This window comes from Companilactobacillus nantensis DSM 16982, assembly GCF_001435815.1.
In the GTDB taxonomy this organism is placed as follows: domain Bacteria; phylum Bacillota; class Bacilli; order Lactobacillales; family Lactobacillaceae; genus Companilactobacillus; species Companilactobacillus nantensis.
In genome coordinates this window covers 1-57,671 of sequence record NZ_AZFV01000001.1, presented here as the reverse complement: position 1 = coordinate 57,671, position 57,671 = coordinate 1, and the positions used below count along the sequence as shown (strand labels likewise).

General features: G+C 35.9%; 47 protein-coding genes, 1 other RNA gene and 1 pseudogene (1 of these 49 running past the window's edge). 32 read left to right on the top strand and 17 right to left on the bottom strand.

Translation table 11 applies throughout. The features are described 5' to 3' along the window. On the top strand, window positions 1-644 hold the 3' portion of the coding sequence (locus FD31_RS00240; RefSeq protein WP_057890754.1) for a hypothetical protein. 118 nt of this gene lie to the left of the window's left edge; 644 of the gene's 762 nt are visible here — the last part of the coding sequence; its start codon lies beyond the left edge, outside the window; its stop codon occupies window positions 642-644. 4 nt (window positions 645-648) lie between these two features. On the opposite strand, the gene FD31_RS14350 is transcribed toward FD31_RS00240, so the two are convergent. Beyond that, on the bottom strand, window positions 649-1,143 hold the full coding sequence (locus FD31_RS14350) for a hypothetical protein (protein WP_235805313.1): 495 nt from the start codon (window positions 1,141-1,143) through the stop codon (window positions 649-651). Window positions 1,144-1,325: 182 nt separating this feature from the next. On the opposite strand from FD31_RS14350, the gene FD31_RS00230 reads away from it, so the two are divergent. After that, complete coding sequence (locus tag FD31_RS00230) at window positions 1,326-2,300, top strand: hypothetical protein (RefSeq protein ID WP_057890753.1); 975 nt, start codon at window positions 1,326-1,328, stop codon at window positions 2,298-2,300. Window positions 2,301-2,304: 4 nt separating this feature from the next. Then, window positions 2,305-3,657, top strand: a complete 1,353-nt coding sequence (locus tag FD31_RS00225) for an RsmB/NOP family class I SAM-dependent RNA methyltransferase (protein WP_057890752.1) — start codon at window positions 2,305-2,307, stop codon at window positions 3,655-3,657. Here FD31_RS00225 and fni read toward each other — a convergent pair. From fni to mvk, 4 genes are read right to left on the bottom strand one after another with little or no spacing between them, the layout of a single operon-like run. Beyond that, window positions 3,654-4,700, bottom strand: a complete 1,047-nt coding sequence (fni, locus tag FD31_RS00220) for a type 2 isopentenyl-diphosphate Delta-isomerase (protein ID WP_057890751.1) — start codon at window positions 4,698-4,700, stop codon at window positions 3,654-3,656. The genes FD31_RS00225 and fni overlap by 4 nt on opposite strands. Beyond that, window positions 4,693-5,772, bottom strand: a complete 1,080-nt coding sequence (locus tag FD31_RS00215) for a phosphomevalonate kinase (RefSeq protein ID WP_235805312.1) — start codon at window positions 5,770-5,772, stop codon at window positions 4,693-4,695. The genes fni and FD31_RS00215 overlap by 8 nt, the downstream gene beginning before the upstream one ends. A gap of 24 nt (window positions 5,773-5,796) precedes the next feature. After that, window positions 5,797-6,762 carry a diphosphomevalonate decarboxylase gene (gene mvaD, locus FD31_RS00210; protein ID WP_083483532.1) on the bottom strand — a complete coding sequence of 322 codons (966 nt, stop codon included), beginning with the start codon at window positions 6,760-6,762 and terminating at the stop codon, window positions 5,797-5,799. Then, the gene (gene mvk, locus FD31_RS00205) at window positions 6,755-7,705 is read right to left on the bottom strand and encodes a mevalonate kinase (protein ID WP_147007274.1); all 951 of its coding nucleotides are present in this window, start codon (window positions 7,703-7,705) and stop codon (window positions 6,755-6,757) included. Before mvk ends, mvaD begins: the two co-directional genes overlap by 8 nt. A gap of 102 nt (window positions 7,706-7,807) precedes the next feature. On the opposite strand from mvk, the gene FD31_RS00200 reads away from it, so the two are divergent. The 6 genes from FD31_RS00200 to FD31_RS00175 all read left to right on the top strand — a co-directional run bounded on the left by FD31_RS00200 (window position 7,808) and on the right by FD31_RS00175 (window position 19,909). Continuing rightward, complete coding sequence (locus FD31_RS00200; protein ID WP_057890748.1) at window positions 7,808-11,305, top strand: PD-(D/E)XK nuclease family protein; 3,498 nt, start codon at window positions 7,808-7,810, stop codon at window positions 11,303-11,305. Further along, window positions 11,298-14,993 carry a helicase-exonuclease AddAB subunit AddA gene (addA, locus tag FD31_RS00195; protein ID WP_057890747.1) on the top strand — a complete coding sequence of 1,232 codons (3,696 nt, stop codon included), beginning with the start codon at window positions 11,298-11,300 and terminating at the stop codon, window positions 14,991-14,993. The genes FD31_RS00200 and addA overlap by 8 nt, the downstream gene beginning before the upstream one ends. A gap of 5 nt (window positions 14,994-14,998) precedes the next feature. Then, window positions 14,999-17,809, top strand: a complete 2,811-nt coding sequence (locus FD31_RS00190; RefSeq protein WP_057890746.1) for a helicase C-terminal domain-containing protein — start codon at window positions 14,999-15,001, stop codon at window positions 17,807-17,809. A 134-nt stretch (window positions 17,810-17,943) separates the two neighbouring features. Next, window positions 17,944-18,423 (top strand): cell wall elongation regulator TseB-like domain-containing protein, encoded by a 480-nt coding sequence (locus FD31_RS00185; RefSeq protein ID WP_057890745.1) that lies wholly within the window; start codon window positions 17,944-17,946, stop codon window positions 18,421-18,423. Window positions 18,424-18,629: 206 nt separating this feature from the next. Further along, window positions 18,630-19,253: a DnaD domain protein gene (locus FD31_RS00180; RefSeq protein ID WP_057890744.1), complete on the top strand. Its 624-nt coding sequence runs from the start codon at window positions 18,630-18,632 to the stop codon at window positions 19,251-19,253. After that, the gene (locus FD31_RS00175) at window positions 19,253-19,909 is read left to right on the top strand and encodes an endonuclease III domain-containing protein (protein WP_057890743.1); all 657 of its coding nucleotides are present in this window, start codon (window positions 19,253-19,255) and stop codon (window positions 19,907-19,909) included. Before FD31_RS00180 ends, FD31_RS00175 begins: the two co-directional genes overlap by 1 nt. Window positions 19,910-20,066: 157 nt before the next feature. Here FD31_RS00175 and FD31_RS00170 read toward each other — a convergent pair whose 3' ends face one another. Further along, window positions 20,067-22,520, bottom strand: coding sequence for a transglycosylase domain-containing protein (locus tag FD31_RS00170; protein WP_057890742.1), 2,454 nt, complete (start codon window positions 22,518-22,520; stop codon window positions 20,067-20,069). Then, window positions 22,517-23,152 carry a Holliday junction resolvase RecU gene (gene recU / locus FD31_RS00165; protein WP_057890741.1) on the bottom strand — a complete coding sequence of 212 codons (636 nt, stop codon included), beginning with the start codon at window positions 23,150-23,152 and terminating at the stop codon, window positions 22,517-22,519. The genes FD31_RS00170 and recU overlap by 4 nt, the downstream gene beginning before the upstream one ends. 67 nt (window positions 23,153-23,219) lie before the next feature. On the opposite strand from recU, the gene FD31_RS00160 reads away from it, so the two are divergent. The 4 genes from FD31_RS00160 (at window position 23,220) to FD31_RS00150 (ending at window position 26,295) form a co-directional block, all read left to right on the top strand. Continuing rightward, on the top strand, window positions 23,220-23,771 hold the full coding sequence (locus FD31_RS00160; protein WP_057890740.1) for an SLOG family protein: 552 nt from the start codon (window positions 23,220-23,222) through the stop codon (window positions 23,769-23,771). Between the two features lie 43 nt (window positions 23,772-23,814). Further along, window positions 23,815-24,483, top strand: a complete 669-nt coding sequence (gene gpsB / locus FD31_RS00155) for a cell division regulator GpsB (RefSeq protein ID WP_057890739.1) — start codon at window positions 23,815-23,817, stop codon at window positions 24,481-24,483. Window positions 24,484-24,504: 21 nt separating this feature from the next. Next, window positions 24,505-24,865, top strand: an RNA gene (gene rnpB / locus FD31_RS13830) — RNase P RNA component class B. A gap of 311 nt (window positions 24,866-25,176) precedes the next feature. Continuing rightward, a complete protein-coding gene (locus tag FD31_RS00150) occupies window positions 25,177-26,295 on the top strand; it encodes a THUMP domain-containing class I SAM-dependent RNA methyltransferase (protein ID WP_057890738.1) in 1,119 nt (372 codons plus the stop codon). Here the strand turns inward: FD31_RS00150 and FD31_RS00145 are convergent. From FD31_RS00145 to FD31_RS00135, 3 genes are all read right to left on the bottom strand, one after another. Then, window positions 26,292-27,236, bottom strand: coding sequence for a magnesium transporter CorA family protein (locus FD31_RS00145; protein WP_057890737.1), 945 nt, complete (start codon window positions 27,234-27,236; stop codon window positions 26,292-26,294). The genes FD31_RS00150 and FD31_RS00145 overlap by 4 nt on opposite strands. 102 nt (window positions 27,237-27,338) lie before the next feature. Then, complete coding sequence (locus FD31_RS00140; RefSeq protein WP_057890736.1) at window positions 27,339-28,352, bottom strand: lipoate--protein ligase; 1,014 nt, start codon at window positions 28,350-28,352, stop codon at window positions 27,339-27,341. Window positions 28,353-28,416: 64 nt separating this feature from the next. Beyond that, complete coding sequence (locus FD31_RS00135) at window positions 28,417-28,821, bottom strand: reverse transcriptase-like protein (protein ID WP_057890735.1); 405 nt, start codon at window positions 28,819-28,821, stop codon at window positions 28,417-28,419. Window positions 28,822-28,848: 27 nt separating this feature from the next. Here FD31_RS00135 and FD31_RS00130 point away from each other — a divergent pair, with 27 nt between their 5' ends. The 7 genes from FD31_RS00130 to FD31_RS00100 all read left to right on the top strand — a co-directional run bounded on the left by FD31_RS00130 (window position 28,849) and on the right by FD31_RS00100 (window position 36,422). Next, a complete protein-coding gene (locus tag FD31_RS00130; protein WP_057890734.1) occupies window positions 28,849-29,247 on the top strand; it encodes an EbsA family protein in 399 nt (132 codons plus the stop codon). Next, the gene (locus FD31_RS00125) at window positions 29,231-30,913 is read left to right on the top strand and encodes a formate--tetrahydrofolate ligase (RefSeq protein WP_057890733.1); all 1,683 of its coding nucleotides are present in this window, start codon (window positions 29,231-29,233) and stop codon (window positions 30,911-30,913) included. Before FD31_RS00130 ends, FD31_RS00125 begins: the two co-directional genes overlap by 17 nt. Beyond that, on the top strand, window positions 30,913-31,374 hold the full coding sequence (gene lspA, locus FD31_RS00120; protein WP_083483531.1) for a signal peptidase II: 462 nt from the start codon (window positions 30,913-30,915) through the stop codon (window positions 31,372-31,374). The genes FD31_RS00125 and lspA overlap by 1 nt, the downstream gene beginning before the upstream one ends. Continuing rightward, window positions 31,370-32,272: an RluA family pseudouridine synthase gene (locus FD31_RS00115; RefSeq protein ID WP_057890893.1), complete on the top strand. Its 903-nt coding sequence runs from the start codon at window positions 31,370-31,372 to the stop codon at window positions 32,270-32,272. The genes lspA and FD31_RS00115 overlap by 5 nt, the downstream gene beginning before the upstream one ends. 102 nt (window positions 32,273-32,374) lie before the next feature. Beyond that, window positions 32,375-32,902: a bifunctional pyr operon transcriptional regulator/uracil phosphoribosyltransferase PyrR gene (gene pyrR, locus FD31_RS00110; RefSeq protein WP_057890732.1), complete on the top strand. Its 528-nt coding sequence runs from the start codon at window positions 32,375-32,377 to the stop codon at window positions 32,900-32,902. Between the two features lie 23 nt (window positions 32,903-32,925). Beyond that, entirely contained in the window at window positions 32,926-34,014 is a 1,089-nt protein-coding gene (locus FD31_RS00105; RefSeq protein WP_057890731.1) for a carbamoyl phosphate synthase small subunit, read from the top strand. After that, a complete protein-coding gene (locus tag FD31_RS00100) occupies window positions 34,005-36,422 on the top strand; it encodes an ATP-binding protein (protein WP_057890730.1) in 2,418 nt (805 codons plus the stop codon). The genes FD31_RS00105 and FD31_RS00100 overlap by 10 nt, the downstream gene beginning before the upstream one ends. Window positions 36,423-36,433: 11 nt before the next feature. On the opposite strand, the gene FD31_RS00095 is transcribed toward FD31_RS00100, so the two are convergent. Further along, window positions 36,434-38,095 (bottom strand): Rqc2 family fibronectin-binding protein, encoded by a 1,662-nt coding sequence (locus tag FD31_RS00095; protein ID WP_057890729.1) that lies wholly within the window; start codon window positions 38,093-38,095, stop codon window positions 36,434-36,436. Window positions 38,096-38,231: 136 nt separating this feature from the next. Between FD31_RS00095 and FD31_RS00090 the strand changes: the two genes are divergently transcribed. From FD31_RS00090 to FD31_RS00080, 3 genes are all read left to right on the top strand, one after another. Then, window positions 38,232-39,098: a DegV family protein gene (locus FD31_RS00090; RefSeq protein ID WP_057890892.1), complete on the top strand. Its 867-nt coding sequence runs from the start codon at window positions 38,232-38,234 to the stop codon at window positions 39,096-39,098. Window positions 39,099-39,445: 347 nt separating this feature from the next. Beyond that, on the top strand, window positions 39,446-40,687 hold the full coding sequence (locus tag FD31_RS00085; protein WP_057890728.1) for a CAP domain-containing protein: 1,242 nt from the start codon (window positions 39,446-39,448) through the stop codon (window positions 40,685-40,687). Window positions 40,688-40,806: 119 nt separating this feature from the next. Beyond that, complete coding sequence (locus FD31_RS00080; RefSeq protein ID WP_057890727.1) at window positions 40,807-41,517, top strand: hypothetical protein; 711 nt, start codon at window positions 40,807-40,809, stop codon at window positions 41,515-41,517. 75 nt (window positions 41,518-41,592) lie between these two features. Here FD31_RS00080 and FD31_RS00075 read toward each other — a convergent pair whose 3' ends face one another. Beyond that, window positions 41,593-42,180, bottom strand: coding sequence for a site-specific integrase (locus FD31_RS00075; protein WP_057890726.1), 588 nt, complete (start codon window positions 42,178-42,180; stop codon window positions 41,593-41,595). A 485-nt stretch (window positions 42,181-42,665) separates the two neighbouring features. Between FD31_RS00075 and FD31_RS00070 the strand changes: the two genes are divergently transcribed. The 4 genes from FD31_RS00070 to FD31_RS00055 all read left to right on the top strand — a co-directional run bounded on the left by FD31_RS00070 (window position 42,666) and on the right by FD31_RS00055 (window position 47,944). Further along, window positions 42,666-43,475 carry a hypothetical protein gene (locus FD31_RS00070; RefSeq protein WP_057890725.1) on the top strand — a complete coding sequence of 270 codons (810 nt, stop codon included), beginning with the start codon at window positions 42,666-42,668 and terminating at the stop codon, window positions 43,473-43,475. A gap of 417 nt (window positions 43,476-43,892) precedes the next feature. Then, window positions 43,893-44,156, top strand: a complete 264-nt coding sequence (locus FD31_RS00065; protein WP_057890724.1) for a type II toxin-antitoxin system Phd/YefM family antitoxin — start codon at window positions 43,893-43,895, stop codon at window positions 44,154-44,156. 177 nt (window positions 44,157-44,333) lie between these two features. Further along, window positions 44,334-45,065 (top strand): hypothetical protein, encoded by a 732-nt coding sequence (locus tag FD31_RS00060; protein ID WP_057890723.1) that lies wholly within the window; start codon window positions 44,334-44,336, stop codon window positions 45,063-45,065. Between the two features lie 191 nt (window positions 45,066-45,256). After that, window positions 45,257-47,944 (top strand): cation-translocating P-type ATPase, encoded by a 2,688-nt coding sequence (locus tag FD31_RS00055; protein WP_057890722.1) that lies wholly within the window; start codon window positions 45,257-45,259, stop codon window positions 47,942-47,944. Window positions 47,945-48,000: 56 nt separating this feature from the next. Here the strand turns inward: FD31_RS00055 and FD31_RS00050 are convergent. Continuing rightward, a pseudogene (locus FD31_RS00050) lies at window positions 48,001-48,780 on the bottom strand (HAD family hydrolase). Window positions 48,781-49,000: 220 nt separating this feature from the next. On the opposite strand from FD31_RS00050, the gene FD31_RS00045 reads away from it, so the two are divergent. Further along, a complete protein-coding gene (locus FD31_RS00045) occupies window positions 49,001-49,264 on the top strand; it encodes a hypothetical protein (protein WP_057890721.1) in 264 nt (87 codons plus the stop codon). Between the two features lie 331 nt (window positions 49,265-49,595). On the opposite strand, the gene FD31_RS00040 is transcribed toward FD31_RS00045, so the two are convergent. From FD31_RS00040 to FD31_RS00030, 3 genes are all read right to left on the bottom strand, one after another. Beyond that, window positions 49,596-50,459 carry a metallophosphoesterase family protein gene (locus FD31_RS00040; protein ID WP_057890720.1) on the bottom strand — a complete coding sequence of 288 codons (864 nt, stop codon included), beginning with the start codon at window positions 50,457-50,459 and terminating at the stop codon, window positions 49,596-49,598. 410 nt (window positions 50,460-50,869) lie between these two features. Next, the gene (gene recQ, locus FD31_RS00035) at window positions 50,870-52,684 is read right to left on the bottom strand and encodes a DNA helicase RecQ (RefSeq protein ID WP_057890719.1); all 1,815 of its coding nucleotides are present in this window, start codon (window positions 52,682-52,684) and stop codon (window positions 50,870-50,872) included. 168 nt (window positions 52,685-52,852) lie between these two features. Next, window positions 52,853-53,344 carry a methylated-DNA--[protein]-cysteine S-methyltransferase gene (locus tag FD31_RS00030; protein ID WP_057890718.1) on the bottom strand — a complete coding sequence of 164 codons (492 nt, stop codon included), beginning with the start codon at window positions 53,342-53,344 and terminating at the stop codon, window positions 52,853-52,855. Window positions 53,345-53,424: 80 nt separating this feature from the next. Here FD31_RS00030 and FD31_RS00025 point away from each other — a divergent pair, with 80 nt between their 5' ends. From FD31_RS00025 to FD31_RS00010, 4 genes are all read left to right on the top strand, one after another. Then, entirely contained in the window at window positions 53,425-53,976 is a 552-nt protein-coding gene (locus tag FD31_RS00025) for a bifunctional transcriptional activator/DNA repair enzyme AdaA (protein WP_057890717.1), read from the top strand. A gap of 285 nt (window positions 53,977-54,261) precedes the next feature. After that, window positions 54,262-54,741 carry a PTS sugar transporter subunit IIA gene (locus FD31_RS00020; protein WP_057890716.1) on the top strand — a complete coding sequence of 160 codons (480 nt, stop codon included), beginning with the start codon at window positions 54,262-54,264 and terminating at the stop codon, window positions 54,739-54,741. 82 nt (window positions 54,742-54,823) lie between these two features. Beyond that, complete coding sequence (locus FD31_RS00015; protein ID WP_057890715.1) at window positions 54,824-55,651, top strand: phage integrase N-terminal SAM-like domain-containing protein; 828 nt, start codon at window positions 54,824-54,826, stop codon at window positions 55,649-55,651. Between the two features lie 11 nt (window positions 55,652-55,662). After that, window positions 55,663-56,232, top strand: coding sequence for an LOG family protein (locus tag FD31_RS00010; RefSeq protein WP_057890714.1), 570 nt, complete (start codon window positions 55,663-55,665; stop codon window positions 56,230-56,232). A 245-nt stretch (window positions 56,233-56,477) separates the two neighbouring features. Here the strand turns inward: FD31_RS00010 and rbsU are convergent, their stop codons facing one another. Continuing rightward, window positions 56,478-57,368, bottom strand: a complete 891-nt coding sequence (gene rbsU / locus FD31_RS00005; protein ID WP_057890713.1) for a ribose/proton symporter RbsU — start codon at window positions 57,366-57,368, stop codon at window positions 56,478-56,480. Window positions 57,369-57,671: the final 303 nt, after the last annotated feature.

The following is a 57,671-nucleotide window of genomic DNA, read 5'->3' as shown; positions in this document are numbered from 1 at the left end:
CTAAATATCATTTCCCACAGTTTCAATTGAAGGAAAAAGAGATCACTTCCTACATGGAAAGCAACGTCAATTTGAATGAAGTTGAATTCCAGACGATGGCAGCACACTTAGAAAAATTCGATCATGACTTAGGTGAATTTCGAACTTATTTACAGACGCGTTTTGGTTACTGGGCAACAATCACGCAAGATTTTGCGGCAGCAATTAAAGCGGAATTTCCCAATGAGACTTTTTTGGAATTAATGGCGGGCAATGGCTATTTATCAAAAGGCCTACGTGATGTAGGTGTTGAAACTTACTGTACAGATGATTTAAGTTGGTCTAAATACAATCAAACCGGTAATTTAAAAATGACTGAAATTGAATCATTAGATGCACTTTCGGCTTTAGAAAAATACGGCCATAAAGTTGATAATGTTATTGTTGCTTGGAGTCCTGATCGAGAAGATATTGACTATCAAGTTTTACAAAAAATGCGCCAGTTAGATGCTAGTTTCTTAGTTATTGGCGAAAAAAACGGAGCAACTGATAGTAAAGAATTTTGGGATGAGGCTAACTTGATTGATGACCCACGAATTGAAAAAATCAATCAAGTTTATTCACGTTACGATTTAGTGCATGATCAACTTTATTTAGTTAAGTAAGCTATTATTTTTGAAAAGCAAACAAATCATTAGGATTCCAAATAAAGTCATCATCACAAATATATCCTCGGAGCCAAAGCTTCCGATTGACATTGCGTAAATAAAATCCCTTGGGTTGGTCGACAGCTGATGTAATAACCGGCGAAGCAATTGTAACTGAGGAATCAGGTGCTTTGTGGCGATGCATAACATTGTCATTACTAACTGGTTGATCTTTCCAAAACAATCGACAATAAAGAGCCATTTCGAGTGAACAAAGTTTAAATCCTTGTTCTTGAGCTGCTCCCAAGATATTTGGCAAAGTGGCAGGTTTTGTTAAATGTAAAGCGGCAACTGGCATAACTTGTAAGGTTATTAATTGTGATTTTGAAGATATAATTAACCTTGGATCAGTTAGTAACTTTTCTGCGCTGGGATTGAGTCCAATGTCATTTTGCTTAAGCTTAGATTTTAATTGTGGCAAGGATAGTCCACCAATATTGAAGGATAAAGAAAACATTGTTTTACTCCCTTAAAAAATATTTAAAATTAGAAAATCAACTGTGATAATTGAGAAGCCAATAGTCACAGTTGATTTTCTTTTTATTTGGAACATCGCAGTTTTAATTAGTTTTATTCCAGACGCTTGCTGTTTAGTGTAAAATGAAGTACCAGTAAGACAAATCTATAGGTGAATTTTTTATGAAAAAAATAATTTCGAGTATTATTATTTTCTTAGCAATCCTCTTGACTGGTGTCGCCATTTCCAAGAGTGATTCAATCAAATATAATAATACAATGAATCGCTTAGGTATGAGCGAAGAAGCAGTTGTTTTAAAAAGTAATTCTAAAAAGAATTTAGTTACAGCTGTTCAAGAATTAAACCAGACAAAGAAACTTTCAAGTTATCAGGTTATTTTCTTTGAAAAGAGTAATAGTGATATTGGCTATATTTATGGTCATGGCAAAGTTAATAAGTTGCCAATTATATCTGGTCGTTATTTTTCAATTGATGATTTTACTTCCCAAATACCATTTGCAGTTCAAGGGAAGACTTCAGAAATTGAAGCGTACAAACCTCAAAGTCAATCCTACATAAAGGTAGATAATCGATATATATCAGTTATCGGTAATATTGGGTTTGATGGAGCTGATATTTTGAACTCGCAAACTTTAGTTTCACTGTCACCAAATCAACCGAAGTCGAAGTACCATATTAATCAAGTGACAACGGTTCTTGATGGGCAGGCTGTTTCAAACAAAGAGAGTCTCAATAAGATTAAAAAAGTTTTACATGTTAAATCAATGCATCGATATGTTCCACAAACAGATGATTTCACAAATGCTGAAACAACTAATAATGGTGAACTTTATCTTGTTGGTATCGTCTTATTGTTGTTCTTGATTGTGGCAATTGATTTTTACATCTTAGTACCATTGAAATATGATTTATCAAGATCCAATCTAACTGGTGATTTAAAGAATAACTATCGTAATGGCTTATTGATCCGTTATTTGATTTATACATTGTTGCCATTCGTTGTCGGCTTTGGAGTCGTCAGTTGGAAAATCGTCATCATCAGTCACGGAACGTTCAATTTGTTCATGACGGTATCAATCATCATCACGATTTTAGTTGGATTGTCGCAAATAATTTTTGTTAAACGGAGTGAGTAAGTTAATGAAAGTCGATTTGAGTAATGACTTTAAAGAAAAATATCGTAAATTGATGGGGGAGCGAGCAGACAAACTGTTTTCAGCGATTCAAGAAGATAGTCGAGAAGCCTTTCGGCTGAACCCACTTAAAGCTAACTATCAAAATGTTTCATATTCTTTAGCTAATCCCATTGAATACAGTAATATTGGCTATTATGGCGATATTGATGGTAATTCGATCGATCACATGTCTGGTTATGTATACAGTCAAGAACCTAGTGCAATGTATGTGACTGAGATTGTTGATCCCCAAGGAAATGAAAAGATTTTGGATCTCTGTGCCGCCCCTGGTAGTAAAACAACCTATATTGCCTCAAAAATGGCTTCTCAGGGACTTTTGGTTAGCAATGAGATAAATGCTAAGCGTGCCAAAGTTCTGTCCTCTAATATCGAAAGAATGGGAATTACAAATACTGTTGTAACTAATAATTCTCCAAAGGACTTTGAAAAGAAATTTGATAACTTTTTTGACAAGATTTTAGTCGATGCTCCATGTTCCGGTGAAGGAATGTTTCGAAAAGACCCTGAATCAGTTAAATACTGGTCTTTAGAATATGTTGAGCAATGTACTAATCGCCAACAACATATCCTCGATTCTGCTTATAAATTATTAAACCAAGGTGGAACGTTAGTATATTCAACCTGTACTTTTTCACCAGAAGAAAATGAACAAAATGTCGGTTGGTTCCTAGATAAATATCCTGATATGCATTTAGCTGAAGTTAAAAAATATGCTGGCATGGAAGATGGTCGTCCTGAGTGGGGCAATGGCAATCCTGAATTAACTAAAGCTTTGCGTATGTTCCCAGATCAATTTAATGGTGAGGGTCACTTCATGTGCAAGCTCGTCAAAGATGGTGAGGTTGCTGAACCAAAGGAACGTCAAATCGACGATGGCTTGAAGAAAGATGATTTTAAATTAGTTCAGAAGTTTGCTAAAGCTAATTTAAATACTTTGGGCGAGAACAATTGGTTTAAAATCAGTGACTTCTTATATCAAGCTGCCAGCTTAGACAGTCGTTTCAAAGGATTGCATATTTTGCGAAATGGTTTAAAACTAGGCGAATTCAAAAAAAATAGGTTTGAGCCTGATATCGCATGGATATTAGCACTCAAACCTGAGGAATTAAAAACTGTTTATGAATTGTCGCAAGACCAATTTGAAAAATATTTGCATGGCGAATCAGTGATTTTAACTACTAAACCTGCTTTCGACAACAAATGGATTGGCTTATCTTACCAAGGCAAATTATTCAGTTGGGGTCGATATAGTAATCAGCAAATAAAAAACGTCTATCCCAAAGGATTAAGACGTTAGAAATTAATATTTCGTTGTTTCATATAATTAATCAAGCGCTCATCGAAAACGATGGGGGCTTTTTTGATGTCCGCAATTGATTTAGCACCAATCGCAGCCATGATTATTTTCAGTTGCTTAACAAATTCATCGAAGAATATTTCTGTTTCACTGAGTGAATACTTTTGCAGGTGATGGAGAACTAAGCCAGACATCCCCACAGCACTAGCGCCCAAGCGAATTGCCTTGATAACATCCATCGGCGTTCTGATACCGCCAGAAGCAAAAACCGTCATCTTATTTTGATAAGGGGCTGATTCTAACAATGATTCAACCGTGGAGAGTGAAAAACTGTCCAAATAAGTTAAATCTAGTTCATGATTACGGGCACTTTCAATTTGAGCAAAATCAGTACCACCAAAACCTGAAATATCAACATTTCGCACACCAACGCGATAAAGTTGCGAAATATTTTCTTGTGACATTCCAAAGCCGACTTCTTTAACAACGACAGGGACTGAGACATTAGCGACAATACTCTTAATATTGTCCAACCAGAAGAATTCTTGATCACCTTCAGGCATGGCCAATTCTTGCAAGGCATTGATATGTATCTGTAAAACATTAGCCTGCAACAAATCGATTGCGGTTTGTGCTTGTTTGGCATTAACTTTAGCAGAAACATTAGCAATAACTAAACCATCCGGATTATTTTCCCGTAGTGTTGTAAAAGAGGCTCTTGTTTCCTCAGGTAGACGCAAATAAACGCCCATTGAGCCACTGGAAACAGGAATCTCTAGTTTATGGGCTAATTGAGAGAGTTCAGAATTAAACCGTGCCGATTGTTTCGAACCACCAGTGATGGCATTGAAGTAAAAGGGCAGAGCAATATCACTGCCAAGAAATTTAGTTGATAAGTTAATGTCCTTGATTCGTAACTCTGGTAAAACATTGTGTAAAAGGCGGACGCTATCAAAATCAGCAAATGACTCGTCAGTAAAAAATTTTTCAGCTAAGAAAAGATGTTCAACTTTACGTTGCATTTGTGCATCTTGTTTAGGCATGAGCAATTGTGTCTCCGATTTTTAAGGTTAGTGGGGTAATACCAACTTGTTGCCATTCTTTTTTCAATTCAGCAATATTAAGTGTTTTATCACTTAGAACAATGCCGCAGTCACCACCACCAGCACCAGAAGTCTTAGCAGAACCGCCAAGCTTTTCAGCAATGTCACATAACTTAGTTAATAATTCAGTTTCGATATGAACATCACTGAATTCAGCTAAATCATCTAAGAGATCACGGTACTTACTAAACATTTCTTTAATTAGTGCTGAATTATTAGTTTTAAAACCATCAATTAGGTTTTCAACATTTTGACGACTAGCATGTAAAAAGTTTTGATACTTTTCAACTTTTTGTGCCTTAGTTAAGGCGATTCGGTCAACTAAGATCGAGGTTGAAGCAGGAGAGCCAGTCCAACCAACGGTTAATTCCAAATCATTTGGTAATTCAAGACTTTCAATCTGAAGTTCAGGCCAATCAAGTGACAAGATTTCGGTAATACTGTGATTGCGGATCATATTGAAAATCCAGTTTCGGTCAGGTGAGTAGTAAGCAACGATGCCACCAAAGGCACTCGCAGCGATATCTCCTAAGCTTCCATTACCTTGAACAGATAAATGTGAAATGGCGGAAATTTTATAAATATCCATTGCCGATAAATCTAAGTGGTAAAAATCACCTAATGTTTTAACGACCGCTACGGTAACAGCTGCAGATGAGCCGAGACCATACTTTTTACCATCTTCTGAATCGAGTTCACTTGTAACAAGTAAATCGTAATAATTTAATTTAACGCCTTTTTCAAGCGCATATTTTTCAACAAAACTAATTGCTGCCAAAATATATTGCAATTGACTTTCAGAATCATCAAAAACTAATTCAGTTCCTTGACGATTCCAGTGAATCAATTCTTTATTTAAATTCTTTGACTGAATCGTACCGCCGTTTTGTGACTTGTTGATCGTCACTGTGACGTATTTATTAACTGATGTTAGGACAGCGGGGAAGCCCGTTTCAACAACAGCATACTCTCCAGCCAAATATAATTTTCCAGGTGCTTTTCCTGTAGACAAAAATATCATACCTTTCAATTTGTATCAGACGTATTGAATACCAGGACCAATGTTGGCCACAACGCATGTTACGTCTGATAATTGTTGTTCGATGTATTCTTGAACCAATGCGAGCGATTCTTTCGTACATATAATTTTAACATTTGGACCGGCATCAATTGTAGCATACGCAAAGATACCTTTTTGCCGTAATTCCTGAATTAGTTGAATAATTCGAATTGTTTCGGGGGCAAAATATGTAAACGAAGGATCGGCTGAAAGCGTTAAAGCGTGCATACTCATCGCATTGTGTTCGGAAATCTCACCGATTTTTTGAAGATCTTTTTGAGCAATTGCTTGCTTAATTTCTTTTATCTCTGAAGTCACCAGTGTAACCCAATTTGGATAAAAAGGGGAGGTTTTTACGCTATTTTCCATTCCGACCGTCGAAGAAATCTTTTTACTATGCTTGTTGATTACCACCGAGAGTAATGATAAATCAATTTCAGGTGTTTCATCTATAGGCACAGCAAAAGAAGACTCATTGTCATGACCGGCCTGCCATTCTACAAAGCCACCATAGATTGAGCGACTAGCAGAACCAGATCCATTTCGAGCCAAGATAGATAATTCCCGGCGACTCAAATTTAATTGCTTAGTTTCACTAATAGCAGCAGCCAAGGCCGAAAAACCAGAAGCCGAAGAAGCAAAACCAGCTGAAGTTGGAACGTGATTGACGGAATCAATTTGAAAGTGATCATTAAACGAATAAAATTTGCGAACTGTTGTTAAATAATTGAGAATTCGTTTATTTTGTGAAGCATCAAGTAGTTTGTTATTTAAGTAAACGACATCTTGGTCAGAATCAATTATTGTTGCTTTAGTATCCGTGTAAAAACGGTCTAGTGTTAATGAAAGGCTATTCGTGTAAGGCAATTTTAATTGTTGATCTTTTTTACCCCAATATTTAATCAAGGCAATATTAGTATAGGCGCGTGCAGTTCTAGTCAATATCTGAGTCCTCCGCATAAATTGAAAGTGGTTGGATCCAAGTTTGTTCAGCACCAGCTTTAATCAAAGCTTTTTGGATCATCTGGGCATTTTTCAAATTTCTAGCCAAACAAATAATACAGCCACCACGACCACCACCGGTGATTTTACTACCAAGTGAACCAGCATGATTGGCCGACTCGATTAGTTTATCAGTTTTGGGGATGGCTAAATTTAATTTGGTCAAAATTTCATTGGCAAGTGAAAAGACAAGTCCTAATTGTTTCAAATTGCCCTTGGTTAAATATTCACTGGCTTTCGTCGCATAATCACCAAGTTGTTGCAAGTAAGCTCCAATTTTTTCGGGATTATCATCATACATAGTCCGAACGTCTGCAACAGTCTCTTTAGTCCGACCTTTAACACCTGAATCAGCAATTACAATAAAACCTTCGGAATTAAAATTGAAATGCTTTGGAGCAACATTTTTTCCAAATTTAATTGGATCTTCTGAACTTACTGTCAGTGCATCCAGTCCACTTGCTTTACCATGCGTAATTGTTTCTGATTTATTAACGTAATCTAATAGTGTCTGCTGATCAAGGTCTTTGTTAAAGCAATCAAAAAAGGCTCTCGTCATAGCTGCCGCAATTGCAGCTGATGAACCCATGCCTCGTTCAATGGGCAACCCGCTGTCGATACTAATACTATATTTAATTTGTTGTTGATTTAACTCCTGATCCAACAGGTCAATCAAATATTTGACCCCTGACAATGAATCCGGAATTTGTTCAATTTTTCCGGCATAATACTTTGAAATTAAAGAACTGTCGTGACTCTGTTTGATTTTAACAATCACGGGCGTACTCAAAAGGGGAATCGCGAAGGCAGGGTAGCCATAAACTACCGCATGTTCTCCCATAATAATTGTTTTGCCGTGACTTTTACCTATTCCTTTAAGCACATGCTCACCTCATATTCTCTAAGTCTTTATTTTATACATCTATTGCGCCGATTTCCACTTTCTTACAACTAACTATGATAGAATTTTTGCGGGTGATTAAAAATGACATTAAATTTTGTACTTGGTAAAAACCAATATGACCATCATCAAAAAATGATGGAATTGTTCCAAAATGATTTCCAAAAAGATCCAGATGGACAATTTTTCTTTCTTGTACCGAATCATATTAAGTTTGAATCCGAAATAAATATCCTCAAGTCGTTTGACCAAGGCGATGGTAAAATTGTTGCCACGAATAATGTTCAAACGTTTTCTTTCTCACGTCTAGCTTGGTATTTTTTGCGCGACAGTAGTGATTATAATTTAGAAACCTTAACGCAAACTAAATCAGCGATGTTATTGAAAGAAATTGTGCAGTCACATCAAAAGGACTTAAAAATTTTTAAACATATGATTGATAAACCTGGCTTTATTGACCAAATGATTTCACAATTCAATGAATTTTTAAATGGACAAGTTCAACCGGAAGATATCGGTGATGTCTTAGCACAAAATAAAACAGACGTCTTTGCTGATAAAATTGCTGAATTGAATTTGATTTATAGCGATTATCTCCAAAAAATTCAAGGTTATCAAACGAATGACTTTCAATTAAATGCACTAGCCGATTTTCTTAACCAGCGCTTAAATACTTCACATTATCACTTTTACATTGAGGGTTTCTCAACGTTCACAGCCGCTGAATTAAATTTGGTTAAAACAATGATTATTAACAGCCATGACCTTAATTTGTCGTTAGTTTTGATTGATCCTGATAATCAGGTGACTGATGATGCAGACTTTTTCTATCGTCCACGTCATACTTACCGGCAGTTGACTGAGTTTGCTAAGATGCAACAAATTCAAACAAAAAATATTTTGGCTAATAAAAAACGAATTAACGATGATTTAGGCAAACTAGAAGACTACTGGATTCAATCCAGTGGGACTAAACCAATTAAAGCTAGCACATTAGACAATAAAAACACGGTCCAAATTTGGAAGGCAACCGATAAACAGACTGAAGTCTCAGCTATTAGTTCCTATATCAGACGACTGGTTGCGCGACAAGATTATCGTTACAAGGACTTCTTGATTGTGGCTCGTAATTTGTCAGAATATGGTTCCTTTATCGAATCGTTCATGGAAAACAATGAGGTACCATACTTCATTGATCTGCAAAAAAAGATGGCTAATCATCCCTTCAAACGTCTCTTAGATTTGCTATTTGCCATTCATGATCGGGGGATGCAAGAAGATGATGTCATCAGTCTTTTGCGGACTGAATTATTAATTCCGGAAGAATTTAACAACGATATCAACAGTTTTCGCCAAGCAGTCGATTTAACGGAAAACTATGCACTCACAAACGGAATCACCAAACGTGGTTGGCTCGGTGATAACTTTAAACCAACTGTTAAATTAGATGTCAAAACTGATGCTATTCGTTTGAATGAGTTCCAACAAATAAATGTTATCAAAACTTTTATTAAGATGATTTACCAACAATTAAGCCGTTTCTTGGACGACCCCAAAGATTCAACTAGTTGTGCCACGTCGTTATATAGTTTTCTAACTAAAAATGGTGTTTTTGAAGAGCTCTTAAAGTGGCAACAACAGGCAACCGAACAGAAGAACTTAGCACTTGCTAATCAACCAGAACAAATTGTCAACTTATTCAATCAAATTTTAGATGAATATGTGACTGTTTTTGGTGATAAAACTTTTGATTCGAAAGATTTCATCAGTATTTTGGATGCTGCTTTTGAAAGTGCTACATATTCACAAATTCCATCGACGCTTGATGCTGTCAGCATTTCCGAAATCGGGATGATTCAACCTAATAATCGGCAAGTGACCTTCATTTTAGGCAGTACAACTGGCAATATGCCTGGAGCAACTGTCTCAAATAATCTAGTTACCGACGATGAACGAGGCTTTTTAAACGAAAGTTTAACCGATGGTAAGTTTTTGAAAGACTCTGATGAGGTCGTCAATAACGCTGAACCATTCTTACACGACATCACATTTACGACTAGTTCAACACGTTTGATTTTTACATATCCTAATTTGTCTGAAGATAGTAAGAAACAAGAACTTTCAAGTTATGTTAAACGGATTCAACAACATTTTGATTTAACGATTGAAGATAAGTTGGCTAATCCGGAAATTACTGAAGCTGATTATAATCACGTTTTAGAATACGTGGGTTCAAAGGCCTCAACGCTAAATTATTTGATTCGCGTTTCCCGAGCTGCTTTGGATAAACGTCTCGATATTCCGAAAGCCTGGACATATGTGAAGAATCAATTACTTAATCGGGAACCGACAGACGCTAAATTTGCTTTGAGTTCTTTAGAGTATCAAAACAAACCAGTAGCTTTGAATTCGGAAACTGTCAATGCTTTATATGGTGACAAAATTCAAGTTTCAATTTCACAACTTGAGACATTTTATATGAACGAATATGAGTATTTCTTAAAGTATGGGTTGCGCTTATATCCAAGACAACTTTTCGAAATCACTCCAGCCCAAACAGGTTCAATTTTCCATGCAGTTTTAGATGGCTTGGTTAAATATTTAACAAAGACAGGTAAAAACTTAGTTGACTTCGACGACAGTGAAATTAGTGCCTTGGTCGGGGATCTCTTCAAAGAACAAGCTGAATTACCGGAAAACAAAATTTTCAGAGCCTCAGATCGGATGCTTTATATATCCGACAAATTGCAGAGTACATTAGTTCAACTAGTTAAAAATATGAAATTGCAGTATCAACGTAATAAATTTGTTCCGAAACGTTCCGAAGTCACTTTTGGACGCTTGAATAACGAGGAAGACTTGCCATATATGATCTATCGTTTACCAGATGGTCATGAAGTGTATGTCCGTGGGAAAATTGACCGAATTGATGAGATGAATTTGGATGACAAGTCCTTCTTAACAATTATTGATTACAAATCGAGTGACCGTAAATTCGATTATGCGCAATTTTTGGATGGTTTGACAATGCAGATGCCAACGTATATTCAAAGCGTTAGCGAAAACTTAGATCGATTCCAAACTGGTAATAAAGACATTAAAATTGGTGGAGCATTGTACGAACACATCGTGAATCCATTTATTCAACTGTCGAAATCGGGAACACCATTGCAGCAACAAATTTTAAACAAGTTTAAACTACAAGGTATTTTGTTAAACGACGAAGACTTATTGGATAATTTCGATTTGGAAGCTAGAACAACTAAAGATAAGCGTTCGTCAAAATCCCCGGTTGTTAGTTTTGGTAAAAAAGATGTTATCACCGATGATGATCTCTTTAAGATTCTCAATTACAACCGTCATTTGATCAAAAATGCTGGAGAAAAGATTTACTCTGGTAAGTTGAATTTGAACCCTTATCGTTATGGGAAAAAGACAGCTTTACAATACAGCGATTACCGGCCAATCTTTGAGTTTGACGCAATGCTGCCCGAAAATGAGTATCACGATATTATTAATTACAACAAAGAAGACGTTTTAGATAAGATTGGTGAAATTTTGGAGGTGGAAGACGATGCCTAAATGGACCGATGATCAAATTAAAGCAATTGAAAACCGTGGGCATGATATTTTGGTTTCTGCTGCTGCAGGTTCTGGTAAAACAACGATTTTGATTGAACGAATTTTACGTGAATTAAAAGGTGATGCTGACCATCAACCAGAAGATATTGAAAATTTACTAGTTGTTACATTTACCGAGGCTGCTGCTCAAGAAATGAAAGAACGACTTTTGACTTCATTGAAGAAAGCCGTGGCCACAACCGATAATCCAGATATAAAACGACACTTACAAAAACAAATTTTCCATGTCCCAATGGCTAATATTAGTACGATTCATGCTTTTTGTTTGAGTGTTATCAAAAAGTTTTACTATGTGATCGACTTAGACCCTAATTTCCGTCTGTTAAGTGATGATACTGAACGCTTAATTATTCAAGAACAGGCTTATGATTTAATTCGAGATGCATATTATGGCAAAGGTGACGCTGATTTTATCAATCTAACGAACAATTTTACTAATGACCGCTCCGATGATGGGCTCAAAGACATTGTCTTTAAAACTTATGACTTTGCGATTACTAACCGTGATACTGATGCTTGGCTAGACAGTTTAGTTAAGCCATATCAATTTGAGAATAGTTTTATTGAAACTGATTTTTACCAAAATGAAATTATTCCTCAAATTAAACAAAGTCTTGAGGATTTACAACAATACAATGCTGAAGCAATTGATTTTGTTAGTACCGATGAGTTAGGTAGTACGTACTTACCAGTTTTTGATGAACGTGATGAAAAATTGGGTCAACTAGTCGAAGATTTACCAGGCTTATCTTTCGAAGAATTGCGGAATCGATTGGTCAACTTTAAAATCACTGCCAAGAAAGTCACAGTTCGTGCTGCTGACAAAAAAGATAAAGATACTAGCATTATGGATGCTGCCAAAGGCATGGGCGATGAATTTAATCGTCGCAAAGACAAAATTCTTGAATCATATTTCTTGCGTTCAGAAGCTGAAGTTAATCAATCGCTACGTGTCGCTGAAAAGTTGATCACCAAATTAGTCGAAGTTGAACGTCGTTTCATGAAGAAGTTTGCTGATTTGAAAAATAATGCTCATGTACTAGATTTCAGTGATTTGGAACACAAGGCCGTTGAGATTTTAACTGGTGCTGTTGATGGCCGCAAGATTGCTCAAGAATATTACCAAACTAAATTTCATGAACTAATGATTGATGAATATCAAGATGTTAATGAAATGCAAGACCGTATCGTTGATCTGCTGTCTTCTGAAAATAATCACCGTTTCATGGTTGGTGATATCAAACAATCAATTTACGGGTTCCGTCAAGCAGCACCACGTCTATTTACCGAGAAATATGACCGTTTCCAAAAGTCAGATAATGATGCGGAATTAGTTCAGCTATCAAAAAACTTCCGTTCTTCAAAAGCAGTTGATGATTTTGTTAACCAAATTTTCACTCGTATCTTTGATAAACAAATTGGTGATATTGATTACGATGAAAAAGCTAAGTTGGTAACAGGAACCAACTTCCCAGATTCAGTTGATTCTGTTAATGAATTTGATATTTATTTGGCTCCTAAAACTATTGCGGACGCAGCAACTAACCAAGTCGATGGGGAAGAAGACCTCAGTGATCAAGCAGAAATCAGCAAGCGTCAAACGTTAATTAGTGCAGCTGCTAAACGAATTCAAGCTTTGATTGACGAAGGCTTTGAAATCTATGATAGTAAAATGGATAAACCAACGGATGCTGAAAAAATTCGGCCATTGAAATATTCAGATATTGCCATTTTGGCTCGAACACGAGATAACAATACTGATATCGTGTCATATTTTTCAAAAGTTAACATTCCTGTCATGGTGACTGATGCGCAAAACTATTTCCAAACAACCGAACTCCAAATCATGATGGCAATGCTCAATATTGTCGATAATCCATACCAAGACATCCCACTGGTAGCTGTTCTACGTTCACCAATTGTCGGATTGAATGAAGAAGAATTAGCCGAAATTCGTTTAGCAGATAAACGTAATATGTATTACACAGCTATTCAGAAGTATTTGAATCAAGACGCTGACGAACATATTCAAAACAAACTCAAGTCGTTCTTACTCCAATTGGAAAGCTATCGTGATTTCTCCAATAAGAATAGTATCGCTCGTTTAATTTGGAAAATTTATCAAGAGACAGGTTTATTGGAGTACGTTTCAGGGATGCCAGGTGGAAAACAACGTGCAGCCAATTTACATGCCTTATATCAACGAGCCAATGCCTATGAAGAAAACAACTTCAAAGGCTTACACCAGTTCATTAGTTTTATCCAACGTATGCAAGACCTTAATAAAGATTTGGCTCAGCCTAACAGCATTGAAGCTAACGACGATACGGTTAAAGTAATGACTGTCCATGGTTCCAAAGGTTTGGAATTTCCAATCGTAATTTATTTAGATATGGATAAGAATTTCAATCTGATGGATGTTCATTCAAACACAGTCTTCGACGCACAACGAGGCATTGGGATAACTATTGATGACAATGATTCGAGATTGCAATATCGGACCATGCAACGCGGAATCATTAGTAATCAAAAGAAAATTTCGACTGTTTCTGAAGAGATGCGATTATTATACGTTGCTCTAACACGTGCTAAGCAAAAATTGATTATGTTGGGCTTTACCAAGAATGAAACGAAACTTTATCAAGACTTCGATAAATCATCGAATCATAATTTAATCAATTCTTCAGCTCGACTAGGTGCTAATAATTTCCAAAACTTAGTAGGGATGAGTACCGTAAATGGTGTTGATGAACGTGAATACTTTGATCCTGCAATTCAGTTACGTTTCCGCTTGATTCCTGTCGCTGAAGCTGCTAAGGATACACCGAAAATTATTATTCCCGAAACTAACGTTGAAGATATTAATCAAACATTCAAAGACTCAGTTGCTGGTATTTTGGACTTCAAATATCCTCACCAAGAAGCAGTCGAAACAACTGCCTATCAATCAGTTTCAGAAATCAAGGGCTTATTCGCAGATCCTGACGATGATAATATGGCGGAAGATTTATTTGCCGACAAGTCACGTTACAATTTAGGGTCTTTTGGTAAGCCACAATTTTTGACACAAAAAAAGAAGGTCACAAATGCGGAAGTTGGTAGTGCCACACATTTAGTCCTTCAAAAAATTGCAATTGATCAGACTCCAAAATTGGCTGATTTTGAGGAACTCGTCCAAGATTTAGTTAATCAAAAGTTGTTGACTGATGAATTAGCTGCAAAAATTGACTGTCAAAGTCTAGCCGATTTTTACCAAAGTGATTTAGGACAATTGATTGTTCAAAATCATGACCGGGTCAGTCGCGAATTTCCTTGTTCAATTTTAATGCCGGCTGAAAAGTTGTTTAAAACCGACGCTAAAGACTATTCCACTAACGATAAAATATTAGTTCATGGTATTATTGATGGTGTGATTGAATTGGATAGCGGAATAACGATTTTTGACTACAAGACGGATCATGTCACGGCTGAAAATCATGCAGCCTTAATTTCGAAATATTCCGGACAAGTCAATTTATATGCAGAAGCAATTTCTGCAATTAAAAATCAACCCGTGGAGGGTAAATATCTTTACTTCTTGAAGACTAACGAAGCAGTTAATCTTCAAGAAAACAAAGATGAGAGGTGAATGATTTGAAAAATTCTTACGCTGTTGTTGATTTAGAGACGACCAATTCTAATTGGCATGACAACGGGCGTATAATTCAATTCGGCTGTGCCCTTATCGAAAATGGTGAAATTACACATATTTACGATCAAAAAATCAATCCTAAAGTACCGATTCCTGGTCGTATTACAGCCTTAACTGGCTTGAGTGATGATGATGTTAAAGATTCACCAACATTTGAAGAAGTTGCACCTGATATTTTTAAACTTTTAAAAAATCGAGTTTTTATTGCACATAACGTGAATTTTGATTTGACCTTTTTAAATCGTGAACTTAAACGTATCGGAATGAATCAACTGAATGTCAAAGCAATCGATACTGTTGAATTATCGCAGATTCTCTTCCCAACAATCAGCAGTTACAAGTTACAAGATCTAACGCATTATTTGAGCATCGTTCACAAGAATCCACATAGTGCGAACAGTGATGCCCACGTAACCGCTGAATTGTTTTTAATTATTTTGAAACGAATCCAACAATTACCATTGGAAACATTACGGATGTTAACCAAGTTTGGTAAGAATACGATTCGTGAAACTAATCTGGTCTTTAAAACAACCTTAGAAGAACGCGAACAAATGGCTCGTAGTGAAGTACTACCTGCTTATTTGTTTGAGAAAAATGGCTTAGTCTTACGAAAAAAGGACTATCACGTCAGTGAACAAATTGATCATACGACCAAGTATCCTTTAACTCGCGAGGCCAAGAAAGAATTACTCGATGGCGTGCTAGATTATCGTGTTAACCAATCTAAACTAATGGATAACATTTATAAAACAAGCCAACATCGAGATAAGACCAAAAAGTGGAACTTGATTGAAGCTCCAACTGGTGCGGGTAAGACGTTAGGCTATTTATTGCCATTATCATATTTGGTCAACAGTGATCAAAAATTAGTCATTGCCACAACGACCAAAGTTTTGCAGCAACAAATTCTTGAACAATCGATTCCGTTATTGAATCAAGTTACAAACAATAATTATCATGCTGAAATCGTTAAGAGTAGTTATAATTTCATCGACTTAGACCGCTTTTACGAAGCACTAGATAATTATCGCTTGCACAGTCATACTGCTATTTTAAAGATGAAGATTATTGTTTGGTTGACGATGACGACAACGGGGGACTTGAGTGAGTTACATTTAACTAACTACAACAGTCCATTGTTTAGTATCATTCGCCATCGAGGTGAACCTAAGGAAAATACAGTTTTTAGTAACGATGATTTCTGGATGTATCAACAAAACCGTTACTTAGAATCAAAGATTCTTGTTACTAATCAATCATTCTTAGCTCGCCATTTGGACAGTCCTTTTTGGGGCGGTAATTCGTATTTAGTTATCGATGAAGCTAATCACTTTGCGGGTAGCTTGCGGGATGCCAGTTCACCGACAATCGACTTTTTGCAATTAAATGAATACGTTAAAAAAATTAGTGATATTTTGTATCAAAACCGAGTTACATTACGATACGCTTTTACGGAAGTTACGACTCAATTGTGGAATTATCAAGATCTCCAAAGTATGGAGACTCATTTTGAAGCAGTCGACGAACTGATGGAACGTCTTGAATACAACATTTTTGGTAACTATATTCGAAATAAAGTTCGATTTAAGGACCGGGAGGATTTTGTCTCGATTCTTGATAGTAGCAATGAATTTGGAAAAGATAATCCAGCATTGATTGAATTATTATCAGATTTAATAGTTGAACTATCCTTGATTTCTAATCGCGTTGAGACTTTGTTTGACCAATATAACTTCCAAAAGAACTTCATCTCAGTTGAATTATCGAAAGTGATTTCTAATTTAACAATTGAGAATAGTAAACTCCAAACTGTCTTGAAGAATCTTGATGAATTATTGCAGGCACTCCAAAGTGACGACGATAAGTTTGGGATTCAACTCGATATGCGTGATTATTATGATCCGAAAACTTTGAAAATGAGTTGGCGTCAATATGATATCCGGGGATTAATTGAGGATACCACCGATGAATTCAGCCAGATTTTTGCCATTGGAGCAGCTATAACGATTCAAAAAGATTTTTCACACTTCATTTTGGACACGCAGCTGAATCAAAACCAGATTAATCAAATGGTCATTTTGCCAGATACTAATAGTATTTCGAAAAACAGTAAAATATACTTACCAGCTGATTTACCAGATATCCAGTCACTTTCAAGTGATGAATATTTTGACATGGTGACAGCGTATATCGTTGATGTTTTGGATAATTTGGACCATCAGACAATGATTTTGTTCAATTCCTTGAATACTTTGAGTAAGGTCTATGAACGACTAATGAGTACTCCCGTGAAAGAAAAGTGGGAAATTTTAGCTCAAGGTGTTACGGGTTCCAATGAAAAAATTAAGAAGCGCTTTGCCATCGGCCAACGTTCGGTCTTACTTGGAGCCAATTCTTTCTGGGAAGGCGTCGATTTTCCTAAGAAGGTTTTGGAAATCTTGATTGTAACGCGAATTCCATTTGAATCACCTGAACAGCCTGATGTGAAGATCAAACAAGATATTTTGAAACAACAAGACATGAATGTCTTTAAGGTTGATTCATTACCAAATGCTATTCTTCAGTTACGTCAGGGATTAGGTCGCTTGATTCGAACACCAACTGATCGTGGAGTAATTCTCTTGCTTGACAATCGTATTTTGACTAAGAGTTACGGGAAAACTATTTTGGATTCATTGCCAAAGGGATTACCAGTTATTAATGAAGATATGGATTTAATTAAAAAAGATATAAATGAGTTTTTGAATTAGGCTGAAATATTGCTATACTATTTTTGTTAGTATACAGTCCTCGAAAACAGGAATTTCGGTTGCTATTTTCGAAGGCTAGTTAATTAATTGTTTTGAGTGTAATTAACCTTCAGTTAGTGAAAAAAGGAAGTATTATGAGTAGAAGCACAAAAATTTTATTAACCTTATCTCTAATCGCATTAGCAGTGGTTTCAGCGTTAACTTATTTGAATCTTTCATTTGCTCCGTATTCAAGTGCCAAATCACAAGCAAATGATATTGCCAAAGAAAAGGCGGGTATCGTCCAACCAGATTATTTTGGAAACTACACACGTGATAAGCAATATTATTCAGTAGGTGGCTTAACTAAAGGTCAAAAATATCGCTACATCATCATCAATGCCAAGAGTGGTAAAACTGATATTTTCAATAAAAATAATGCTCCCGTTCGTCAAACAGTTATCGATACCGTGGCAAGCAAGTATAATGCTAAGAAAATCTTACATATTAATCTTGGCTTGTATAAAAACAAACCAACTTGGGAAGTAGCTTTTCAAAAGAAAAATGGCAGTATCGGCTACAATCTAATTGATTTTCGAACAGGTAAGAGTATTCAAATTATTAATAATATTTAGTTATAATTTAGTCGGAAGTTGTGAGAGCTTCCACATGCCGTGAAGCAGGACAACACGGACGTGTTTTCAATTTCGAAATTTCGGTGCCAATCTGGCCTCACAGTATGTGGAAGCTCTCACAACCGGAGATAGCATTTTAAAATTTACTAAAAAAAGTCGAGATAAATTGTATTCTCGGGCTTTTTTTATTCACTGGAGTAATTAATATGAATGATGAATTATTTAATAGTTTCGTAGACAGTGGTAGCACTAACATCAACAATTTAATCCTCAAAAATTATCATAACTTGGGTATGACTGAAAAAGATTTAGTCGTTTATTTAGCTCTTTCCATGTACGCTCAAAAGGGAAATACTTTCCCTATGGCTAAAGATCTTGCTATTGATACAGGCATGGATGAGACTAGTATCTATGCCATCATTCAAGGCATGATCAAGTTAGGAATTATCGAATTAAAAACTGTGATTGAACACCATCAACAACGTGATATTTATTCATTGACACCAATTTTTCATCGGATTAAAAATTTGCTAAAACAACAACAAAATTCTAATCAACAAGATAAATTGATGTCAGACACTGAAGAACTTTTCAAAAAAATCGAAGTTGAGTTTGGTCGTCCAATTTCACCAATTGAACAGGAACAAATTCATCAGTGGATCGACGATGACCATTATAGTATCGACCTAATTGATCTGTCGTTACGTGAGGCTGTTTTGAATCAAGCTTATTCACTAAAATATATGGATCGAATCCTAATTAGTTGGGAAAAGAGTAATATTAAGTCAGCAGAACAATTACAAGAACGTCGAAAGAAGCTGGGATATTAATGTTAAAAGATGAGCAGATTGTCTGGGCAATTCACCAGATGGAAGAAGATATCGGGCCCGTTGGTCCTTCGTTGGATTCAAGAACACCATTTCAATATTTAGTATCAGTTATTTTAAGTGCACAGGCGACCGATGTTTCAGTCAATAAAGTGACACCAATTTTATTTGCCAAGTATCCAACTCCGGCTGACCTGATGAATGCAGATGTTTCGGACGTAGAGCAAATTATTAAGAGTGTCGGTCTATTCCACAACAAAGCTAGAAACATCATTAAAACGGCTCGTGTGGTTCATGAAGAGCTAAACGACATTGTCCCCGAGACCCGAAAGGGGATTATGGCTTTACCAGGTGCTGGTCGAAAAACTGCTAATGTTGTCTTAAGTGATGTTTTCAATCAAGCAACTTTTGCGGTTGACACACATGTATCAGCTATTTCCAAACGACTTCATTTTGTTGATCAAAAAGCCAATCCTTTACAAGTTGAAAAAAAGATTGTTAGTGTGATGCCAGCTGAAGAATTACATCAAGCACACCATACGATGATTGAATATGGTCGGAAGTATTCAATGAAACTTGATCCGGCCAAAGAAACAAATGCTTTGATTATTGAGTGTGATCGATTGAATGAAATTAACGAAAAAGAAATTGCCAATTAAATATGTCACCTCCAGAAACAAGAATATTAGTTTCTTTGTTTATTAACAAAGGTTTATAGGCTCAAGATTCTGGAGATGCATCAAGTGCAACGCGTTAACTAGTCTTAATCCATCAAAAAAAGGACTTCTCTAAACTAATTTAGAGGAGTCCTTTTAATTATTCAGTAGTTGAGGAACCATTGGTGCTAGCGCCACTATTGGTTGAAGAACCACCAGTGTTGCCAGTTGTTCCACCATCGGATGAACCACCGCCATTGGAACTATTGTCGCCGGTTGATCCAGTTGAGCCACCAGTATTGCCATTATTGCTTCCGGTACTACCGTTATTATTATTATTCGTTGTACCACCATTACTATTATTGGAATTTGAATTACCAGTATTAGTATTGCTGTTGGTATTGTTCTCAGATGTATTGGAATTACTATTAGTTGAATTCTCTTTATCTGTCCCAGTACCTGTTTCGGTACTGCCATCCGAACTTGTATCATTTTCTTCATCACTTGATTCAGAACTGCTACTTGAAGGACGACTTGTTGTTGCAGAGTTACTACTTGAACTTGAAGCACTGCTTGTACTGTAGTCAGAATCCTTATAAGGATTGTATGGTGCGTGACCCTTAACAAAGAGTTCTCTTGTATAGGTTGATGAACTAGAACTTGGCGAAGCTACTATTGGCGTAGTTGTGCTTGAAGTCTTAATCATCGCTGATTCAACTGAACTTGGCTTCTTCCAGTTAGGATTACTATTTGTTTGATTAGCTAAGTAACTCATCTCAGCTTTGTAGATTTTCCCAGCAACTTCTTGGTAAGTTGCGGAGATACCACTTTCGTTTGGTGAATCATAACCAGTCCAAACACTCATTGAATAATTCTTAGTAAAACCGTTATACCATGAATCCATTGCTGTACCACTTAATGCTGGGTTGGTAGCAATCGCTTCTGAGGAATAGTTGGTTGTACCAGTCTTACCAGCTTGGTGTAAGCCAGAAATATTAGCATAAGTAGCATAGGTTGCTGGAACACCTTTGAGCATGTCGGTAATCATATAAGCTGTTGAATCTTTCATAGCTTCTTTACCAGACTTGCTGTAGTTATGAACTAAACCGTCTGCTGTTTCAATTTTTGAAACATAGTATGGCTTGTAATAAGTTCCACCATTTGAAAAGGCTCCATAAGCTGAAGCACCTTGAAGTGATGATACTTTACTACCAATACCGGCTGATAATCCTTCATCACTACCAATAGTTATGCCAAGTTTTTTAGCAAAACCTTTAGCTTGAGTGAATCCTACAGCTGATAAAGTTCTAATAGCTGGTACGTTACGAGAGTTAACTAAAGCTTTTCTCATGCTCATTTGACCCTCGTATTGTTGGTCCCAGTCCTTTAGTTGAATATTTGTTCCAGGATAAGTATATTCCGTATCTTCAACTTGATGGAAAGTCGACCAGTTGAGATATTCAATTGCCGGAGCATAGTCCAAAATAGGTTTCATTGTCGAACCATTACTACGACCAGTTTGGACAGCACGGTTCAAACCGAATTGAATATCGCCTAAATTACGACCACCAATCATAGCTACAACTTTACCGTTATTAGGGTTAACAATTGAAGCCCCAACTTGCATCTTGGAATCAGGGAATTGCACGTAATTAGCTGAGTTAACGATATTGTAAAGACGTTTTTGTGCATCGTAATCCATATTGACAGTAATCTTTAAATTATCACGATATGGATCAAAGCCTTTCTTTTTAACTTCAGTAATAGCTTCCTTGATGTAAGGATCAGAGATGATTCGTTTGTTATTGTTACTATTGCTTACTTTCTTATATGGCTGTAAGCCGGTACTGATTGGCGTATTAATAGCTGCATCTGCTTGTGCTTTAGTAATCTTGTTATTATCGTACATAGCACGAATAACTAAGTCACGACGTTGCTTAGATTCAGTAGGGTGGGTATACGGATCGTAATTACTTGGCGCGTTAGGTAAACCAGCCAACATGGCCATTTCGGGTAATGTTAATTGTTTTAAAGTTTTACCATAGTAATACTTAGCTCCGGTTTCCATACCGTAAATACCGTTATTTAGATAAACTTTATTAATATAAAATTCAAGGATTTGTTGCTTAGAGAATTTTTGACTGACACGCATAGCCAGCCAAGCTTCTTGCATTTTACGTTTAAAAGTTTGATCTTTGGTGTCAGTTGAGAAAACAGTCAACTTAACTAATTGTTGCGTCAAAGTACTACCACCTTGTAACGTCCCTCGAGTTACGTTGTTAAAGGCTGACTTAGCAATTCGAATTGGATCGACACCAAGTGGTTCATTGTAGAAGTTCTTATCTTCAATTGAAACAACCGCATCCTGCATTGTTTGCGGAACTTTATCGATTGTTGCGTAATTTCTTTTATTGTCACCTAATGAAGCAATCGTCTTGCCGGATGAATCAACGATGGTTGAAGAACCACCACTTTGTAAATTCTCCTGACTGACTGCTGGTGCACTAAAAGCATAGTATATGAAGATAAACAAAAATATTCCGACTAAAACTGCGACAATTGACGCAATCCACTTAAAAATATTTTTGAAGGTGAAGATGCTTTTATTATTCATTGTTTCTCCTTCCCACTTTCTATTAGTTGTTGTACCGCATCAATATAGGGTAGAGTAGGATCATAATTAGCTTTGATCTCAATCGAACAATCGACAATATCTTGTAACTGAATTGATTTTGCACCCTCATGTTTTTGCGCATCCCAATGTTGAAAGAGGTTATCTGCTGGCATTACAAAATAGCGTTTTAACGTTACGTATTTTATAATAACAAAACAGATGCCACCTTGTTTTTGACACATCCGTAGATGATCAATTTGATGCTGGTGGAAATTCTTCAATGGAAAGGTATTTTTATTCTTAGTTTCCTTGGCCTCAAAGTCAACGTAATAACCATGATAAACGCCATTGTAATCTGTGGTAGAGGCTTGTCTAAAGTAGGCTTCCTTTATAACAGCACGACTTCGTTTCGGATAGTCGACTTTAACAATTTGAATTGGCGTTGGTTTTTTGTAAATTACGGCAACTTCGTGACTCCGATAATACTTGTTGCTTTCATTGATTTCTTCTTCCAAAGTCATCCCACGATCACCGAAAATAAGTTTCTTTTTAGCGGTCGTGTTAGTAGAAATCTTTGAAGAAGGTTTTGATGGACTGTTAAAAATTCGCCCATCGGGGTAGTTTATTTTCAAAATATCAACTCCTACTGTGCAAATTATACCATGATGGCAAAGATATTAATTCTTGGGGAGATTCTTTATGATTAAAAATTTATGGATCACTGGGTACCGCTCATATGAGTTAGGTATTTTTAAAGATAATGACCCAAAAGCAAAAGTAATTCAAGACTTTTTTGAGCAAAGGATTACCAACTACGCTGAAGATGGAACCGAATGGATCCTTACAGGTGCCCAGATGGGAACTGAGCAGATTGTTGGAAAAGCAGTTCAAGAAATCAAGAAAAAAGACTATAATATTAAACATGCGGCGATGTTACCATTCGCTGAGTTCGGTAGCCAATGGAATGAGACTAATCAGGCATTGTTAAATGTTTTTTTAAGAAATGCTGACTATGTCAATAAAATATCAAATATGAGTTATCATAGTCCTAGGCAACTGAAATTATGGCAAGATTTTATGCTAGAACATACTGATGGTGCATTGATTTTCTATGATCCAGACAGTGGCGGCAAGCCCAAGTATGACTATGAAGCCATTAAAGCCTATCAAGACCGTGGGAATGACTATCAATTGGAATTAATTGATTTTGATTCTATGCAAGATTTTGCTAATATGTTATATGATAGTTAGGTATAAGATAAATCGACAATAATTAACACTGGGGTGTTTAATAATGAACAACATGAATGGAATGAATCAACAAAATGGTAATGGTAACGATATTTCTTTGAATTATCAACCAAATGATATTTTACAAAAAGAATTCAAGACAAAGATGCGTGGCTATGATCCCACAGAAGTTGACCAATTCTTAGATGGAATTATCAAAGATTATGAAACTTTCTCAAACGAAATCAGTCAATTGAAGTCTGAAAATGATCGTTTAATGCAAGCTCGCAATGCTGGTGCTGGAAACACGGGTAATACTCAACCAAATTTTCAACAACCAAGACAAAATACTAATCGAATGAGACCTCAACAAAAACCTGCAATGAGTGCAACAGCTGAGGCTTCAACCAATTATGATATTTTAAAGCGTATTTCAAATCTTGAAAAACGTGTCTTTGGTCGCGATTTTGCTAATGGTCTACCTGAAGACCATGAAACTAAGCAATTTGCTTCAGCCGTTGTTCCAAATCCTAATAACATGAATAATCATGCAGGTGTTGAAAGTGGTCATACAGAAATTAATCCTGGTATGAACCAACAACAACCAATGAATAATGGTTTCAATAATCCTAATAATTTCCAAGCAAATCGTCCAATGAACAATGGTTCAAACCAAGGACAAAATAATTTTAATGGAAATTTTAATAATAATAACAATTTGAATCAATTTTAGTGTATACTATTCAAGTCGGTAAATTACGAGTGATCGCGGTCTAGTTATCTAGGCTGAGGAAAGTCCACGCCCGCGCGAACTGAGATGTTTGCAGTGTTTGTGCTTGGCCCAATAAGCCAAGGTACCTTTTCGGAGGTAACGGCAGCGAAAGCACTAAGGCTTTTAGCTATGTGTAACTAGCTTGAAAGTGCCACAGAGACGTATTATTGTGAGAAATTGCAATGGTGGAACGAGGTAAACCCCGCAAGCGGGCAACCCAAACTTTGGTAGGGGCGCTTCATAACGAGAAATGAATCTACTGTGAAGGCTTAATTGTAGATAGATGATTACTTATGGTAATAGGTCGCCAACCTATTACTTGGACAAAACGTGGCTTATAGGAGTTTATCGAGGCAGAGGACGACTTGTTCGTCCTTTTTTTATACACAAAATTTGGTATTTCGTCGAGAATTGTCATTGATTGTGAGAAATATAGGTTATAGTTATATTGATATTTAAACTGTATAAGATGTTTTCAACGTCTAATTACTATGACATAATCAGAATGTACAGGAATTTAAAAGTAATTAAGTGTTGAAAGCAGCTAATACTAATTATTACTTCTAGAAGTATAAATGTAACTATCAAGCTGTCCGAATAATTATTCTTAATAAGTCAAAATATATAAAAATTTTAAAACAATAGAGGAGCAATATGAAATTAATTGCAACGATGTCAAGTGGTTTTGAATCTATAACCGCTAAAGAATTACAAAACTTAGGCTATGAAACTAAAACCGAAAACGGCAAGGTTTATTTTGAAGGTGAATATGAAGATATTGCCAAAGCTAATTTATGGTTACGCAGTGCCGATCGAATTAAAATTTTGATTGATTCTTTTAAAGCTACAACTTTTGAAGAACTATTCGATAAGGTTTATGCCATTGAATGGGATAACTGGTTACCTTTAAATGCAGCTTTCCCAATTAAGGCTAGAACTGTTAAGTCACAATTGCATTCTGAACGTGATATTCAAGCTATTACTAAGAAAGCTATCGTTAACAAGATGGCTGACGTCTTCATGCGTCGTGGCCGTTTACCAGAAACCGGTGCTAAATTCCAAATTGAAACTAGAATCCATAAAGACGTTGTTGAAGTAACGCTTGATACAACTGGTGAATCACTTTATAAACGTGGTTACCGTATTGAACACGGTGCTGCTCCATTGAAGGAAAACTTTGCGGCTGCTATGATTTTACTTACCGTTTGGCATCCTGAAGAAGATCCATTTATGGACCCAACAACTGGTTCTGGAACAATTGCAATTGAAGCTGCACGAATGGCTAAAAATATTGCTCCTGGTATCCAACGTCATTTCTTGTTTGAAAATTTTGACTGGTTTGATGACAAGATTCTCGCTAACTTGAAAGAAGAAGCTAAAGCTGGCGTTAAAGATATTGACTTAGATATTTTTGCTAGTGATATCGATGGCTCAATGATTGATGTTGCTAAATTGAATGCCCATGATGCTGGTGTTTTACATGACATTCATTTCAAGCAAGTGGCTGTTAAGGATTTGAAGATTGAAGGGGAGTACGGAACAATTATTACTAACCCTCCTTATGGTCAACGTATGAGTGATATGGAAAACGTTCGTAAATTGTATAAAGAAATGGGAGAAGTCTTTGCGACCGCTCCCACTTGGAATAAATATATTTTGACTAGTGATACTGAATTTGAACAATATTACGGTTCAAAAGCTACTAAGAAACGTAAATTGTATAATGGTTCTTTAAGAACTGACCTTTATCAATACTGGGCTAATAAACACTAGAGACTATCACGACGGTGCAAATCCCAAAGAATAATTAAAATAATAACTACTGTGATGATTAATGAAAAGACCCATGACCAGCCTTGGTCAGCAACTGGCAATTTCATATTCATCCCATAAAAACCTGATACGATCGTGGGAATACTGAGAACAATTGTGTAAATTGTCAGTACTTTCATGGTCGTATTTGTTCTATTATTCAAAATATTATTGTACGTGTTAGAAATTCGATCAATGATATCAGAAGTTAAATCAACTTGATTTTTAATTTGTTCAATTTCAATCAAAGAATCGTGTAAATGTTCGCGAGCCGTTTTACTGAGATGTAAATCTTGAACATTTCCTGACGAGATGAGATCTAATTGCTTAATAACAGTCAAATTACCGTTAATGGCAGTATTTAGGTAAGTCGTTAAATCTTCTAAGTCGGCCAGTTCCAAAATTTGATTTTCAGAAGAATGGTGTTTCTTGATTAAAGCTTGAATGTGATTGCGTTGAACGTCAGCCTCACTGATCTGGTCACTATAATCGCTTGAAATTTGATCCAGAGTATTAAAGATAAACTCCCAAATTTCCTTCTGTGCCTCAATCTTCAGATGATTTTTAGCTGACAATAAATAATCTTTTAAATAGTGGGTTGCATCATTAGTGAATAGGAATAGTTGTTGCCCCTTAATTGCAAAGGAAACTGGCAAAACTCGTTGTGACATGTCTGGTGTTTGGTTATTTTCATTTTGAACGTTATAAACGATCAAGTAAGTATCGTTTAATTCGTCATATTCAAAGCGGGCACGTTCATTTTCATCATCAGCATAATCTAAAATTTCATTTGTTAAGGCGTATTTTTCAATTAAAGTTGCACGGTCGGCATCATTCAAATCGTCAGTTGAGTGAACATCAATTAGTTGAATGCCTTGATTTAATATTATTTCATTAATCATTTTTTTCTCCTCAATAAGGATAATCATACCAAAAATAAAAAATGGGTCGAGAACAAATTTTCTCGGCTCATTTTTTGATATGTTTTAATTGAGGTGTTTTGTTTAAGGAGTGAATAACTTGCCCAAGTCTTCCTCGGGAATACCCTTAAAGTAATCATCCAAATTAAATTGACTGAGAACTTTTAAAATTTCATCTCGATCAAATTTAACATTCACTAATTTTTGTTTAATATCATTAACATCTTTCATACCGAAGAAATCACCGTAAATTTCCACGTTTTCAACTTTACCACCGACAATATTGTAACGAACATCGACAGTACCCATGTCAAAGTGTTTTCTTTGCTTAGCAGTGAAAGCAGGGGATTTACCATAAACCCAGTCCCAATTGTAATAATATTGTTCCTTGATCTTATCAATTTCTTTTTGTTGATTAGCTGAAACAACATATTCTTGATCCTTGATTTCATCAAGACTGTTAGCATGGAAGAGTTCCAATAACAATTTGTCACGGAATTGTTCCGTCGTTAAATCTTGATATTCAGGTGCTAAATAAGGACGTAAGTTAGTTACACGGCTTCTGATGGACTTGATACCCTTTGAAGCGATCTTATCTTTTGAAACGTGTAGGGCTTTTGTCAAAACATCTAAGTCCACATCCAAAGATAAAGTTCCATGAGAGAATGTCTTGCCATTTCTTGAGTACATAGCGTTACCAGAGAACTTCTTGCCATCAACTAGTAAATCATTACGACCAGAAACTTCAGCTGTTGTAGCGCCCATTTGATGCAAAGCATCGATGATTGGTTGGGTAAATGACTTGAAGTCACCAAAGTTCTTATCATCAGAATCAACTACAAAACTAAAGCATAGATTACCAAGGTCTTGGTAGACAGCACCACCACCGGAAATACGGCGAGTTACGGTAATATTATTATCCTTGATATAATCACTATTAATTTCTTCAATCGTATTTTGGTTCCGACCGACGATTATACATGGTTTTTCAATGTAAAAAAGCACTAAAGGCTCATCAAATTTCACATTATTCATCAAATATTGTTCGGTAGCCAGGTTATCACGAATATCGCGGTCTTTCATCACAACATAGTACATAAGGAATACCCCCTCATTGAATTGAAAACGTTTTTATAGTAGCACAGTTTGTGAAAATCAGAAACTATTTATCACCATGTTTGCGAATATTTAACATTTTTTGATGAACGAGAGCATGGGCAGCCCCATTATCCTTGTCAGCAATGTGTTTAGCAAAATATCCCGGAAATTGTTGCAATAATTTTAAAATGTCATCTAATATCGGTTGATAATGCTTGGAATAATTTTTATCAAGGCTGTCAATGACAATTTGGCTATCTGAATGGATTAAAACTATCTCATTATTCCAGTGTTCGTTTATAATCTTTTGTAGAGCAAGTTTTAGTGCCAAAAATTCCAAGTAGTGGTTATCGGTGTTATCCTGATGGAGTGCCTCTTTATAAGTTTTTTCATTAAACCTTATAACGAAGGCTACTACACCAAGATTTAGATTAGTATTTAATCCAGCGTCGGTGTACAATTTAATCATATTATTTAGAACCTTTCAGGAGAAATTATGTCAAAGAAACGTTTCGTTCAACCAACTGGCGCATGGGGAATTATCATGTGGTCGATTGCATTGAGTCTCGCATGTTTGGGAATCATTTTGCAATTAGAGATCATGGCGCTCAGTTTTATTCCTTTTTTAATTTGGATCATTGATGCCATTTACGTCTTCTACATTATAACTAACTCATGGGTTAGCATAACAGCAGATCAAGTAATCATCAAAGAACCATATTACAAAACGCGGACTTTTAAGCACGCCGATGTAAATATTAAAGAGAATAGTAAATGGACTATGGAATTCGATTTTAATAATCGCGATTTCTTCCCATTTAGGATTACTTCTACAAAGGGAATTTTAAATATAATTAAAAAAGAAGCAGGTGAAAGCAATGTCATTTCCAAGTGATATCGAAATCGCTCAAATTAATGAGCATGACAAGATGAAAAATATTAACGAAATTGCTAGTAAGATTGGTTTAACATCCGATGATATTGAACCTTATGGTCATTACAAAGCAAAATTTTCTGGTCGCAGCATTGTTAAAAGTATGGAGAAGGATGATGGGAAATTAATTCTTGTTACATCAATCAACCCAACTCCTGCTGGTGAAGGTAAATCAACCGTGGCTATCGGTTTAGCAGATTCTTTACAATCACTTGGTAAGAAGACTGTCTTAGCACTTCGTGAGCCATCATTAGGCCCCGTTATGGGAATGAAGGGTGGTGCCACTGGTGGTGGTTACGCTCAAGTTGTTCCAATGGAAGATATCAATTTGCACTTTACCGGTGATATGCATGCCTTGACTAGTGCCGTTAATACTTTAGCTGCCTTGATTGATAACCACGTTCACCAAGGTAACGACTTAAACATTGATCCAAGAAGAATTGTTTGGAAACGTGCTTTAGATATTAACGACCGTTCTTTGAGAAACATTGTTATTGGACTCGGTGGTCCGTTCAGTTCTGTACCACGTGAAGATCATTTCGAAATTACAGTTGCTAGTGAATTGATGGCTGTTCTTTGTTTAGCACAAGATATCGACGATCTAAAGGAACGTATTTCAAGTATCTTAATTGCTTATACATATGACAAGAAGCCTATCTTTGTCCGTGATTTACATGTCGAAGGTGCTATCACTGTCTTATTGAAGGATGCTTTGAAGCCTAACTTGGTACAAACACTCGAAAATACACCAGCTATTATCCACGGTGGTCCATTTGCTAATATTGCCCATGGATGTAACAGTATTTTAGCTACTAAGTTAGCTATGAAGTTAGGTGACTATGCTGTTACTGAAGCTGGTTTCGGTGCTGACCTTGGTGGTGAAAAGTTCTTAGATATCGTTACACCAAGACTTAACCATGCACCTAATGCGATTGTTATCGTGGCAACTGTTCGTGCTTTGAAGTACAACGGCGGTCAAAAGCTTGATGATATTAAGAATGAAGATTTGAATGCTTTAAATCTCGGCTTTAAGAACTTGAAACGTCATATTCAAAACATGCGTTACTACCATATTCCTGTTGTTGTCGGTATCAATGAATTCGAAACTGATACTGCTAATGAAATTCAATTATTAAGAACACTTTGTGATGAGGTCGGAGTTGATGTTGAATTAGCTGAAATTCACCACAAGGGTAGTAAAGGTGGTCAAGCTTTAGCTAAGGCCGTTATCAAGGCTACTGAAAAAGAAGCTAACTACACACGTCTTTATGAAGATGAAGAAACAACTGAAGCTAAGATTGCTACAATTGCTTCCGAAATCTATGGTGCTAACAACGTTGAATACAGTGCCAAAGCTCGTAAACAACTTCAAATTTTGAAAGATCAAGCTTGGGATGATTTACCAGTCTGTATCGCTAAGACACAATATTCACTAAGTGATGATCCTAAACAACTTGGTTCACCACGTGACTTTACTTTACATGTCACAGATATCGTACCTAAGTTGGGGGCAGGGTTTGTCGTCGTCTTAACAGGTAACGTGATGACAATGCCAGGACTTCCAAAGAAACCGGCCGCTTTAGGCATGGATGTCGATAACGAAGGAACTATTGGAGGCTTATTCTAGTGCAGTTGATTTATTGGCTGCTTTTTGCAGTCCTAGTCGCTGGTGATCAAAGTCTCAAGTATTTTGTGACAAACAATATTGCACCAATGACAGTTCATGATTTTATTCCCGGAGTTTTATCGCTGACGCACATCACAAATACTGGTGCAGCGTGGAGTATGCTTGAAGGGAAAATGCTTTTCTTCTATCTTGTTACAATTATTGCGGTAATCGTGTTAGTATATTTATTTGTTAAAGCGGATAAAAAAGATTATCTTTATCGATTTTCTTTGATATTCTTATTAGCAGGGACAGTTGGTAATGCCATTGATCGTTTTACAAGACATTTTGTGGTCGATATGTTTAACCTCGACTTTATCAACTTTCCAATCTTTAATTTAGCTGACACTTATATTACAGTCGGAGTGATCTTGATTGTGGTGTCACTGATTATCCAAGTAGCAGGTGAGAAAAATAATTAGTAAGTCCTATAACTTAGAATATAACGAACCGAAAAAGGCTCGTTTAGATGCTTTTTTGAATGACCAAATCGCTGATTTGACTCGTTCTCAACTTCAAAAATTTATCAAAGATGGTAATGTCTTAGTCAATAATCAACCCGTTAGTAAAAATGGTTCCAAATTGACTGCTGGTGATAAAATTTTGGTCAATGTGCCTGAAGAAGAACCAATTAAGGCTGTTCCAGAAAACATCCCGATTGAGGTCGTTTATGAAGATGATGATGTTATTGTTGTCAACAAGCCTCAAGGGATGGTCGTTCATCCAGCTGCGGGACATCCCGACAAAACTTTGGTCAATGCAATTTTGTACCATTGCCAAATCAATGACGACGATGTTATCCGCCCAGGAATCGTTCACCGAATTGATAAAGATACTTCTGGTTTATTGATGATTGCTAAGAACAACTTAGCTAAACAATCATTGATGAAACAATTGAAGGAAAAAAGTAATCTTCGTGAATACTTAGCCATCGTTCATGGTAATTTCAAGGAAAAAACTGGTAAGATCAATGCGCCACTAGGCCGTTCGAAAGTTGACCGCAAGAAACAAGCGGTTGTTGAAGATGGCCGTAACGCAGTGACACACTTTACCGTTTTGGAACAATTTGAAAACTATTCACTTTTAAAATTAAAGCTAGAAACAGGTCGAACACATCAAATCAGAGTCCATATGCAGTACATAGGTCACCCAGTTGCGGGCGATCCTTTATATGGACCTAAGAATACCTTACCTGGTAAGGGCCAATTCTTGCATGCTGAGACCTTAGGCTTCGTTCATCCTCGTACTAACAAATGGATGGAATTTTCAATTGAGCCACCAAAGATATTCTTAGATACACTAGCGCAATTACGACGTTGACAGCCGTAACGTCGTGCTATAATCTAAAAATAGAATTGTGTGCGATTATAAAAAAAGTAAAGCACTCACTTTGTGAGTGCTTTTTTGAAAGTAGGGAAATTTATGGCTAAAGAAATTATTGACGGTCAAACGATGACTCGTGCATTGACCCGAATCACTTATGAAATTATTGAAAGAAACAAAGGTATCGATGACTTGGTTCTTGTTGGAATTAAAACACGTGGTGTTTATGTTGCGCACCGTATAGAATCAAGATTAAAGCAATTAGAAAACATCAGCATTCCCGTTGCTGAATTAGATATCACACCTTATCGGGATGACCAAACGCATGAGGAAACTGATCTTTCTTCAATTAAAGCGGAACCATTAGATATTGATATAAATAATAAACATGTAATTTTAACTGACGATGTTCTCTATACTGGTAGAACGATTCGTGCTGCTATGGATGCCTTGATGAGTGTTGGCCGTCCTAAGAAGATCTCTTTGGCTGTATTAGTTGACCGTGGCCACCGTGAACTACCAATTCGTGCCGATTTTGTTGGTAAGAATATTCCAACTTCTCAAAAAGAAAAAATCAAGGTATCAATGAAAGAAATCGATGGCGAGGACAAAATCGAAATCGAATAAATATTTTGAGGGAGTTGCTTTAGATGAAACGTTATTTAATTTTAGAAGACGGAACTGTGTTTCCTGGTGAAGGGTTCGGATCTTCTATCATTACCACAGGACAGTTGGTAATATCAAATAATCGTACCGGAATTGAGCAATCCGTCACTGACCCTGATACTGAAGGTCAGATTTTGGCGTTTACGATTCCTTCTGTCGGTAACTCAGGTATTAACCGTGACTTTTACGAATCAATCAACTCACAATGTAAAGGAGTCGTGATTGGCTCTTCTAGTCTATCAACCGTCGATGGTTCAATCTCATTTGAAAATTGGATCACTGGCTTACGTATTCCTGGTATTAAAAATGTTGATGTCAGAGCATTGGCTAAACATATCGCTGAACATGGTGAGATGAAGGCTAGTATCATGGATACCCATGATGAACATGCTATGGACCAAATCAAAGCGCTAGTTTTGCCACCAGACCTTGTTAAACGGGTCTCTACTCGACAATCATATCCAAATCCCAATATGGGACTAAAAATTGTCATTGTTGATCTAGGCTTAAAGTATTCAATTTTAAGACAATTGTCATATCGTGATTGCAATTCAATCATCGTAAATTATAATTCGACAGCTGAGGAAATTGAAAATCTTCATCCAGATGGAATTATTTACTCGAATGGTCCAGGTAATCCGACGGATTTACCTAATACGATCAAAACGATTCAGACCTTACAAAAGCGATACCCAATACTTGGTATTGGCCTCGGTAATTTATTGATTGCTTTGGCAAACGATTGTCGCATCATTAGACTTAAAGAACCACACCATGAATCATCATTAGCAGTTAAGGAAGTTGCCAGTGGCAAAATCGATTTTGTTAACCACAACCATTCTTATACATTAGATGAGAAATACATTGGCGGGTCAGACTTTATTGTTACTAATGTCTGTGTTGCTGACGGAACTATTGAAGGTATTCGTCATGAATACTTACCAATTATGTGTGTGCTTTTTGAACCAGAAGCAGCCCCAGGTCCAACCGATGGCTATTACGTCTTCGATGAATTTATCGACTTGGTAGAATCAGTTAAGAAACAAGAGGGAGTTAGAAATCAATGGAATTAGATGATGTACATACTATTTTAATTATTGGTCCTACTAGTAGTGACAAAAACGTTGATCTCTCTACCGCTCTATATGATACTGTCGATATTTTGCATCAATTAGGTTATAAAACTTCAATTATTGTTGAAGATCCTACATTACTACTATCATCTGGTGTTTTTTACGATAAAACGATTGTCGAAAAGGTCACTGGTGATAATGTTTTAAAATTTGTTCAGAAATATCATCCTGATGCGATTCTACCGACTGTGGGGGACCGTAACGCCTTAGGTATCGTTTCAAGTCTCAACGGTAAGATTGGTGGAACAAAGGTCTTAGGAGCTAGTTTTTCGGCCTCACTGGCAACATTTAAGCGGGAACTGTTTATCAAAAAGCTAACAAAGGCTAATTTACCAGTTATTAAGTTTATTTCATCAGATGATGAAACTGAGATTTATAGTTTTATTCGTTCGATTGGTTTTCCAATCATTGCACGAAGACGATACTCAAATCGACACTCAAGTGGTTGGACAAATATTAACAATTTGTTTGAGCTAGATAACTTTATGGCTACCGAAGATGTCTCGGATACTAAGATTGAAATTGAACGTAGTATTCGTGGATTTAGTGAATATTCATTTACGATCTTACGTGATCGTTATGATAATTCATCATTAATTGGAACTATTGAAGATATTGAACCAATCGGTATTCACCATTTGGATTCCAATTTGATATCACCGGCTATTTCTTTAAATGATTCAAAGTTACAGCGATTACGAAACTATTCCATTAAATTGGCTCGAGCATTTAACATAGTTGGCATTTGTACGGTTCACTTTGCCTATAATCATACGACTAAGGAATCATACATTACCGAATTTATCCCTCGTTTAAGTGAAGAGACTAAGTTCTTGGAATATGCAACAAGTTATCCGATTGCTACGGCAGTGGTCGAGCTTTGCTTAGGTTATCATCTTGATAAGTTGCAACTAGATGCTGGGAATCATTTCAACGGAGCAACAGAGCCGTTTGTTGACCATTTGACATCACGCTTTCCCCAATGGAAGACTCCTGGTCAAAAATACTTAGGACCTAGTAAAACATCGGATTCAAGTATTGTCGTCAATGGCTTTAGTCTTGAAGAAGTCCTCAATAAGGGGGCTTTGAACGATAAACTCAACAATAACTTTGACCGTTACAATGAATTACGTAAACTAGACGATGATGAATTATTTGAAAAAATCATTCACCCAACTAATTGGTTATTAGACGTCTTGTCAGAAGCATTACGTCGTAAATTTGAAATGCCAGTGCTTTCTGAGATCACTGGTGTCAATATTCCATATTTAACTGCTTTGCAAAATATCATCAATAATAGCTTAATCATTCGCGAAGGTGAGATTGATGGTAAAAATGTTGAACGTATGGTTGAGATGGGTGTTAAGGGCGTCGGTCACAGTAAATTATTACTTGATAGTCCAGATATCGTCACGAAGACGGTTGTTAAGAATAAGCGAGCTGTCTCAGTCGCCAACAATGAATACATTAACCACAACTACTTTGTAACTAGTGGTATTAGTAATGAACTAGAACTAAGTGATCGGAAGAAATTTGTGGTTAGAACACCAATTATTACTTCTAAGACGGATATAATGATTCGCCAGTTCGTTTTGTTCCAATTGGCTAAATCCATTGATCAAAATGGACTGGAACCAATCATTATTGGTCGAGAACCTTGGAATGCTCCATTGTCAATGCGACGGAAGGTTGTTGAGATTGACGATCCACATATGGAAATGAAGAGCCTTAATTTAATCAAACAAGAGAACGTTATTAAGATTATTGATTTATCAAAGAATTTGGTTGATACGGAAGATAATCGTGGTTTCCAATTCAGTGCTCAAGAAATTAAAAATATCGAATTACAAGGTGATACGACCTTACGTGTAATGGTTGTTAGTGATGGTACGAATTATTTGGCACCGTCAGTCATTTATCGTGGTAAGCGTGACAATCACATGTATGAGATTAGTTCGGTCAATAACTTTATGACTGCTGAAGATCGGGCCGAGGTTGCTGAATTGATTACGCATGAACTTGAAGACGATACTGAAGTTGACATCTTTAACTTTGAAATGGTCAAAAGTAATGGTCATTGGCTCGTAACGAAGAAATATCGTGGGATGACCAATGATATTATTCGTCACGAGTTGGCTAGTTCAGTTCATGTCATTGATACGCTTGTTAAATTGTTACTTGGTAATAAAATCGAAGAAGGATTGTCATTGGAGAAGGTCTTTGATAACTTCGATGAAAAGTATCTCTTAACGATTGATGACAAACGTTACAAATTACTCGATAAAGACGAGATTCAAGCTAAATTGAAAGAATTACGTCTGAAAGAAAACAAAAAAGCCACCAATTAAGGTGACTTTTTTTAATCCTCTTTTAAATCGGCAACTAATTTTCGGTCAGGGTCAACAAGAATTGTCTTTTGACCTTCAAAGATAACAAAACCAGGTTTAGCACCATTAGGTTTACGAATGTGTTTGATTTGTAAATAATCAACGGGAACTTTACTAGAATCACGTGCTTTCGAGTAATAAGCAGCAATCGTAGCAGCTTCGGTAATTGATTGTTCATCAGGATCACTTGTCTTTAAGATAACATGGGAACCAGGGATGTCCTTAACATGGAACCAATAATGGTTCTTTTGTGATAACTTCATCGTTAATTGGTCATTTTCCAAGTTATTCTTACCAACGGTAATTTCAACGCCAGTCGTAGTCTTAAAGTCTTCGCCAATCTTCTTTTTCCGTTTCTTACGAGCGTTCTTGCGTTTTTTCTTAATATAGCCAGAATCAATCAATTCATCAACAATCCCGTCGACATCTTCAATATCGACATATTCAAGGGATGCTAGAACTGATTCCAAGTAATTAACTTCATTCGTTGTAATTTCTAGTTGCTCTTTAATATGGGGAATTGAATTTTGAAGCTTCCGATATTTCTTGTAATAACTTTGAGCATTAAGTGAAGGTGAGTACTCGGGATTTAACTTGATTGTCACTTCTTCATTGTTGTAATAGTTAGTTAAAGTAATCGAGCTTGAACCATGTTGAATCTTTGACATATAAGTAGTCAACAATTCGCCATAGAGATTGTACTTGTTCATCACGTCGGTTGCATTCAACTGTTGATTGAGTTTTTTCACCTTCGATTTATCCTTTTTCAAGATAATTCCTAAACGGTGGGTAATACTCTTTGTTTGTTGTTCGATACGATCAAGACGAGCTTTATCTAGATAGTAATTATCTAACAATTCACTGAGGGATGGATAGACATTAACTTCAGTCGTTGTGTTAGTAAATGCTATTGGGAAAAAGCCTAGTTTGTGCTTATCGTTATTCGCTGCATTGGGATGAATCTCAGCTTGATAACGGTGCATGAAATCATCCAAAGTTTTGCCATGAGCAATTTCTTGAGCTAATTCAGCTGAAGTGTCTAACCCAATACCTTCATACTTTTGTCTAATATCGGCAGCAGACATACCTGTAAGATTTTCATTTTTCGTTGAAAATGGATTGATTTTATTTTGTGCAGGCGGTAATTTATAATCATCCCCTGGTAATAAGCCACGGAAACTATTATTTTCTGGAGAAACACGTTTGATTAGATCAATGATCTTACCAGTTTCCTTATTGATTAAGAAGATATTACTATGGCGTGCCATAATTTCGATAACTAAGGTATAGCTATGAATATCTCCTAATTCATTTTTAGCTGAGAGGTCGATTGAAACTACTCGGTCATTGTTCAACTGTCTAAAATCTTCGACAATTGCACTCGTAATGTATTTGCGTAGTGACATTACGAAAGTCGATGGTTTAGCTGGATTTGCAAAAGGCTGTTCAGTGATTTGCACTCTAGCATAAGAGGGATGAGCTGATAAAAGTAATTGACGATTCTTACGGTTACTTCTAACTGTTAGAATCAATTCATTGGCGAATGGCTGTTGAATTTTACTGATACGACCACCGCGCAGGTGCTGATTTAACTCGTCTACCATTGCATGGGTAAACATTCCATCAAAAGACATATTTTACTTCCTTTCTTAAAGTACACGATAATTTCTGAAACTTTTATTCTGTAACAAATATAAAATTGCGTGAATATGATATAATCTAATGGTTATACAATCATTATACGTAACTGAACAAGGAATTGATAAATTTATGAAAATAGCCATTGTAACAGATAGTACATCTTATTTGCCACAAGAAACAGTCGATAAATATAATATAACAGTTGTGCCAATAGAGGTAGTATTTAATACTAAAACATATCGTGAAGACATCGATATTACTACATCCGAATTCTATGATTTACTACAAAAATCACCAGAATTACCTTCAACAGCACAACCTTCGATTGGTGCGATGATGAAGATATACGATAAACTGGCTAAAGAAGGCTATGATACCGTAATTTCAATTCATTTAGCAAGTACCATTTCGGGATTTGTAAATAATCTTAAGAGTGCTGCTCAAACAATTGAGAATATTAACGTTGTTGTTTATGATTCTCATATTACTGTCCGCTTAATGGGCTACTTAGCTCAAGAAGCCGCACGGATGGCACAAGCAGATAAACCACTTAACGAAATCATTGATCGACTAGACGCCTTACGTTCATCAATCGGTGAATCTTTTGTCGTTGACGATCTAAAGAATTTGGTTAAAGGTGGTCGTTTATCAAATACTTCAGCTGTTATTGGTACTGTCTTAAATATTAAACCTTTACTAGAATTTGACAATGAATCACATAAAATTGTCGCATATGATAAGGTTCGTTCAATGAAAAAAGCCAAGTTAAAGGCTGAAGAAAAATTGAACGCCGCAATGGATGCCAGTCCTTATCCATTACGATTATTAGTCTTAGATGCTGACGATCCCGAATCAGGCGACCGTTGGGCAGAAGAAGTTCATGAGAAATATCCAGATGCAACACTTGAACGTTCTTATTTTGGCCCAGTAATCGGTGCCCACTTAGGAAAAGGGGCGTTGGCATTAGCTTGGATTCGTGATTTTGATAAATCATAAAGAAATTTTTTGATATATTTAGAGATAATAAAACACCTATTTGAGATTTCAAGTGGGTGTTTTTGTTGTATCTGTACCTAGAGAAAACTCTAACCTAAATTAAGATTGAATCGATAATCTTGTAAATGATTTTTACTTTCTAGAATAGACATATTTCACAATTGTCAGAGCATTAAAAAAATCTATTTCCAACGCTCTCAAAGAAAGTTATAATTTTGGTAGTGGAATGTTTCCTTTATTTACCGGAATAATATAAAATGTTTATTATAAATAGTTCTTTATTAATACATCCATTGAGTTAAAATATATGTAATCATCATTTTCACAATGAAAAGGGGAGTAGTATCATGTTTTCTAAGACTAAGAGAGCAGCTATTTTAGTAGCTGCAAGTGCACTTCTTGCTACCAGTTTGGGAGGGAATATTGCTTTTGCTGACGCAACTGCAAACGCTAACAGTAACACTTCAACAGTAACAACGACAAATAATGCGGGTGATTCCAACGTTGCTACAGCTACTAATGACAGTGTTGACCCTAACAAGACGGTTAATACTCCTTCATCAAACAGTAGTAATGATGAAACAGCTAATACAGCAGTAACACAAGCTAGTTATAAGAACATTGATATTGCTTCAGTTAAAATAGCAATGTTCTCTGAATTAAATCGTTTGCGTTCTCAAAATGGCTTGCAACCATTGACTTCAGTCGGTGTCTTAAACAACTATGCTCAAATTAGAACAGATTCATTCATAAGTACCGGCGGTGTTGATAATCATGCTGGCTGGAATTCAGCTAATATGGCACCATACAATTTGACTGCTGAAGAAAATATCGCTCAAATGCCATTTTCAATGATTGGAACAACTGACCCAACCGCCATTGCTCAAAAGATTACACATGAATTTTACGCTGAAATGTATGATTCTGAACCTAATTACGGTCACAGAAAGAACATGCTTAATCCTTATATTAATTATGTAGGTATCGGTTTGAGTGTTGGTAGCAACGGTATGGTTTACTTCTCACAAGAAATGGGTAATGATCAAGCTTCATATAGCAAGTATGATCCTAGTGATGTTTATGCATACTTCTTAACTAACAATAACGATTATGCTAATGTTTCAAAATATGATGTTGCTGATGCAGGCCGGACCAACGCTGATTACGCTAGCCGTGAAAATTACGTGACTGCTGATCTACGTGGTGGGGTTTCAACTAAGAATGCTGTTACACCACTTTATGACCGCTATGGTAACAAGAGAACTGATTTGGCATTGTCACCAAACAGCGATTGGATTTCTGACATGATTGCTGTTATTAATGGTAATTACTTCTATCATGTAAGTACCAACGGCTTTGTTTCAGCTAATGATGCTCTACCATGGGCTTCATTCCTAGCAGGTGCCAGTGTTACAGCAACTACTGAAGCAAGAATTTACGATAACAATGGTCACTATACAGGCCAAACAGTTAACGCGCATAGTAAATGGATTGTCGACAGACGTGCGGTAAACCCATTGACAGGCGTTAAAATGTATCGTATTAGCACCAATGCTTGGATTCAACAAAATCAATTAGTTCAAAATTAAACGTAATACCCACAAATTCTTATATGATTTGGGGGTATTTTTTGTCCTTTAGAATGAAAAGTATCCTGTTTTATGTAATGATAATAGTAATATGGAAGCTTCATTATGGAGGGATACTTATGAAAAAAATTCTGACATTATTTCTGCTTTCTTCTATTATCTTTACACTAGTCGGTTGCACTAATTCCACTGCAAATAATTCTGAAACGTATTATACAGAGGCTAAAAAGAGCCAAATTCAAAAGAATAAGCAGCAATGGCAAAATAAAGTCACAAACTCTGAGGTACACACATTGGGCAAATACATTGAAACACTCCCTAAAAATGATATACCAACGGCTTCATTAGTTAAGGGTGAAGGGACCATTATTAAAGCAACAGTCCTTAATTTGCAGGAAGCTAGTCAGACAATCACGCCCACAACTAAAATTATCATTCATGTGGACAAGGTATTAACTGGCAATAACAAACTAGCTGGTAAAAATGTTAAATACTTTACCGCTGGTGGTTTGATACCTAAAAATAATTACATGTCTCCCGACAGTCAAGAACCACAATTTAAAGATGTTACTGTATTTGAAAAAAGATTAGCTTATCCTATTCCTAACGTAGGAAAACATATAATCATCAACTTAAAACCAAGCAAATTAGATTTTGGTGGTCGTAAGGATAAATTAAAACAATATGTTCCAGTAAATGTTGAACAAGAGTATTGGATTTTTGATAAGTCGGCAAAGCGATACCAACTGAATAATCAATTGATTACTAATGGCGAATATCAAAAATTTCCTAAATTGATGAAACTAACTAATGAAATCAATCAAATTTAGAAAAGTTCAAACTAAGAAGCTCTCACAAGAAATAAGATTATTTCTTGTGAGAGCTTCTTCAATTTTGAAATTATCTTAGCCGAAGTCAACTTGATCCAACATTTGTTCACGTGACTCTTGATCCAAACCTAAATATGCTAAAGTCATTTGCTGGCTACTATGATTCAATAGTCGCATTACCAAAGCAATATTATAGTTGGATTGAATATAGACACGATAGGCCCCGGTTTTTCTCATCGTGTGGGTACCTAAATAGTTGATGTTTAACAAGTCACCAGTTTTAGCCATAATCTTGTAAAACTGTTTTTCTGAGACATGTCGATCCGGACGTTCCATTGAAGGGAAGAGCCATTCTGATTGCACGTGATTTTCTAAACGCCATTCTTGGTACAATAACAAATCTCGTTTGATAGGACGCAAATAGAGCGTATTTGGTTTACCTGTTTTTTTATCATGAATATAAGCATTTTTTCGGAGGTCATCATAATCATCAAATACGTCACGATATTTCAAAGACATCACATCTGAGACTCGCAAGAGAGTAGCTTTGCCAGTTTGAAAAATTGTATAGTTTCGGCGGCCATATTTAAAGTTCCTTAAAAGCGTATTTTTAACTTCATTCAGCACGTTGGTGTCTTTTATAGGTAAAACTAGCTGTTTCATATGCACTCCTTTGTAGGGACTCTTTTTAAGTTATTTATAAAAATAGACCCTTTAAATATATTGTAATTTTTACACACTGATACGTCAATGTTTTACAGGGGTTATTTCTTACAAATAGCCCCTGTTTTTTCAAATTTTAACTCAAATATTCGATTATGAATTTTAAGGCCAAGTTCATTTATTAAACGAGCAAGTACCCATTTAAGTTTCATAGAATGCGTCTCTCAGCAATATGAATTTTAAGCCACTAATTTTAAAAGATAATACTTCTTTTACTGAATAAATTTTTTTGACCAAATATAAATCTAATGTTTATAAATCTATTGTAAAGATATGGCGTAATGTAAAAAGATTGTAAATTCTTAATTATTTCAATTTAATATTTGTTCTTTTTAAGTAGACTAAGATTCAAGAACAATCAAAGATGATTTATACTCTCAAATCGTTTGTCAGAAATTAATATCCATATTAAAAGGAGCAGAAAATTGAAAAAGGGATTAATGGTAAGCAGTATTATTGCACTAATATTGTTTGCAGGTTTTACAACATACTATGGTAATATCAGATCAAAAAAAATCACCAATGAGCATGTGATATCAAAACAGAAGCAGAAGTTGCCAAAAAAATTTATTGATAAGAAAACCGCTGAACAAATTAATCGTAAATTTTATAGTCATGAAAAAGTTCAGGCAGGAGCAGAAATGTCTTTTGTAAAATATCCGTCTACTTTTTCTAAGTTGGTTGCTTCTGGACAGTTAACTATAATTGGTGAAATAACAGATTTAAAGAGCTATGTTTCAAACAGTCAACCGTATACAATTGCAAATGTGGGCGTGAGGCAGGTTCTACATGGGGATAAATCTAAACAAAATAAGACTATTCGCGTAATGTTTTTAGGCGGAAATATCACCAAGAAAGAAATGTTAGCTCCAGTAGCAGATAAGAAATTTATGGGTGTATCAAAAGCAGAAGCTTCTTCTGATGAGGTAGTTACGATTGAGTATAGTAACAATCGTTTACCAAAGGCTGGAGAAAAGATTACAATGATTATTTCTAAATCACCTAAAGGAGCAAATAATATTCCTGGAGAGTTTTGGGACATAAACTTTGTAAATAAGTCTACCTTTTTCCAAGATGATGACGGACTATATCGAAGAATACCCGAAACAAAGTCTTTTGGTGGTGGATCAGATGAAAAATCAAGTGGATTCTCCGAGAATGATTGGAATGAGCAAGATGATAAAAAAATGAATGATGGAATGAATGAACTTATTAAGAGTAAATTGAAAAAATAGGGTGAACCGACATCAGTCCTTCATCAAAATCTGAAATTAGGCAAAAAAAATGAGATAATACCACAAAAATTCAGTATTATCTCATTTTTTGATTCAATATTTAAAATTCATTTTTATGATTTTCCTTTTTAATGTAATTGTATGCAATGATCAAAACCAGAATCATTGCATTAAAAGCTAGTGAGTATTTTCCTGATACAAAAATAAAATACAATTCCATTATTAACATAATCAGAAGTAACATTCTGAATAGAAAATCTACTTTCTTACTCATTTTAATCATCTTCTAAAATAATTTTTGAAGTAGCGAACTGCGAATATGAATGGATTAAAGGTAGTATAATTTCATTTGAAATCAAGCACAAGAATTTACAGCAATATCTTTTTGACATTTTGGATTTTGCATAAAGGAGTACTATGATTAAGCAAATATCAATGAAGTATGCTCAACAAAACTTGCTCGAAATTATCAAAGTCGTTAATCAAACAGACACTTCAATGGAAATACTCGATTCATTGGGTTCATCACAAGCTGTAATCATGAGTGTCAAAGAATATAGAGCAATTCCGGAAACACTTTACTTAATGAATGATGGTACCTTAAATAAAGTTCATAAGGCAATGCAAGACAAGTCCGGTGAAATTGACCTCACTAATGGTATTGACTGGAACAAAATTTAAGATAGGGATTTATTAGCTTAAATGTCTTTATAAAATTATTGTAAAGTTGAACTGTAATGTAAAAAGACTGTAAATTCTCAATTATTTCAATTTAATATTTTTTTATTATGGTAAGTTCTTCGTGAAAATTGATTTAGCATTTTAAATCATTTATTTGAAGGGAAAGAAGATCTTACTATGAATATTGATAAATTTAGAAATTTATTGCGTCTAAAATTTGGAGTAATATTCAAAAATTTCTACTTGGGTACAGGTTCAATAATCGCAGTTGTTTTTAGTGTCGTACTTCAAGTTACTTTATCTAATGCAGCATTCAATGGGCAAAAAGGGCAATTTATTTTAATAATGACAGTTTTCTTCAATTCAATCATGTCCACTATAATGATGATAAGCATTCCCATCGCTCAAGAAAAAGAAAAGAATCGATTAAAAGCTTCAGTTGCCAATTCAAATAATCATACTGGATATTTGTTTGCAACTTTAATACCAGTTTTTCTAATAATAATGGGAATAAATATGGCTTTACCTCTGTTAAGTGGAGTTCAGATGAAATTGATTTCATATATTTTATATATGATAATAACAACGATTTTGACTATAATGAGCCTGATAATTGGACTGTTAATTGGTATCTCATCGAAAAAAATATCTGATACATCATACATTATTGTTTACGCAATTTTATTTTTAATTCTAATACCACAAATTGGAGCATCAAATGGCTTTTTTGAAAAGGTATCTAATTTCATATATACCGGTGTCTTATTAAAAATGTTAATGAAAGTATCAACGAATCAGCCAATCGAAATTAGTATTTTCCCTCTATTTATTATTACGATAGAATTTATCTTTTCAATTGCTTTAATCTTCATTCTAATTAGAAACAAACGATTGAAAATTAACCAATGAAATCGATTGCTTTATCTCCAGATATCATTTATACTAATTTCAACACAAGGGAGTAACTGGCAGAATCAAAGTTACCTGTGACAAAATCGTCAGCAAGACTTCGGTCTGGTTTTGTCTTAATTAGTGAGACTTGTACGCTATTTAGCGTGCAAGTCTTTTTTTATCCCTTAGCGAATACGAGGAGGATTATTTTGAAACAACAAAACAGTACGACCCGTTATTATGCCATCGCCAAAGATGCCTTATTAAAAACGTTCAAAACTAGTGAAGAGGGCTTAAGCGAGTCTGAAGTTAAACAACGTTTAGAAGAATATGGTCCTAACGCCCTAGCCCAAGGTAAAAAGCAGACTTTGATTCAAAAATTTTTTAACCAATTTAAAGATTTTATGATCATTGTCTTACTAGTTGCTGCCTTTATTTCTGGAGTGGTCGCCAAGGAATGGGCTGACGCTGCACTGATTTTAGCCGTTGTAATCATCAATGCAGTTTTCGGTGTTTTCCAAGAGTCCAAAGCAGAAGAAGCCATAGACGCTTTAAAGGAAATGTCGACCCCAGAGGCACATGTTAAGCGTTCTAATCAATTAGAAGCTGTTAGTAGCGAACAACTGGTCCCCGGAGATATTGTGCTCTTAGAAGCTGGGGATATTGTTCCCGCCGATATTCGATTACTTGATTCAGCTTCAATGAAGATTGAAGAATCAGCTTTGACTGGCGAATCCGTTCCAGTCGAAAAAGATATTACGGTTTTGCCTGATGAGGATATTGCTTTAGGTGATCGTAAAAACATGGCCTACATGAATAGTAACGTTACTTATGGTCGTGGTGTTGGCGTTGTTGTGGGTACTGGTATGCAGACAGAAGTTGGTCACATTGCTGGTATGATCAATCGTGCCGAAGACAGCAGTACACCATTACAAGATAATTTGAATACTTTAGGTAAAACTTTAACCTGGTTAATTTTAATTATCGCTGCCGTAATTTTTGGAGTTGGTATTTTCAACAATCCTTCAGAGCTACCAATGAATGAGCTAGTCATCGATATGTTATTAGCTGCTATTTCATTAGCTGTTGCTGCTATTCCTGAAGGTTTACCAGCAATCGTTACAATTATTTTAGCTTTAGGTACAACAAGAATGGCTAAGCGTAAAGCATTAGTTCGTAAATTACCAGCCGTCGAAACGCTTGGTAGTACTGATATTGTTGCATCTGATAAAACAGGTACATTAACCCAAAACAAAATGACTGTCGAAAAAGTTTACCAATACGGTCATTTGCAAAACGCTGATGCCAAGATATCTGGGGCGGACAAAGTTTTACAAGTTATGACATTCAGCAATGATACAAAGATTCAAGCCGACGGTAATTTAGTGGGTGATCCAACAGAAACTGCTTTGATTCAATTTGGATTTGATCACAACTATCAAATCGCTGATGAACTCAAAAAAGAACCTCGAATTGCAGAAGTACCATTTGATTCTGAAAGAAAACTCATGTCAACGATTCATCAATTACCGAATGGTAAACTTTTCATTGCTGTTAAAGGTGCTCCAGATATGCTGTTGCAACGAATCACTCAGATTCAAGCTACACCTGAGGAAGTTCGAACATTCACTGATGACGACAAGACAGCGATTCTCACACAAAATAAAGCCATGGCTACGCAAGCATTACGTGTCTTGGCTATGGGATATAAAATAATTGATACTTTACCAACAGAAGTTAATTCCGATACAATTGAACACGACTTAATCTTTGCCGGTTTAATCGGTATGATTGACCCTGAACGTCCTGAAGCTGCTAAAGCCGTGTCCGATGCAAAGAATGCTGGTATTCGTCCATTAATGATTACTGGTGACCATCAAGATACTGCTGAAGCAATTGCTGCTCGTCTTGGTATCATTAAACCAGGTGATGATGCAGCTGTTATTACAGGTGCCCAGTTAGACCAAATGAGTGATCAAGAATTTGCCAAAAAGGTTAAGAACTATTCGGTCTACGCTCGTGTTTCGCCTGAACATAAAGTAAGAATTGTCAATGCTTGGCAGAAGAAGGGGAAAGTTGTAGCAATGACGGGTGATGGTGTCAATGATGCCCCAGCCTTGAAGTCAGCTGATATCGGTATTGGTATGGGTATTACCGGTACCGAAGTATCAAAAGGTGCTTCCGATATGGTACTTGCTGATGATAACTTTGCAACAATTATTGTCGCTGTTGAAGAAGGTCGAAAGGTTTTCTCAAATATTCAAAAATCAATCCAATACTTATTATCAGCTAATTTAGGTGAAGTTTTAACCTTATTTATGATGACACTCTTAGGTTGGGATATTCTGTTACCAGTTCAATTGCTCTGGATCAACTTAGCAACCGATACGTTCCCCGCAATCGCTTTAGGAGTCGAACCAACTGAACCTGATATTATGAAACGTAAACCACGCGGTCGTAAATCAAGTTTTCTCAGTGGTGGTATTGGTTCAGCTATTATTTACCAAGGTATCTTAGAAGGTGTTATTACACTAGGTGTTTATGCAATTGCTTTGATGTTCCCAGTCCATTCTGGAAATGCGGCTATGCACGCTGATGCTTTAACTATGGCATATGCAACCTTGGCATTGATTCAGTTGTTCCATGCGTTTAACGTTAAATCAACCTATCAATCAATTTTCAAGATTCACCCATTCAAGAACAAAATGTTTAATATTGGTGTTGCTGCATCATTCATTATGGTTGCTGCAACAATCATGGTTCCCGGATTCAACCGTTTGTTCCACGTTTCAGAGTTAAACCTAGTTCAATGGTTAACCGTCTTAGGAGCAGGTATCCTAATGATTGTGATTGTTGAATTAGTAAAATTAGTTCAACGCCGAACTATGAAAAACTAATCACATTAAAATAAGCCATCAAGTTTGGGTAAAAATCCAAGTTTGATGGCTTTTATTTATTTTTTAAGATAGTTTTTTATTCCATACGCAACACCGTCAGCATCGTTAGTTTTAGTAATGAACTTTCCATGCTGCTTAATCTCAGCTAAAGCATTATCCATTACAATTGGTGTACCAACAGAAGTTAACATTGGTAAATCATTGTGGCCATCACCAAAGGCTGCCATTTCATTTCTCAACAAGTCCTCAAGGGCTTGAATATATCTAATTCCCTTAGACTTTTGGGCCTTCTTGCTAGTAATTTCCAAGTATTCTTTGCCAGAACGTTTAATACTGATATTAGGATTCTGAAGATTCAATAGGAAAGTATTCAACTGTTCCATTTCATCATTATCAAATGTAATCAGCATAATCTTATAAAAATTTTTATCGTGACTGAACAACGTATCATAGTCGATAATTTGAATTTTTTGCTCAGTCAAAGCAGCCTCATATTTAATACCCGCATCATTTTTATCGGAGTACTAGTGATCAACATCGTAGCAACTGCAACTGACTGACGGAAAATTTGTCTTAACTTGTTGAATGATCGATTTAATATCTTCAAGTGCTAATGGATCATCACGTAGCACTTGTAACTCATTAGCCGTTTTTTTGAAAATCAAGCCGCCATTAAAAGCAATCTGGGGATCTTTCAAACTTAATTTATCAATTGTTTCCGCCATTTCCATTGGTGCACGAGCAGAAACAAGGGTGAAGGGAATTTGGCTATCTTTAATCGTATTAACGTTGTGGTTGCTGACATGGCCATTGCTACTTAATAACGTACCATCCATGTCTGAAAAAATGTGTCTTATCAAAAATTGAATCCTCCTGAATCTCTTTAAAGATATAATTGTGAACTTGGATCTTGGTAACATAGTCTTGTTGAAAGTTTACCTTATGATTTTTTCTTTTGTAAAGAAAAATTTACAAATAAGTCAGGAAAATTAAATGCAAATAATAGGGTGCATTGCTAAACTTAAGTAACTAAATAACTATAAGGAAACCTATTCAATGACTGGCAAAACAGCTAAGCATATCAATAGAAATAGTTTGTTATCTGGAATTGCTCATATATTCTTTGAAATCATTTTCTACATTGGAATGTTCATTTCTATGTTTTTTAACTATCAAATTGTTGCATCAATTAGAAAACTTATTCTTATTTTAGCTATTATTAGTTTGTTTATGGGATTTGGGTCATTATTATTGACAATCTGGATAGGCATTTTAATTTGGTCAGCAGTATTATTACTGATTTCATTAGTCAAAGTATAATGACTGATTTCATTAGTCAAAGTATAATGACTGATCATATAAGACTAAACAGTTTGAATATTGATAATCACTTGTCCAATTAAATTTAAATGACACCGAATCTGAGTCGTCAGCAATACGTCTGATTTCTTAATGCTGACAGACGCGTTCTATGAACGAGTTCTTTAATAGATGACCAACTTATCGTTGAAACATAATTTACCATCATAATTTAAAACTATCCATTAATCAAAAAGATAGAAGAGACAGCTTTAATTGAAAATAGTATTGAGGGGAATGGATAGAATTTCAAATTATCCATTTAAGGTTACATAATACATATTATAAGAAGTTAAATATTTTTACCAAAGAGGGCTATTTTTTTTAAGTAATTTAAAGTATCTGTCCGATAATCATATTTGTTAATAATCTCATTCAATGCTTCGTCATTATGTGTAAATGCTTTGCCGTCAGAAAAAATTCGTTCATACAATTCAATGAATGGTAAATCATTTGCAGCCGCGAAGTTTAACTCATCTTTAATTGAGTATGAGACTTTGCGAAAGTCGATTCCACCATAACCAGTATCATCAAAAGTTATAATCGTGTACTGAGCGCGTCTGTCTGAGCTGAATTTAGACCAAGCCGTATATGGCTGACCAATTGAACCAGGATTTATGATTAATTGATCTTGGCTGCTAGTTCTGAATAATTGATGATGTGTATGGCCATAAATGGCTATATCATAAGGTTTATCAAACAATAATTTATCGAAACTTTGCTGTTTCTCATATGGTAACAGCTCATGACCATAGTTTTTAGCAGGATAATTGTGTGCTAAAAGGATTTTTAAGCCATTGATCGACGTATTTGAAGTGATAGGCCATGATTTGACTTGCTCCAGGTACTTATTATCAAGGTGATTGTAGACATACTTGACTAGCTCGACAATATAGGGTGTTTGTGGCTCATCAATGTAGGCTTTACCAATCGAAACGAGGTCTTCAAATAGGAAATTGTCCCAATTGCCTCGAATCATTTGGGTAGTATTGATTGAATTCAATAACTTCATTATAGAGTTGGTTCCGGGTCCTGGCATTAATAGGTCTCCAAGAAACCAATATTCGGAAACGTTTTGAGCTTCGGCATCTGCAATAACACTGCGAAAGGCAGTGTAGTTACCGTGAATATCCGAAATTATTGCCACCTTTTTCATTGATTGACCCCCTCTTTAACCCCTGCTTTTGTTGAATCATATTTAACTTTACTCTTTCTCCTTGCTGTTGCGTCGATTTGACGGTTTGTTTTTGGGTTTTTGTTTTTTTATTCATGTTTTCGTAAAACATTTTCTTTAAAATATATTTTCACACAAAAATATTCAATAATTCAAACAAGGCATACTCATTTATTGAGCTATTTCGTTAAATAAGTCCATGAACTCATCATCTAATTATCATAGAATCCGTCTCTCAGCACTCACCTAACCCCAATTTTGATCAAAATCCCCGGGTTTTGACTTCCCTTTGTTAAATATCATCGTGTTAAATACCGATATATCAGTCTTTTTATACTCTACTCTGTTTTTACACAAATTAGGCAAATAACAGTAAAAAAGTAGTCAGCTATTTAACTGACTACTTCATTGTTACTCTTTTGATCAGTTTGATAATCCTTAATGGTCTTGATAAAGCTCTCCCCATATTGTTCAAGCTTCATTTTACCTACCCCACTAACAGCCAAAAATTCCTGACTATTGGTAGGAATTCGAACACACATGTCCTTCAACGTTTTATCTGAGAAAATCATAAATGGTGGCAAAGCTTGCTTGCGAGCAAACTCGAGACGTAAACTGCGCAGTTTCTCGAACAAATCAACATCGAAACTGCCATCTGCAACCATTGACTTACTAGGTGTAACACGATTAAGATCACGTCTTTTAGCAACGTTGATTTTACCCTTTAATACGTCTGCACCCTTCTTTGACAAAATCAAAGTTGGATATTCTCCTCCACTACTACCGAGAAAGCCATTAGCAGATAAAAATTCAATCAAACGACTTGTTTCCTTCAATGTCTTATCCTTGAATATGCCAAAAGTAGTTAATTTTTCAAAGTGCCGCCAATCATTAGCAACATCTTCTTTTCCTACTAGGACACGGGTTGTAACCTTCTTACCGTAACGTTGTCCCATACGTACCACGCAACTGAGGACCTTTTGAGCATCTGACGTCACATCAACGACTTCACGATCATCGAGACAATTGGAACAGCGACCGCAAACGTCCGTATTTTGTTCACCAAAGTAATCTAAAATAAACTTCATCAAACAGGTTTCAGTTTCAGCATAACGACTCATTTCAAAGAGTTTATTCTTCAAACTAAGTTTATACTGGTCATCCCCTAATGATTTATCAATAAAGAACTGATGCAGTCGTAAGTCTGCTGGTGCATACAGCAAAATAGCCTCTGCTGGAAGGCCATCACGTCCCGCACGACCAACTTCTTGATAATAGCTCTCAATTGTCCCTGGAATCGTGTAATGCAGCACATAACGCACGTTAGTCTTATTAATTCCCATTCCAAACGCATTTGTCGCTACAATCACATTAATCCGATCAAATAGAAAGTCTTCTTGCTGCTGATGACGTTCTGAATCACTCAAACCAGCATGATAGCGTCCAACCTTAACATCGTTTTCCTTGAGAAAATTATAAATATTATCGACATCTTCCCGTCGACCAGCATAAATTATTCCGGATTCATCTATATGTGCTTTAACATAACTCAACACATACTCCGGCTTATCGACACCACGTTCAATCTTTAACGCTAAGTTATCCCGATCAAAGCCCGTTTTAACGATGTTATCAGCTGGTACATCTAAAATTCCTGCTAAATCATCTTGAACTTGCTCAGTCGCAGTTGCGGTCAACGCCAACCAAGCTGTATCACCGGATAATTGCTTCAACGGTTCAATCATCTTCAAATAACTGTCCCGAAAGTCATGACCCCATGACGACAACACGTGTGCTTCATCAATAGCTATCAGTGAAATATCTAGTCCCGACAACCAACTGTAAAACTCATCGTCAACAATCTTCTCAGGCGCAACAAATAACAGCTTAACGGCACCACTTTCGATATAGCGCATCCGTTCCTCACGGTCATGCCATTCAACCGTACTATTTAGAAAAGTTGCTGGAATACCAACTTCATTCAAACTATCGACTTGGTCTTTCATTAAGGAGATCAGTGGCGAAACAACTAGCGTCACACCAGGCAAAATAGTCGCTGGTAACTGATAACAAATTGACTTACCACCACCAGTCGGCATAATTCCCATGGCTTTTTCGCCGGCCATAACTTTTTCGATCAATTCCTTTTGACCAGGTCTAAAAGTATCATAACCAAATTCTTCTTTTAAGATGGCCTCTAATTTCAATCTAAAAACTCCTCATTTGTCTAAAAATAATATAGATAAAGCATATCACAAATTACTTAACAAATTGTGCAGTAGTTTATCATCCCTTATATGTAAGATTACGCATCCTATTTGGATTATATTTTAGAGAAAATAAAAACAGTTACTTATAAAAGTAGCTGCCTTAACTTACGATGCTTGCTCTAATGTCAAAAGTGCTTCTTTCATCGCCACACCTCCGCGATAACCACCTAGTTTACCAGCCTTTGTTAGAACTCTGTGACAGGGGATAACCATCAGTAGGGGATTCTTCCCCACAGCACTCCCTACCGCACGACTAGCTTTCGGACGCCCAATCTTTTCAGCAATTGACGTATAATCTGTTACCGCACCATATGGTATTTGTAAGAGCGCTCTCCAAACTGATTCTTGAAACTCTGTTCCTGTAATATCAGTCTTTAAAGTAAAGGTCTTACGTTGACCAGCTAGGTATTCTTTAATTTGATCAAGATATGGAGCTGCCTTATCTTCATTTTCAATCAACGGACAATCGTAAAATTGTTGCAACTCGGCTAATCCTTGATCTCTAGAACCAACAAAAGCTAACCCATTAGCTGTTGCTCCAATTAAATATGTATGCCGTTCAATCTTAAAAATATAATAATAAATTTTCTTCATAATTATTCACCAACTTTTATGTAGCCTTATTATATGCTAAACTTCACTTAAAAATCTTGCATTCTAATTCGAGGCACACTTTTATGAAACATCCCTTAACAGATTCACGCTGGAACGCTATTTTAACTAATGACCGAACTAAAGATGGCACATTTTACTATGGCGTTACTACAACTAAAATTTTCTGTCAGCCATCTTGTCACTCCAAAGCTCCTAAAAAAACTAACGTTGTGATTTTTAAAACTCCTGATGAAGCTTTAGAGGCTAACTTTCGTCCATGTAAAAGATGTCAGCCTACTGGTCAAAAGTTAACCAATGAACTGTGGGTCGAGCAAATTAAACAATATTTAACAAATAACTTTCAACAACACTTAACGCTTGATACGATTGCCAGTGATTGTCACGGTAGCGTATCTAACTTGCAGCGGACATTCAAACGTATCACGCAACAAAGTCCAACTAAGTATTTAGCCATGATCCGTCTTAAGCATAGTCAAGAACTACTAAATACTACTGATTACTCGATTAAAACGATAGCAATTCGTTGTGGTTTCAGTAGTGATACCTACTTTAACACCTGTTTTAAAAAGCAGTTTCACCAAACTCCAATTGCTTACCGTAGTCTAACTAAATAACTTTTACATATTATCATTTATTAATCGCTTCCATGATAGACATACCAACAGGTCTTGCAAATTATGATAATTTATCTATAATTGTATTAACGCATAAAATGTAAGCGCATTAGCAATCTTATATCGTGGTTTTGATTCACAATGGTCGTTTTGAAAATCGTTCTTTGAGGAGTATCACAATGTCTTCGGCAGATTCCAGTTACTTCAATCTAAACTTTTCTAGCGTCAAAGAAATCATTTGTCATCGAAGTATGTTGCTAAGAATTGCAAGGAGGAAGATTAAGTATGGGATTGTTCTCTAGAAAAAAGGTTGACGAATTCGTTGCTCCAGCTAAAGGTGACTTGATTCACTTAGATAAAGTCAGTGATCCAGTTTTCTCACAAAAACTCATGGGTGATGGTTTTGCAGTTACTCCTAGTTCAGATGAGATTGTTGCTCCAATTGGTGGTGTCATTGGCACAGTCTTTCCAACAAAGCATGCAATGATGATCACAAGTAGCCATGGACTAGAAGTCATGTTACACCTTGGTATTGATACTGTTGAATTAAAAGGTAAACCTTTTGAAGTCTTCGTTAAAGAAGGCGAAACAGTTAAGGCTGGTCAAAAATTAGCTACTATGGATCTTCAAGAAATTAAAGATGCTGGTAAAGATAATTCTATTATGGCAATCATTACTAATTCAGACGCTGTCAAAGAAATGGGCACTTTCGATGAAAAAGCGGTTGCTGCCGGTGACGACGTTCTGACTATCAATGTAAAATAACCACAAGAGTTAGGGCCTGCCCTAGCTCTTTTTTTACCCTATGCATGACAAACTGTATAATAAAAGTAAAGGAGGCGGTCACATGGTAAAAATTCCTTACTTAACTGGCTTTGAAGCCTATTTAAAAACCAGACATATTTCAGATAAAGCACACACCGAATATATGAACTCACTAACTGATTTTTTTAACTTTACTATTCAACACAATAACGACTATAAAATTTCTGAGGATATTAAAGATGTTCACGAAATGGACGTCCGTTTATTTAAAAACTTTATGCTTGATAACTTGCAGTTATCAGCTAGTACAATCAATAAAGTTATTAGTAACCTCAATGTCTATTTCAAATATCTCTTCAGTGTTAAAAAAACGCCAGAGATTCCCACTTTAAACGTCAATAGTGTAACTGTACCCAAGCAATCGGATTTTCCCGTAGCGGTCTTCTTAAAGCTTCATTATTACTTACAAGCTGACTTAAGTATTTATACACGTTTACTAATCTTGATTATTGCCAAAGGATTCAATTACAAAGATGCTCTTGCCGCTGATTTTTATAAAAAGTTCAATCAGATTTCGTTTGACGAAGAGGAACAACAATTTTTAAATTTATACAAAACGTACATCGAACCATATCGTTCATATTGGAATAATGATAATCTATTCCTAAGTCGTAACCGCGGGGCTAATACACCATTATTGACGGTACCTGCTATTCATCGAGATCTCAAAAAAGATAGTGAAGTCACACAGTTAGATCTTTCACCAAAGAAACTCTACACGACCTTCATTCTCTTAGCTTTAAGTACACATGATTTAAGTACTGATCAACAACGTGCCCTTGATGCACTCGATACACCGTCGTTAATGTACTATCGTCGTCTCAAACGGGAGACTAATTTTGATATATAGAAAGTGAAATTATGAAGAATATTGCAGTTTACTGTGGTGCGGCCACAGGTAATGACGAAATTTATACACTTGGTGCCCAAAAATTGGGTCAATGGATCGTGGAAAATAATTATGGTTTAACTTATGGTGGTGGCCGTTTTGGTCTTATGGGTGTCGTTGCTAATAGTGTTCTAGAACGAGATGGCTTTGTCCATGGTATCATCACTCAAGAATTAGCTGACCGTGAGCTCTCACATAACACACTTTCCAAATTGGATATCGTACCTAATATGTCACAGCGCAAGCAAGATATGTTAAATGATTCAGTCGCTAATATTGCTTTACCAGGTGGTCCAGGAACATTAGAAGAAATCTCTGAAGCCTTCTCCTGGACGATTGTTGGCGATAGTACCAATCCTTGTATCTTTTATAATATCAATCACTATTATGACGAATTGGCAAGTTTCTTTGACTCAATGACAGCCAAAGGTTTCATGGAACCAAGGACGCGTCAAACCTTGCTATTTAGCGATTCTTTACCAGAAATTGGTGAATTTATTAAAACTTATACGCCACCTATGTTACGTAATTACGACAAATAATAAGAGCATATTATTTAACTACTAAATTAAAATGAGTTATATTCTACTCGTCAGATAGATAAGAACCATCTGACGAAAATATACTCCTTAGATATACATTACAAAATGTGATTTTCTCATTAATACTACTTATAAAAAATATCCTCCCAATTTTATATAGTTAATAAAATAAACCAATTATAAACTCTCTGATATATAACAAAAAACACGTTGGAATTAATTTTCCAACGTGTTTTTCTTTCATTCTAAAGTAAAGTTGTAACACTACCTGCAATAACAACTAAAACTAAACCGACTAGGATATAACCCATTTCCTTTTTAGTTTTCTTTTCATGCAAGATATAAATACCACCAAGTGTAGCAATAACAACGTTCATCTGTGAAAGGATGAAACCAGTTGCTAAACCATTAACTGATGGTCGAGCTGAGATCAAGTATGTCAATGCAGCAAAGGCAAAGAAGAATCCACTAATGATATTCGTATATGAACTCTTTGTTTGGAATGGCTTACCAGCACGATTACTCTTCGTAGCAACGGCAAAAATTGTTGCAACAACTGCCATACCTAATGCTTGAGGTAAAAAGGCTTCAAAAGCATTAACTTTAACACCTTGTGGAAAGGCTGAATAACCAAGATAACCGATTTCGGCACAAGCAACTAGTAAAACACCCTTAACAGCATTCATACCGCCGTCTTCTTTAGGTAACTTCTTTTCACTAAAAGTTGTTAGCCAAACTCCGAAGATAATTAAAATAATGGCTGAGAATCCAATTAACTTAGCACTACCCTTAGACCATTCACCAAGAACGATAACGCTCCAAAGTGATGCCCCAACTAATTGAAAGCCGGTTGAAACTGGCATTGTTCTAGAAACGCCCATTTCAGCAAACGCGTAAAATACAAGAATCTGACCCATAGACCAGAAAGCACCAGACAAGAAACTAAATAGTAATGCCTTGCCTGACAACATTGGTGTCTGGCGAACTAAGGCAACCACGATGGCAAACAGTAACGTACCATAGGTTGTACCCAAAATTTGATTAACTGGCTTACCACCGAACTTACCGGTTAAGATTGGGAATAGTCCCCATCCAATCATTGGCATAAGACCAATTAATAGATTTAATGCACTCATTAACTAAAACTCCCTTTTAAAACTCTCGATTTAAAACTAATAGAACTCACCCAAAGTAAAATTAGTTTTGGACAATGCAAGTATTATATCAGAAAAACGAATACGTTTTCAAGATTTACATAATATTTAATTAATCATCTTTCACTGATTATTTTTCTAATTTTTTAATCTGCTTCAAAATGCTTAACTGCATAGCTTTATCATATCCTAGTCTGCGTAATAGAAATAGCGAATTTCAACGAAATTTCCGAATAAAAAAATAAACCTTCAGTTAATTAAAGGTTCTTTCTTAAACTTGGTTAG

Coding starts and splice junctions, on each gene's coding strand:
- FD31_RS14350 (WP_235805313.1), bottom strand. CDS start 1,143: ATGTTTTCTTTATCCTTCAATATTGGTGGACTATCCTTGCCACAATTA.
- FD31_RS00230 (WP_057890753.1), top strand. CDS start 1,326: ATGAAAAAAATAATTTCGAGTATTATTATTTTCTTAGCAATCCTCTTG.
- FD31_RS00225 (WP_057890752.1), top strand. CDS start 2,305: ATGAAAGTCGATTTGAGTAATGACTTTAAAGAAAAATATCGTAAATTG.
- fni (WP_057890751.1), bottom strand. CDS start 4,700: ATGCCTAAACAAGATGCACAAATGCAACGTAAAGTTGAACATCTTTTC.
- FD31_RS00200 (WP_057890748.1), top strand. CDS start 7,808: ATGACATTAAATTTTGTACTTGGTAAAAACCAATATGACCATCATCAA.
- addA (WP_057890747.1), top strand. CDS start 11,298: ATGCCTAAATGGACCGATGATCAAATTAAAGCAATTGAAAACCGTGGG.
- FD31_RS00185 (WP_057890745.1), top strand. CDS start 17,944: ATGAGTAGAAGCACAAAAATTTTATTAACCTTATCTCTAATCGCATTA.
- FD31_RS00180 (WP_057890744.1), top strand. CDS start 18,630: ATGAATGATGAATTATTTAATAGTTTCGTAGACAGTGGTAGCACTAAC.
- FD31_RS00175 (WP_057890743.1), top strand. CDS start 19,253: ATGTTAAAAGATGAGCAGATTGTCTGGGCAATTCACCAGATGGAAGAA.
- FD31_RS00170 (WP_057890742.1), bottom strand. CDS start 22,520: ATGAATAATAAAAGCATCTTCACCTTCAAAAATATTTTTAAGTGGATT.
- FD31_RS00160 (WP_057890740.1), top strand. CDS start 23,220: ATGATTAAAAATTTATGGATCACTGGGTACCGCTCATATGAGTTAGGT.
- gpsB (WP_057890739.1), top strand. CDS start 23,815: ATGAACAACATGAATGGAATGAATCAACAAAATGGTAATGGTAACGAT.
- FD31_RS00150 (WP_057890738.1), top strand. CDS start 25,177: ATGAAATTAATTGCAACGATGTCAAGTGGTTTTGAATCTATAACCGCT.
- FD31_RS00145 (WP_057890737.1), bottom strand. CDS start 27,236: ATGATTAATGAAATAATATTAAATCAAGGCATTCAACTAATTGATGTT.
- FD31_RS00140 (WP_057890736.1), bottom strand. CDS start 28,352: ATGTACTATGTTGTGATGAAAGACCGCGATATTCGTGATAACCTGGCT.
- FD31_RS00135 (WP_057890735.1), bottom strand. CDS start 28,821: ATGATTAAATTGTACACCGACGCTGGATTAAATACTAATCTAAATCTT.
- FD31_RS00130 (WP_057890734.1), top strand. CDS start 28,849: ATGTCAAAGAAACGTTTCGTTCAACCAACTGGCGCATGGGGAATTATC.
- FD31_RS00125 (WP_057890733.1), top strand. CDS start 29,231: ATGTCATTTCCAAGTGATATCGAAATCGCTCAAATTAATGAGCATGAC.
- pyrR (WP_057890732.1), top strand. CDS start 32,375: ATGGCTAAAGAAATTATTGACGGTCAAACGATGACTCGTGCATTGACC.
- FD31_RS00105 (WP_057890731.1), top strand. CDS start 32,926: ATGAAACGTTATTTAATTTTAGAAGACGGAACTGTGTTTCCTGGTGAA.
- FD31_RS00100 (WP_057890730.1), top strand. CDS start 34,005: ATGGAATTAGATGATGTACATACTATTTTAATTATTGGTCCTACTAGT.
- FD31_RS00095 (WP_057890729.1), bottom strand. CDS start 38,095: ATGTCTTTTGATGGAATGTTTACCCATGCAATGGTAGACGAGTTAAAT.
- FD31_RS00090 (WP_057890892.1), top strand. CDS start 38,232: ATGAAAATAGCCATTGTAACAGATAGTACATCTTATTTGCCACAAGAA.
- FD31_RS00085 (WP_057890728.1), top strand. CDS start 39,446: ATGTTTTCTAAGACTAAGAGAGCAGCTATTTTAGTAGCTGCAAGTGCA.
- FD31_RS00080 (WP_057890727.1), top strand. CDS start 40,807: ATGAAAAAAATTCTGACATTATTTCTGCTTTCTTCTATTATCTTTACA.
- FD31_RS00075 (WP_057890726.1), bottom strand. CDS start 42,180: ATGAAACAGCTAGTTTTACCTATAAAAGACACCAACGTGCTGAATGAA.
- FD31_RS00065 (WP_057890724.1), top strand. CDS start 43,893: ATGATTAAGCAAATATCAATGAAGTATGCTCAACAAAACTTGCTCGAA.
- FD31_RS00060 (WP_057890723.1), top strand. CDS start 44,334: ATGAATATTGATAAATTTAGAAATTTATTGCGTCTAAAATTTGGAGTA.
- FD31_RS00045 (WP_057890721.1), top strand. CDS start 49,001: ATGACTGGCAAAACAGCTAAGCATATCAATAGAAATAGTTTGTTATCT.
- FD31_RS00040 (WP_057890720.1), bottom strand. CDS start 50,459: ATGAAAAAGGTGGCAATAATTTCGGATATTCACGGTAACTACACTGCC.
- FD31_RS00025 (WP_057890717.1), top strand. CDS start 53,425: ATGAAACATCCCTTAACAGATTCACGCTGGAACGCTATTTTAACTAAT.
- FD31_RS00020 (WP_057890716.1), top strand. CDS start 54,262: ATGGGATTGTTCTCTAGAAAAAAGGTTGACGAATTCGTTGCTCCAGCT.
- FD31_RS00015 (WP_057890715.1), top strand. CDS start 54,824: ATGGTAAAAATTCCTTACTTAACTGGCTTTGAAGCCTATTTAAAAACC.
- FD31_RS00010 (WP_057890714.1), top strand. CDS start 55,663: ATGAAGAATATTGCAGTTTACTGTGGTGCGGCCACAGGTAATGACGAA.
- rbsU (WP_057890713.1), bottom strand. CDS start 57,368: ATGAGTGCATTAAATCTATTAATTGGTCTTATGCCAATGATTGGATGG.